The sequence below is a fragment of the Saccharopolyspora shandongensis genome (assembly GCF_900106995.1).
In the GTDB taxonomy this organism is placed as follows: Bacteria; Actinomycetota; Actinomycetes; order Mycobacteriales; family Pseudonocardiaceae; genus Saccharopolyspora; species Saccharopolyspora shandongensis.
Map to the genome: position 1 here is coordinate 1 of NZ_FNOK01000073.1, position 41,844 is coordinate 41,844.

The following is a 41,844-nucleotide window of genomic DNA, read 5'->3' on the forward strand; positions in this document are numbered from 1 at the left end:
GGGTTGAGGGTTGTCGGTGGCGATGGCGGGGAGGGTCCGCCCGGTCCCATTCCGAACCCGGTAGCTAAGCTCCCCAGCGCTGATGGTACTGCACTCGACAGGGTGTGGGAGAGTAAGACACCGCCGACACACTATTTAAAGGGGGCTCCCTTTTCTGGAAACAGAAAAGGGAGCCCCCTTTTTTATTTGCCATCGACGCAGCAGTTATCGGGTGGCGGACGGCCGCGACTGCGGCCGAACCACCACCCGTCCGATGCTCAGGAAGTCAGCTTGCGTCGGAGGAGTTCGAAGCACAGCACCGCCGCAGCGCTGGCGACGTTGAGCGATTCCACGCCGCCGGCCATCGGAATGGACAACGGCTGGGCGACTCGCGCCTGCACGTCGTCCGAAAGCCCGGCGGTTTCGCTGCCCAGCACGAACACCGCACGCGGTCCGAAGTCTGCGTCGAAGATGCTCTCCTCTGCGGAGGCTTCGAGCGCGAAAAGCGGGTAGCCGGCCTCGGTCAGCAGCTCCGCCGCCTCGCCGGCGGTCCGGGTCCGCAGGACCGGGGCGTGGAAAGCCACTCCGGCCGAGGCCTTGATGACCAGCGGGTCGAGGCTGGCGACGCCGCGGTGCGGCACCACGATGCCGTCGATTCCGGCCGCCGTCGCGGTGCGCAGGATCATGCCGACGTTCGCAGGCGTCGTCAGCCCGTCGAGCAGCAGGATGGTTCGCGGTGCGTGCGCGGGGTCGGCGAGCGCGTCCGAGAGCGGCCGCATCTTCCGCGCCACCACGTCGGCCAACACGCCCTGGTCGTGCCGGCCGTTCCCGGCCAGCACCTTCACCCGGTGCGCGCTCGCGCGCTGGACCTGCACCGCGCGGTCGGCGGCGGCCTCCTTGATCTCGTCGATGATCGAGCCGCGCAGCCCCTCGGCGAGGATCACCTTGTCCACGCGCAGGTCGTAGTCCGTCAACGCCTCCAGCACCGGCTTGCGGCCGTAAACGGTGACGAATCGATCTTTAGGGGAAACTTCGCTGGTCACGCTTCCAAGTGTCACATGCTCCGCCGCGCCCTCCTCGACTGGAACCCCTCGGGAACCGGCGCCTCGTATGCCAGGATCGCGGACATGTCCGATCGTCTCTCCGCAGTCGACGCTTCGTTCCTCTACCTGGAGGACTACACGACGCCGATGCACGTCGGCGGCGTCGCGGTGTTCCGGCGCCCGCGCACCGGGTTCGACTACGACAAGGTGCTGGCGCTGATCGACCGCAGGCTGGGCCTGGTGCCGCGCTACCGGCAGCGGGTGATGCAGATCCCGGGCGGGCTGGTGCGCCCGGTGTGGGTGGACGACCAGGACTTCGACATCACCTACCACGTGCGGCGGTCGGCGCTGCCCAAGCCGGGCAACGACGATCAGCTGCACGACCTGGCCGCGCGGCTGATGTCCCGCAAGCTCGACCCCACCCGGCCGCTGTGGGAGATCTACCTGGTGGAGGGTCTGTCCAAGAACCGGGTGGCGGTGATCACCAAGACGCACCAGGCGATGGTCGACGGCATCGGCGCGATCGACATCGGACAGGTGATCCTGGACGTGGAGCGCAACCGGCAGGTTCCGGACGCCGATGAGCTGTGGATGCCGCGCCCGGAACCGAGCCTCGCGGAGCTGGTGGTCGAGGCGATGACCGACGCCGTGCAACGTCCCGGCGAGGTGGTGGAGAACGTGCGGGCGGCGGTCGTCGACGCCACCGCGACGGTCCAGAAGATCACGCGAGCGCTCGGCGGTGTCGCCTCGGCGCTGCGCACTGCGGTGGTTCCTGCGCCGAGTGGGCCGTTGAACGCGCCGACCTCCACCCAGCGCCGGTTCGCCGTCGCGCGGGCCAAGCTCGACGATTTCCGCGCCGTCCGCCAGGCTCACGGCAGCACCGTCAACGATGTGGTGCTGGCGGTGGTGACCGGTGCGCTGCGGAACTGGTTGTTGTCCCGCGGCGAAGTGGTGTCACCGTCGACGACGCTGCGCGCGATGGTGCCGGTGTCGGTGCGCTCCGACGACGTCGAGGCGCGCCCGACGTACCCGGAGACCGGCAGCCTGCCGGTGGGGTCGGTCGGCAGCAAGGTGTCGGCGTACCTGGTGGATCTGCCGGTGGGCGAGGGGAATCCGATCGTCCGGCTGCACCAGGTCAGCCATGCCATGCGTGCGCACGCGGAGTCCGGGCAGTCGGTGGCGGCCGGTGCGCTGGTCAAGGTGTCCGGGTTCGCGCCGCCGACCCTGCACGCGTTGGGGGCGCGGGTCGCGAACCAGTTCTCGGACCGATTGTTCAACGTACTGGTGACCAACGTTCCGGGACCGCAGGTGCCGTTGTACGCGGCGGGGGCGAGGATGATGGAGATGTTCCCGGTGGTGCCGTTGGCCAAGAACCAGTCGCTGTCGGTAGGCGTTACCTCCTACGACGGCGGCGTGTACTTCGGGTTGAACGCGGATCGGGATGCGATGCCCGATGTGGACGTGTTGGCGGCGATGATCGGAGAAGCAGTGGACGAGATGATCGGGACGGTCGACGCATGAGGGTTTACCTGCCCGCCACGGTGCCGATGTTGCGGCGACTGGTGGAGGAGAAGCAGTTGCAGCCGTTGGGTGGGACGGCGTTCGCGTTGACGCCGGCGCTGCGCGAGTCCTACGCCAGCGGCGACACGGAGGAGCTGGAGTACGCGGCGATGCGGGAGGCCTCTCGGGCGTCGCTGCGGTTGATCGGTGGTGACCTGGGCGCGGGCGAGAAGGTCGAGCTCCGCCGGGTGGTGATCTCCGCCGATGTCGACGACGTGACGCTGCGGCCCGATCTGGACCACGCCGTGGTGAAGGTGTCCGGGCCGGTGCAGTGGAAGCAGATCGCGGCCGTGCACGTGGACGCCACGGAGGCGGAGGACGCGGTGCGCGCTGCGGCGGAGGTCATCGACGCCGCCGACCTCGGCGATCCGGACGCGGACTTCACCCTGGGCGAGGCGGAGGACCACGAACTCGCCTGGTACGCCCCGCAAGAGGTGCCGTTCCTGCTGGAGCTGATGTAGCGACCCGGTGGTGCGGCCCGGGCGAGTCGCCTCGGGCCGCACCGCGAGTTCAGCGCTTTTCCTGGACCTGGTCGGCCGGCGGCACGGTGATCTGGACCGGCTTGCCCCAGTCGCTGTAGTGCACCGTCATGGTCGACTCGGGGATCTGCCGGCCGGCCACGGTGAGGGCGGGCGTGGTCGAGTCGGTCTTCAGCGGCAGGCCCTCGGCGTCCACCCACACGGTCTGCTTGAGCTCGGTGACCCCGGCGTCGGCCAGCGCCTGGAACGCCGGCTTCTCCTCGGGCTTGGCGCCGGCGGCGGCCTCCTTGAGGTCGGTCACGATCTCGTAGCGGGTCGCCTCCTGGCCGTCGACCTGCTCCTTGGCGCTGGAGGTGATCTTGGACCCGGGCGGGAGCATGGACTCGAAGTCGTTGATCTTGCCCAGCTGGCCGAGCTGCTGCGCCATCGAGTCGTTGGCGGCCATCTTCAGCCACGGCTTGCTCGGGTCACCGGAGAGCTGAGCCAGCTCCGGGCTCTTGATGTACATCCCGTCCTTGGTGAACACCATCTCGGTCGCCCCGGTGCAGGCCATCTCGGTCTGCGCGATGTCGAGCCGGCACTTCGTGGAGCCGAGGGCCTGGACGGCGCCGGTGCCCTCGAAGGACACCGTCACGGTCTTCTTCGCGTCCATGTTGGACTTCGCCGAGCTGATCAGCGACGAGATGTCCTTGAACGGCGAGCTGGAGCTCTCGGTCTGCTCCTGGCCGGCGTTGCCCGGGGAGGCTGGGGTGCTGCCCTGACTGCAGGCGCCCAGGGTGATCGCCAACGCTGCTGCGGAAAGGGCGACTGTGGTGCGGCGCACGGGATTTCCTCTCTGCATGAAGATTGCAATGCCTGAAAAGTAACAGTTCTTCATGCCTCTTTCGGGAGGTTTGCGGCAAGTGCGGTCAACGCGGCGGCTGCTGCGCCTGCGGCGGGAGGGCGTCGAAGACGCCGATCTGCCCGGCGGGCGGGACCGGGATCTCGGCGGGGACGCCCCAGTCGCGGTAGGTCGAGGTCAGCGACACCTCGCCGGCCTGGGCGACCTCTTGATCGGCCGCGAACCGTGCGGGCAGGCCGGAGTCGTCGAGCCACAGCTGGTAGCCGAGCTCCGGCTCCCCGGCATCGGCGGCCTGCCGGAACCGGTCGCGCTGCTGCGGATCGTCGGCCACGTCGGCGGCCTGCGAGGTGATGATCCGCAGCTCGTAGCGGGTGGTGGGCTTGCCGTCGACCATGTCGGGCGCGCTGGTCTGGATGCGGGTGGCGGGCTCGACGCCGGTGAACGCGGCGCGCGGGTCGACGGCGTCGTGCAGCTGGTCCAGCGCGGGGCCGAGGAGCTTGTCGCCGAAGTCGGCGCCGCCGGGCGTGATCTTCAGCCAGGGCTTGTCCGGCGCGGGTCGCACCAGCGGGGTCCGCAGGTAGCCGACACCATCCATGATGGACAGTGAGAGGTGCTGCGGCGACCGGTTCCCGGGCGTTCGGGTCTGGCCTTCGAAGGCGAGATCGGTTCGCGGTCCCCGGTAGCGGACGGCGCCTTCGGCGGTCAGTTCGCCCACCACGCCGAGGCTTCCGCGCACGCTGCTGTGCACGCTGCCGCGTTCGCTGATCTTGTTCATGACCTGCGACAACATGGCATCCGCTCGCGGGCGGGGGTCGGGGCGGGCGGCCATCAGCGGCCCGGGTCGCGGAGGCGGTTCGGCGCCGCAGGCGCCTAGCGCGGCGATCAGGGCGAGACCGGCGGACAACACCGCGGTCCTGGTGCTGGCTCGTGGCATCGGGCGAGCTCCTCGGGCCGTGTCAGCGTGCGGTGGCCGAATCGTCCGCGCGGTCAAGGAAAAACCCGCATCGGACGCCGAGATCCACGCTAACAACGAAGTCGTCACGCCACAGGCGACGATCGAGCCTCGTTCGGGGGATCAGACCTCGTCGAGCCCGGCCCGGGAGCGCAGCAGGCGGCGCAGCGAGGCGAGTTGCTCGACGCTGCCGCCGTCGGCGGCGTAGGTGTCCAGGTGGCAGTCCGGATCGTCGGAACCACCGAGGTGGCCGCAGTTCGGTGGGCATTCCTCCGCCGCCTCGGCGAAACCTTCGAACGCGGCGATCACGTCGTCCGGGGTGACGTGCGCCAGGCCGAACGAGCGGATGCCCGGGGTGTCCACCACCCAGCCCCGCCCGGGCAGCGGCAGCGCGACCGCCGAGGTCGAGGTGTGCCGGCCCTTGCCGACGCCGCTGACCTCGCCGGTCGCCCGGTCTGCCGCCGGCACCAGCCGGTTGACCAATGTGGACTTGCCGACGCCGGAGTGGCCGACCAGCGCGGACACCCGGTCCGTGAGCATCGCGCGGAGATCCTCGGGTTCGCAGTCCTGGCGGGTGATCGTGATCGGCATGTCCAGGGAGGAGTACGTGTCGATCCACTCGCCCGGATCGGCGAGGTCGGCCTTGGTCAGGCACAGCACCGGCGTCAGCCCGCCGGCGTAGGCGGCGACCAGGCATCGGTCGATGAAGCCGGGCCGCGGCGGCGGATCGGCCAGCGCGGCCACGATGATCAGCTGTTCGGCGTTGGCGACCACGACCCGCTCGTACGGGTCGGTGTCGTCGGCGGTGCGGCGCAACACGCTGGTGCGCTCGTCGACCCGCACGATCCGGGCCAGCGTGTCCGGCTTGCCGGAGATGTCACCGACCAGGCCGACGCGGTCGCCGACCACCACCGGGGTGCGGCCCAGCTCGCGGGCCCGCATGGCGGTGACCAGCCGGTCCGGGTTCCCGTCCAGCGCGCACGTCCACCGGCCGCGGTCGACCGCGACCACCATCGCGGCCGCGGCGTCCTCGTGCTTGGGGCGCTGCTTGCTGCGCGGACGGCTGCCCCGGCGCCCGGGGCGCACCCGCACATCGGACTCGTCCAGATCCCGCCAACCGCGCTTGCGCATCAGACCGCCCCCGCGCTCACGCCGATTCCCCGAGCATCGTCGCCCACATCCCGGGGAAGTCGGGGATCGTCTTGGCGGTCGTCGCGATGTCCTCGACGACCACGCCGGGCACCTTCAGGCCGAGGATCGCGCCGGCCGTGGCCATCCGGTGGTCGGCGTAGGAATGCCAGTTCCCGCCGGTCAGCGGCCGCGGCTCGACCAGCAGCCCGTCCTCGGTCTGCTCGACCGCGCCGCCGAGCTTGGTGAGCTCGTTCTGCAGCGCGGCGAGCCGGTCGGTCTCGTGGCCGCGCAGGTGCGCGATGCCGCGCAGCCGCGAGCGGCCGGTCGCGAACGCGGCCAGCGCCGCGACGGTCGGGGTGAGTTCGCCGACGTCGTGCAGGTCGATGTCGACCGGCGCGAGCTCCGCGGGGCCGGTGACGGTCAGCCCGGCCTCGCTGCGTTCCACCTGCGCGCCCATCAGGCTCAGGATGTCGCGGATGGCGTCGCCGGCCTGCGTGGTCTGCGCCGGCCAGCCGGGCACGGTCACGGTGCCGCCGGTCACCGCCGCGGCGGCGAGGAACGGGGTGGCGTTGGACAGGTCGGGTTCGATCTCGACGTCCAGCGCGCGGATCTCGCCCGGCGCCACCCGCCAGGTGTTCGGCTCCCGGTCGTCGACGTCGATGCCGGCGGCGCGCAGCATCGCCACGGTCATCTCGATGTGCGGCAGCGACGGCACCGGCTTGCCGTCGTGCCGCACCGTGACGCCCTGCTCGAACCGCGGCGCGGAAAGCAGCAGCCCGGAGACGAACTGCGACGACGCGGACGCGTCGATGGTGACCGTGCCGCCGGTCAGCTTCCCCGTGCCGTGCACGTCGAACGGCAGCGCATCGCCGCTGATGTCGGCGCCCAGTTCGCGCAGCGCGTCGAGCACCGTGCCCAGCGGCCGCTGGCGGGCCTGCGGGTCGCCGTCGAAGGTGACCCGGCCGACGGCCAGGGCCGCCACCGGCGGCACGAACCGCATGACCGTGCCGGCCAGGCCGCAGTCGACCTCGGCCGGTCCCCGCAGCTCGCCCGGCGTGACCTGCCACGAGCCGTCCGGCCCGTCCTGGATCTCGACCCCGAGAGAGCGCAGCGCCCCGGCCATGAGCTCGGTGTCCCGGCTGCGCAGCGGGGCGCGTAGCGTCGACGGGCCGTCGGCGAGCGCGGCGAGCACCAGCGCGCGGTTGGTGATGGACTTCGAACCGGGCACCGGGACGGTCGCGTGCACGGCGCCGCGGGCGACCGGAGCAGGCCAGAGCTGGGTCATAGGGCAATGATCCCCCACCCGCCTCCCCGATTTCAGCGGTGGGGGCAATCCGGCCATGCCGCTCGCCTGCGGCGATGCGGCCTGACAGGATGAGGACGACCGTTCGGCCACGAGGCGATGGAGGTCCGACCAGGCATGTGCGGCAGGTACGCCTCCACGAAGGATCCGGGCAAGCTCGCGGCGGAGTTCGCGGCGCTGGACGCCACCGGCGGCGCCGCGCCGGGAGCGGATTTCAACGTCGCGCCGACCAAGAACGTGTTCACCGTGGTGCAGCGGCATCCGCGAGACGATGCCGGTGAACGCGAGCTCGATCGAACCGAGCGCACCATCCGGGTGATGCGGTGGGGCCTGGTGCCGATGTGGGCGAAGGACAAGGCCATCGGCAGCCGGATGATCAACGCGAAGTCGGAGACGGTGACGTCCAAGCCGGCGTTCCGCACGTCGATCAAGCGCTACCGGTGCCTGCTGCCCGCCGACGGCTGGTACGAGTGGAAGCGCGAAGGCGGCCGCAAGCAGCCGTTCTTCATGACCTCCCCGGACGGTTCCAGCCTGGCGATGGCCGGGATCTACGCCACCTGGCGCGATCCGCAGGCCGAGGACGCGCCGCCGCTGGTGACCTGCTCGGTGCTCACCACCAGCGCGCTCGGGCAGCTGGCCGAGGTGCACGACCGGATGCCGTTGCTGCTGCCGGCGACGGCGTGGGGCGAGTGGCTCGACCCGGACCAGCCGGACGTCGCCGACCTGCTCGGCGCGCCGTCGCGGGAGCTCGTCGACGGCCTGGAGATCCGCCCGGTGTCGACCGCGGTCAACAACGTCCGCAACAACGGCGCCGAACTCCTGGAACGCGTGTCGCTCGATGCGCAACCGCAGGCGGTAGGTTTGGACCCGGAAGCGAAATGAGCGGTTCGGGCGCGGGGTGAGTTCTGATGTGTGGTCGGTACGCCGTCCGGCACGACCCGGCGGCGCTGGCCGAGGAATTCGCGGCGACGGATCGCACGGCCGGGGCCGTCGGCGCGGATTTCAACGTGACGCCGACCAAGACGGTGCCGATCGTCGTGCAGCGCGGCGCCGAGCGCAGCGTCCGCCCGGTGCGCTGGGGCCTGGTGCCGACCTGGGCGAAGGAGATCGGCAGCGGCCCGCCCATGATCAACGCGCGGGCCGAGTCCATCACCACCAAGCCGGCCTTCGCGGACTCGGCGCGCCGCCGCCGCTGCCTGATGCCCGCCACCGGCTGGTACGAGTGGCGGCCCGGTGACCAGCGGCGACAGCCCTACCTGTGCACTCGCGGGGACGGCGAGAGCCTGGCGATGGCCGCGGTGTTCTCCGCGTGGTGGGCGCCGAACTCGACCGACCAGCCGCTGGTGACCTGCGCGGTCGTCACCACCGATGCCGTCGGTGAGCTCGCCGACATCCACCACCGCATGCCGCTGGTGCTGCCGAGGCACCGCTGGGCGGACTGGCTCGATCCGCAGCGCACCGAGATCGCGGACCTGCTGGAACCCGAACCGGAGGTGCTCGCCGAACTGGCGATCCACCCCGTCTCCACCGAGGTGAACAGCATGCGCAACAACCATCCTGACCTGCTGGAACAGGTCGAGCCGGCGCCCGCGCCCGCCGAGCAAGCCGCGCTGTTCGAGTCATGACCAGGGTCGAGGTCGAGACGCCGCACGGCCCGGCCAGGGCCGAGCTGCACTGCGCGGAGGAGGGGCGCGCCGCGCTGCTGCTCGGGCACGGCGCGGGCGGTGGGATCGCCGCGCCCGACCTGGTGGCGGTGACGCGGGCCGCGACGGAAGCCGGCGTGCACGTGGCGCTGGTCGAGCAGCCCTACCGGGTGGCCGGCCGCCGGGCGCCCGCCCCGGCGAAGCAGCTGGACGCGGCCTGGCTCGCCGTGGTGGAGGACCTCGGCGAGCGCTGGTTCGCGGATCTCTCGCTGATCTTCGGCGGCCGGTCCTCGGGGGCGCGCGTCGCCTGCCGCACCGCGGAGGCGGGCGCCGCTTCGGCGGTGCTGTGCCTGGCGTTCCCGGTACACCCGCCCGGCAAGCCGGAGAAGTCGCGGCTGGGCGAGCTCGACGGGGTGGAGGCCCCGGTGCTGGTGGTGCAGGGCGAGCGGGACGCGTTCGGCCAGCCGGAACCGTCGCACAACCGCGAGGTGGTGCTGGTGCCCGGCGACCACTCGCTGAAGGCCGACGTGGACGCCGTCTTCCGCGCCGCGCAGGAGTGGCTCGGCCGGATTCTCCGCCTCATCGACTAGCACTCGAAATAGTTGTGACCGGGGGCACGATTCCGGCGGCCGAATCGTCCGCTCGAAAGCGCCGCGTTGCCGGTTCTGCCCGGATGCCGCAACATCGGTGCGGCACTGGGGGGGGAATCGTTTCTTCCGATCGCCCGGAATCGCGGTCGGGGCGTGAATCGGTCTGCAGAAAAGCGAATTCGGCTGCGATCTCGTCGATGCTCCCGGGCAGGAGGAATGCCCCGGCCTGTCCGGGTCCCGGTGCGGCTGTTGCGCGGCAGCCGCACCAACGCCCGGGGGAGCGGCCGTCCGCTCCCCCGGGGCGGTCAACCGGCGATGTCGGCGACGCGGGCGTCGAGCAGCCGGACCAGATCGTCGGCCGCCAGCTCGATCTCCAGGCCGCGCCGCCCGGCGCTGCAGTAGATCGTGTCGAACCCGGTCGCCGACGCGTCGATCACGACGGGGAGCCGTTTCTTCTGGCCGAGCGGGGAAATCCCGCCCGCCACGTAGCCGGTGGCGCGTTCGGCGTCGGCGATCTCGGCCATCTTCGCCTTCTTCCCGCCGACGGCGGCGGCGAGCGCCTTGAGATCGAGTTGGCCGGTGACCGGCACCACGCCCACGGCGAGCTTGCCGTCGACCTCCGCGACCAGCGTCTTGAAGATCCGCTCCGGCGGCTGGCCGAGCGCCTCGGCGGCTTCCAGGCCGAACGACTCGGCGCGCGGGTCGTGTTCGTACGCGTGAACCTGGTGCGAGATGCGCCGCTTGCTCAACAGCGCCGTAGCCGGGGTGCCCTTGCCTGCCATGAGCGTCACTCTAGAAGGCCGGAATATCTCCCGGCACGCATTGCGTTGGACGGGGCGTGACGATGGACTCGACGAACACCTGCGTGCTGGACCGCCCCGAGCGTGCGCCGCTATCACCACCGGGAAATAGCAGGCGGGCACGGGTATCCTCGAATGCGGACCATGCGCAGGATCGCATGGGTTCGTCGCCTGCAGTCACCTCGTCCAGGCGGCGGGAAAGGAGCCCGGTGCCAAGCACCCCAGAGCACCCGGACGCAACCGGGCGGCCCGGCGACGTCGGGCGGCTCAGCACTGCCGACACCGATGCACCCGTCGACTCCGCCGTGGTCGACCGCGGTGAGGAGAACGACGAGCAGCGCGCGGCCCGCTTCGAGCGGGACGCGATGCCGCTGCTGGACCAGCTCTACGGCGCGGCGCTGCGGATGACCCGCAACGCGCAGGACGCCGAGGACCTGGTCCAGGAGACCTACCTCAAGGCCTTCTCCGCGTTCAAGTCGTTCGCGCAGGGCACGAACCTCAAGGCCTGGCTGTACAGGATCCTCACCAACACCTACATCAACGGTTACCGCAAGCGGCAGCGGCAGCCCCAGCAGCAGCCTACCGACGAGATCGCCGACTGGCAGCTCGCGCAGGCGGAGAACCACACCTCCAGCGGCCTGCGCTCGGCCGAGGTCGAGGCGCTCGACCGGCTGCCGGACACCGATGTGAAGGCCGCTCTCCAGCAGCTGGCCGAAGAGTTCCGCATGGTCGTCTACCTCGCGGACGTGGAAGGCTTCGCCTACAAGGAGATCGCCGAGATCATGGGCACCCCGATCGGCACCGTGATGTCGAGGCTGCACCGTGGTCGCCGGCAGCTGCGTGAGATGCTCACCGACGTTGCCCGTGATCGCGGTTTCTTGCGGCAGAACCAGCGGGAGGTGAGCACCAAATGAACTGCGGTGGGCCGGACGAAGCCTCCTGCGAGGACGTGCTCGCTGAAGTGTGGCTTTTCCTGGACAACGAGTGCGACCAGCAGCGGCGCGCCGCCGTGCAGCAGCACCTCGACGGGTGCGGGAGCTGCCTCGAGCACTTCGGCATCGAGGAGCACATCAAGGCGTTGCTGCATCGCAAGTGCAGCGGTGAGCACGCGCCCATGGAGCTGAAGGCCCGGCTCCGGGCCTCGATCCGCGAGGCCGTCCTGGAGAAGGCGGAAGTGACCGTCGAGCGCGGCCCCGAAGGCACCTCGGTGGAAGTGCGGGCGAAGCGAACTTCGGCGGAATGACCCGCAAGACGACGAATGGCCCCGGACCGATTGGTCCGGGGCCATTCGAGCTTTCGACGGCTGGTGCCGTCGCGTTCACGAGCCGTTGGGGCGCTTGCCGTGGTTGGCCTTGTTCTTGCGCCGGTCCTTCTTCTTGCGGCCACGCTTACCCATGGCAACTCCCTAAAGTTCGCTTTCGACCAGTCCGACCGTTCGCAGGTCTGCACGACCACCCGGTCTCCGCTGGGGTTTCGACTATCTAGTTTGACATGTGCGCCACCTGCCGCCGGCGGGTGGTTCCGGTCGTGGTTTCCTAATCAGGGGCCTACCGGGTCCACGACGAGGAGGAGAGCATGGCCGAGGAGATCCGCGCGGAGATGGTCGCCAACGTCATGACGGTGTCGGTGGCCGAAGGCGACTCGGTCGGCGATGGCGACTCGCTGGTGCTGCTGGAGTCCATGAAGATGGAGATCCCGGTGCTCAGCGAGGTGTCGGGGACGGTCAGTACGGTTGCCGTCAAGCCGGGCGACGTGGTCCAGGAAGGCGATCTCATCGCGGTCGTGGAGTGACGCGACCGCGCCGACCCAGGGAGGCGGATCTTGTCCACGCTGAGTGATCTGCTCGCCGAGCACACCGGGTTGTCCGGCACCGCCGCCGACCACCTGCAGCTCGTGGTCGCCGAGTGGCAGCTGCTGTCCGACCTGTCGTTCGCCGATTTCCTGCTCTGGGTTCCGATCGGGCCGCAGGATGCGCCGGAGAGCCGGTTCCTGTGCGTGGCGCAGGCGCGGCCCACCACGGCGCCCACGGCCCATCCGGAAGACGTCGTCGGTACCGAGGTCACCCAGGACGAGCACCCGCAGCTGCGCCGCGCCGCGCTGGAGGGCCGGATCTGCCGCGAGGAGGATCCGCGCTGGCACCTGGGCGTGCCGGTGCGCCGCGAGACCATCCCGGTGAAGCTGGGGAACGAGATCGTCGCGGTGCTCAGCCGGGACACCAACCTGGCCGTGCCGCGGGTGCCGTCGCCGCTGGAGATCTCCTACCTGGGCAGTGCCGCCGACCTGTGCCAGATGGTCGCGGACGGCACCTTCCCGACGCCGGAGCCGGCGCCCGACGTGCACACCAGCCCGCGGGTCGGTGACGGGCTCATCCGCCTGGACAGTTCGGGCACGGTCGTCTTCGCCAGCCCGAACGCTCTGTCGGCCTACCACCGCATGGGCCACGCCGCGGATCTGGTCGGGGCGCAGCTCGCGCCGCTGACCCGGTCGCTGCTCAACGATCCGTTCGACGCCGACGAGGTGGCGCAGCGCGTCCGCCGGGCGATGGGCGGTCAGCCCAGCATGCGCATCGAGGCCGAGGCCCGGGGCGCGACGGTGCTGTTCCGGGCGCTGCCGCTGCGGCCCCGCGGCCAGCAGGCGGGTGCGCTGGTCCTGGTGCGCGACGTGACCGAGGTCAAGCGCCGCGACCGCGCGTTGATGTCGAAGGACGCGACGATCCGCGAGATCCACCACCGCGTCAAGAACAACCTGCAGACGGTCGCCGCGCTGCTGCGGCTGCAGTCGCGCCGCACCGGGAACACCGAGGCGCGGCTCGCGCTGGACGAGTCGGTGCGGCGGGTGACGTCGATCGCGCTGGTGCACGAGACGCTGTCGATGTCGGTGGACGAGCGGGTCGATCTCGACGACGTGGTCGATCGCGTGATCCCGATGATGAGCGACGTCGCTGCGGCCGAGACCGGAGTCAAGGTTCGCCGCGAGGGCCTGTTCGGGGTGGTGTCGGCCGAGTTGGCCACGCCGCTGGTGATGGTGCTGACCGAGTTGGTCCAGAATGCTTTCGAGCACGCCTTCCCGGAGGGGCAGGGCGGCGAAGTCGTTGTGCAGGCGGAGCGTTCGGCGCGTTGGCTGGACGTCGTCATCTCGGATGACGGTCGCGGCCTGCCGAAGGGTTTCTCCCTCGAACGCGCCGAACGTCTCGGCCTGCAGATCGTGCGGACCCTCGTGGAATCAGAGCTCCGAGGATCGTTGAGCTTGCGCGGTCGCGGTCGGCAACGCGGTACCGAGGCGGTGCTGCGGGTGCCTCTGAAGTACCGGCGCTGACGTCGGCCCGTTGGCCGGGCGCCGCGCTGGTGCATCGATATCCGGTGACTCGCCGGTCGGGTGGCGGGTCGTGGCCGATCGGGTCGGTTTCCCGGTGACCGTCAGCTCATCCGGTGGAGAGCTCGGTGGGGGTTTCCGGGACCGACATCGACGCGGATCGGCCGGGTCTCGTCGGGGATGTGCTTCTGTCGGGTGCGATGGCCGTTCGTTCGACCGGGGCGAAAACGTGCGGTCGGCCGCCGGGGGTGCGACCGCACCGGCACGTTTTCAGCGAGTTCGCGACTCAGGCGTTGGTGCGAGCCCGGGTGCGAGTGTTGCGACGCTTGAGCGCGCGACGCTCGTCTTCGCTCATTCCGCCCCATACGCCGGCGTCCTGCCCGCTCTCCAGTGCCCAAGCCAGGCACTCGGAGGCGACCGGACAACGGCGGCAAACGGCCTTCGCCTCGGCGATCTGCAGCACAGCAGGACCGCTGTTCCCAACGGGGAAGAACAGCTCCGGGTCCTCGTCACGGCAAACCGCATCGTGGCGCCAGTCCATCGTTCCTTGCTCCTCGCTAGGCGCGCCTCATGCGCGCCGCTCGTTTCGTTCGGGGTGTTTGTGAATGCTTTCACGGAGTCCGTGTGCTTGTGAATGCTTTCACGAACTGCCGCGATGTCAAGAGTTCGATCTCGCGTGGTGAGGGAACTCACCTGAAAGATCGATAGGGCTTGACCAGGGGTTTCGGTGTGTCGCCGGTCGCAGACGGGGGTCGCGAGTCGACAACTACGTTCATCCGTTACAAGAAGGTTATACAGCGACGCGGAGAGCGTCCGGGACGGAGAAGAACTCGATCACCGAACGCTCGCCCAGGCAATCGCCGTCGACCTGCAGGCGCAACGGCTCCGTACAGGTTACGCGGAGATACCCCGCGTTTGCACGCTGAATTGAGTTTCTCGGGTGTGGTTTCCCTCTACCGCGTAGCATCTGCGCTACATGTTGTAACACTGGGTAAGCGCTCATGTTGTGCAACGCGAAAACGCCGAGACCCGTGTCGAAGGTGGTGTCGGGGCTCATGCGCACCGGACGTGACCCGAGATACGTCCACGGATCGGTGTTCGAGACGAACACGCTGTGCAACTGATCGACCGGATCTTCGTGACCGATTTGCAAGCTGATCCGCGGCGCCTGGCGCGCCATGCGGAAGTAGCAGCTCAACGCGGTGCGCGCATACAGGGCGGGCGTCACGTTCTGACCGCGGGAGCGCAACCGTTCGACCTCGGCGACGACCTCGGCGTCCCAGCCGACGCCGGCGTTGAAGGTGAACCAGCGGTCGTCGGCCTTGCCGAGCCCGACCATCCGGCCGCTGCCCTCGGCCACCGCGCGCAGCAACCGGTGGGTGGCCTCGACCGGGTCCCTGGGCAGGCCGAGCGCGCGGGCGAACACGTTCGCCGAGCCGCCGGGCACCACGCCCAGCGTCGGCATCGCCCGGTCGCCGCGTTCGGCGGCCGAGAACATGCCGTTGACCACCTCGTTCACCGTGCCGTCGCCGCCGAGCGCGATCACCAGGTCGACGCCGTCCTCCACGGCCGCTCGCGCGGTGTCGGAGGCGTGGCCCCAGTACTGCGTTTCGACGACGTCCAGCTTCAGCTCGCTGGCCAGCGCGTGGGCGATCACATCCCGGCCGGCCGCAGTGGTGGACGTCGCCTGCGGGTTGACGACGAGTACGGCGCGCACAACCGCAGCCTAGGCGAGGCCGTTGTGCGCCGACGCACCCTCCGGTGTTCGGCGTCTGCCGCGCGGGTCAGCTCTCCCGGACCGCCCCCTTCCGCAGCGAGTCGGGCAGGGAACGGCCCATGCGCCGGGCTGCGGTGGGTCCGGCGGGCTGAGACACCAGGAGCGGGTGCGCCACGCCATCGACCGCCACCGAGATCCGGGGGAACCCGGATGCGCAACCCCGGAGCGCATCCGATCGTCTTCCGCCGGGACCTGCCGGGCGCACGGCGGAATGCGAGGACACCCCGATATCCCCGACCGCCGCTCGAGCCATGAGTCGATCATTGCGCGTGATGGTGGTCGCAGCCATGCGGCGTTCGGGCGGTATTACCATCGGTGGTGCGTACGCAGAGTCACCGAAGTGGTTTCAGGAAAGGCGAATCGACCGTGCCGACCGAAGTCGTCCCGCGCACCATCCGCATCGCGGGTGTCCTGACCACCCTGCAGGCGGCAGCCGGGTTGAGCTTCGTCGTGGCCCTGCTGATCCGCAGCACCTCGTCCGACGTCGGGGGCGTGGGGCAGTTCGAGCCGACTCAGATGCTCGGCGAGGCCGGGTACTACGCGCTGCTGTCCTCCGGCGTGCTGGCCGCGGGCATCGGTCTGTGGCGGGGCAAGCACTGGGCTCGCACGCCCGCGCTGCTGATGCAGCTGCTGCTGCTGGGCACCGCCTGGTACGCGTTCGGGCCGTCCGGGCAGCCGCTGATCGCGCTGGTGCTCGCGGTGCCGGCGATCGCCGTGCTGTGGTTCCTGTTCAACCGGGAGGGGCGGGCCTGGTCGTTCTACGCAGGCGCCGCCCCCGACGCCGATCGCGACGCGTGAGAGCTCGCGTCAGGCGCTGAACGTGCGCAGCGCGTCGCCGGTGAGCCGGTACACGGTCCACTCGTCCATCGGGATCGCCCCGGCCGCCTTGTAGAAGTTGATCGAGGGCTCGTTCCAGTCCAGCACCGACCACTCCAGGCGCGCGTAGCCGCGGTCGACGCACTCCTTCGCCAGGGTCTGCAGCAGCGCCTTGCCGAGGCCGGAACCGCGCTGCTCGGGGCGGACGTAGAGGTCCTCCAGGTAGATGCCGTGCACGCCTTCCCAGGTGGAGAAGTTCAGGAACCACAACGCAAGTCCGACGACGGCACCGTCCACTTCGGCCACGTGGCCGAACAGCGCGGGGGCCGGTCCGAACAGTGCGTCACGAAGCTGCTGCTCGGTCAGGTGGCACAGCTCCGGCGCCTTCTCGTACAGCGCGAGTTCGTGCACCAGCCCGACCATGGCGGGCACGTCGGCTGGGGTCGCCCGGCGGATCATCGATACCTCCACGTGAGTCACTTGGCCCCAGGATATTCGGGGCCGGTGACCGCCGGTGCGGCGGAATTGCCCGGTCAGCCCTGCTGCCAGGGCGGGATGTTGGACCGCGCCACCTGAGGCACGCCCCGCTCGTCGCCCAGCACCGTGATGCCCGCCGGGTCCAGCGCGAAGTGCACCCCCGACGTGGCGGGCAGGCCCAGCCAGCGGGCGATCAGGCAGCGGCTGAAGTGGCCGTGCCCGACCAAGACCACGTCGGAGCCGGTGTCGGCGATGCGGGCCAGCAGCTTGTCGGCGCGGACCGTGACGTCCGCCGCGCTCTCGCCGCCCGGGCACGGGTGCGTCCACACCGTCCACGCCGGCACGGTCTCGCGGATCTGCGGCGTGGTCAGGCCCTCGTAGTCGCCGTAGTCCCATTCCGCGAGCAGCGGCTCGGTCACCACGTCGGCCAGGCCGGCCAGCGTCGCCGTGCGCTGGGCGCGCTGCCGCGGGCTCGCCAGCACGACGACCGGCCCGGCCGGGCGCAACGCGGAGAGCGTCTGCCCGGCCTGCCGCGCCCGCAGCTCGCCCTCGACCGTGAGCGGGATGTCGGAACGACTGGTGTGCCGGCCGGTCTGCGACCATTCGGTCGTGCCGTGCCGGAGGACGTAAACGCGGTGCTCATCCTGTGCCACGGCGTCGAGCGTAACCGCGTTGCGCTGGGCTTACCCCTTCAGCGCGGCGGCCAGCAGCGCCGGGCCGGCCTTCTCCGGCGAGCCGGTGTCGAACGGCGGCTGCGGGTCGTACTCCAGGATCAGCTGGGTGATCTTCGCGGTGTCCTCGCCCCACAGTTCGGCGGCCAGCCGCAGCCCCATGTCGATGCCCGCGGAGACGCCGGCGCCGGTCACCACCTTCCCGTCGAACACGACCCGGTCGGTGACGACCTCGGCGCCCAGTTCGCCCAGCAACTCGCGCACCGCCCAGTGCGTCGTCGCGCGCTTGCCGGTCAGGATCCCGGCCTTCGCCAGCAGCAGGGATCCGGTGCACACCGACGTCGTCCACGTCGTGTTCGGGTGCACCGCGGCGAGCCAGGAGACCAGCTCTTCGTCGTCCAGCGCCGTGTGCCAGGCGGCGCCGCCGGGGACGACCACGACGTCGGGCCGGTCGAGCTCGGCGAAGGTCGTCGTCGGCTGGACCGGCAGCCCGGAGCCGCAGTGCACGGTGCCGCGGCCCGCCGCCACGAAGTGCGGGGTGACGGCCGGATTGCCCGCCAGGGTCTCGTAGGGCCCGACCAGGTCGAGCGCGGTGAACTTGTCGTAGAGCACGAATGCGATGTCCACGGTGGACTCCTTCAGCCTGCGGTGCGGAAGCGATCTCGGTAGGCGCTCGGCGGCACGCCGAGCTGGCGGAGGAAGGCCCGCCGCATGGTCTCGGCGCTGCCGAAGCCGCAGCGCCGCGCGACACCGCCCCGGCCGGCCTCCAGCAGCGCGCGGGCCGCTTCGACGCGCGCCCGCTCGACGTACCGGCCGGGGCTGGTGCCGACCTCCCTGGTGAACAGGCGGGTGAAGTGGCGCGGGCTCATCGCCAGCCGCGCGGCCATCGCCGGGACGCTGTAGTCGCCGGCCGGGCACGCCGAGATGTCGCCGAGCAGTTCGCGGAGCGCGCGGTCATCCACCGGCGGCGCCGAGTTCCACACGCTGAACTGCGACTGGCCGCCCGGTCGCTGGAGGAACACCACGAGCCATTTGGCCAGCGTGCGGGCCGGTTCGGCGCCGTGGTCGTCCTCGACCAGCGTGAGCGCGAGATCGACTCCCGCGGTCACCCCGGCCGCCGTCACCAGCGGTGCGTCGCGGACGTAGATCGAGTCCGGCTCGACCGTCACGGCCGGGTAGGACGCCGCGAGCTCGTGGCACATCGCCCAGTGCGTGGTCGCCCGGCGCCCGTCGAGCAGGCCTGCCTCGGCCAGCAGGAACGCGCCGGAGCACACCGAAGTGATGCGCTCGGCGAGCCCGGCCAGCCGGCGGATCTGGCGGATCAGCTCCGCGTCGGAGATCGCCTCGCGGATGCCCTCGCCGCCCGCGACGACGAGGGTGCCGAGCTCGGTGATCTCTTCGAGCGCGATTTCAACGCCGAGCCGGACCCGCGACGACGTCACCACGTCCCGGCCACCGAGCGACGCCAGGCGCACCCGGTAGCGGCCGGCGAGGAGTCGCGACGCCCCGTCGAAGACCTCCAGCGGCCCGGCGGCGTCCAGCAGCTGGACCCCGTCGTAGACCGCGATGACCACCTCGTGCCTGTCCACGCCTCCGAGCCTGGTCGTTCCGGTGGATGTCCTCAAGGACGAGCACCCCACCGATCAGGACGAGTGCTGCGCCGCTGCCGGGCCCATCGCGCGGCCCGCCGAGAACTCCGCGTCGAACACCGCACGGCCCGCCGCTTCCCGCGCCCGGTCGGCGATCCGGTCGACGTCGTGGCGCTCCGCGGGCGGTAGCGGCGCTCCGACCGACTCCCGCGCGGCCGCTGCCCGGCCGAGCAGCCGCGCACCCGGCGGGGAGCACCTGGAGGCCGCCATCGACGCGATGCGCGTCGGCGGCCGGATCGCCCTGGTGGGCGCCATCAGCGGCTACCACGCCGGGGCGCCGGCCGCGGGCCCGCGCAACTACTTCCAGTTGGCGGGCAAGGAGATCACGATGCGCGGCCTGCTCAGCGGCCGCTACTTCGACCGGTTCGGCGAGTACATCGGCAAGGCCGCCGGCCGGCTCGCCGACGGATGCCTGCACGCCGAGTCCACAGTGGAGCGAGGAATCGAGCGGGCTCCCGAGGCGTTGATCGGCGTCTTGAACGGCGCCAACACCGGAAAGATGCTCGTCCGCCTGGGCGACTGACGAACCGCACTGATCGGAGGATCGCTGAAATGACGTCCCACCGGGGAGAACGGGCGCTCGTCGTCGTCGCGCACGTCGATGCGCACCATGTGCGCCCGGAAGCGGATGCTGTGGCTGGGGCTGGCCGGCGGATCGAGCGGCGGATACGCGGCGAGCGGCTTGGCCGCGGCGATGGACACCCAGCTCCGCATGGGCATCTCGGACTTCTGCGGCATCGAGGACGCGGAGCTCCGGCTACGACACCGAGACCGTGCCGGAGGAGCAGGTGCTCGCCGACGCGGAGACCGCGGCGGCGGACTTCCTGTTCGGCGAGGCCGCCGAGGGGTGATCGACCGGCGCCGGCCGGTCAGTCGCCGGTCGGCGCCGGATCCAGCAGGCTGCGGAGGATCTGCTCGGCGTGGGTCCAGAGCAGGGCGCCGCCGGCGTCCGGGACGAGGTGGTGCCGGGCGCCGGGGATGCGCCGGGACAGCGTGGCGCCGAAGTCGGGCGAGTGGCTCGGGCTGGTGTCCAGCCGGCCGTACCAGAGGTCGACGGGGACGCGGATGTCCTCCGCCGCGAACGGCCAGCGGCTCATCGCCAGCGCGGTGTCGCGGGCGTACCCCGCCGTGCCCTGCGCGAAACCGTCGGCCATGGCACGGCGGAAAGCCCGTTCGAACCGCGGATTCCGGTAGACGGCGAGGTCGGTTTCCGGGCTGAAGGCGACGATCAGCTTCCACAGCGCGTCCGGGCTGCCGAACTCGGCGAACGACTCCTCGGCCGCCGCCGGATCGGCGGCGACCGCGTCGACCATGTCCCGCAGGTCGCTGGGGAGCGCGTCGCCGAGCACCGCGAACTCGTCGGCACCGGCGACGACGGCGGCCCGGCTCGCGACGCCCGCCGCAGCACAGGCCAGGGCGTACGGTCCACCGGCCGAGTAGCCGACGGCCGCGAGGTCGTCGATGCCGCGCCCGGCGGCGAACTCGGCGATGTCGTCGGCCCAGTCGCGGAGCGTGCGCCCGGGTGCGGGATCGGAGGCGCCCAGGCCGGGCCGGTCCACCGAGATCAGCCGGATGCCCAGCGCGTCGACGACATCGGCGCCGAACCCGAGCCGCCGGCTCGTCGCGGCGCCGGGGCACAGCAGGACGGCGACGCCGTCCGCCGCGCCCCACTCGCTCCAAGCGAGGCGGCGCCCGTCGGCGAGTTCGTGCAGCCCGAGCCGCGTCGGTTCCGGAACGTCCATGGTCGTCAATTGTGGACACGCCCGCACGCGGGCGCATTCGAATTTTCGGTCGCCGGATCAGGCGAGGTGCTCCGCGATGGACGGCCAGCCGCCGTCGGCGGAGAACCGGGTTCCCCAGTAGAACGGGTTCAGCTCGCGCAGCGTCCGCGCCGACCAGCCCGAAGGGCTGTCCGCGTCGGCAACCGCCACCTCGACGTCCGGGCCCCACAACGCGAGCCGTTCCTGGCAGACGCCGCACGGCGCGAGGACAGGATGGCCTTCGGCACCAGGCCATTTGCTGACGCAGACGGAGGCGGTGACGCGCTTGTCGAGCGTGTACGCCTGGCAGAGCGCGCCGGTCTCGGCGCACAGGGTGGCGGCAGCGTTGAGGTTGTCGAGGCTGGTGCTGGTCAGGACATGGCCGTCGTCGAGCCGCACGGCGGCCGCCACGGCCTGCTCGGCGTGCCCCCAACGCCGTTCCAGCAGCTCGACGGCCGCGTCCACCAGTCGTTGATCGAGTCCCATCCGGCCAGTCTGCCGGGCCGGAATGCGAAAGGACGCCGGCCGGCGGAAGTTCCCGCCGCCCGGCGTCCTTCCCACCTGACGGGGCTGACTACCGCGAGGTCTATGCCCTGCTCAGGGAGGCGGAGGCCGGCACCGAGTTCTCGTTGTGGGTCGCGGATCTCGTCGGCTCAGTGGAGTACTTGCACGGTGACCAAGGTGGCGATGCCAGCTCGGTTGGTGGTCTTCCCCGACAGCCGTGAACATGTGTCCAGAATGGACTTCCTCGGGCCGTGCGCAGGCCGTCGAAGGGCGCCGGACAGCAAAGGAAGACGCCGACCAGCGAAGGGGTGTTTTCGCTGGTCGGCGTCTTGGTTGAGCTCGTGACCTCAGCCCTGCTTGGTCTCCCAGAAGATCTTGTCGATCTCGGCGATGTAGTCCAGCAGCTGCTGACCGGACTTGGCCTCCATGGAACCCTTGGTCCCGGCCGCGCCCGCGGCCTTGGTGGCCTTGTTGATCAGCTCGTGCAGCTGCGGGTACTTCTCGAAGTGCGGCGGCTTGAAGTAGTCGGTCCACAGCACCCACAGGTGGTGCTTGACCAACTCGGAGCGCTGCTCGGCGATCAGAATCGCGCGAGTGCGGAACTCCGGGTCCTCATTGGCCTGGTACTTCTCCTGGATCGCCTTGATGGACTCAGCCTCGATCCGCGCCTGCGCCGGGTCGTACACGCCGCACGGCAGGTCGCAGTGCGCGGTCGCCTCGAGGCGGGGGCTGAGGATTCGCGACAGGAGTCGCATGATTCCTCCCTGACAAGTGAGTGCTCCGACAGGGGCGACCCTACTCTTGAAGATCCTCGAAGTCCCAGTGGAGGTGCCTGTGAAATCCCTCGGGCGGTGGCCTTGGCGGCGGTTGCTGGTGCGCGGGCCGTCGATGGTTCCCACCCTGCGGGATCGCGACGTGGTGTTGTTGCGGCTGCGGGGTTCCGTCCGGCAGGGAGACGTCGCGCTGGTGCGCTGGGCGCAGCGTCCGGGGCAGCTTTCGGTGAAGCGCGCGCTGCGGCGGGACGGCGACGGCTGGCACGTCGAGGGCGACAACGCCTTCGGTTCGACGGATTCGCGGGAGCTCGGCCCGGCCGAGGTGCTCGGCGTCATCCGGTGGCGCCTGTGGCCGAAGCCCGGCCGCCTGCGGTGACGCGTCAGCCGCGCAGGCTTTCGTAATGGGCCAGGCAGTTTTCGTAATCCGGAAGCAGGCCTTGCTCGGCGGCCTGCGCGAGGCCGGGGGCCGCCCGGTCCTTTTCGGACAGGATCGGCTCGCCGTCGAGGTCGGACCACGGCAGCGCCAGGTCCGGGTCGAGCGGGTCGATGCCGTGCTCGGCCGCCGGGTTGTACGGCGTGGAGCAGAGGTAGGTCATCACGGTGTCGTCGGTGAGCGCGGCGAAGGCGTGCCCGAGCCCCTCGGCGAGGTAGACGGCGCGGTATTCGGTGGCGTCCAGCTGGATCGCCTCCCAGCGCCCGAAGGTCGGGGAGCCGACGCGGATGTCGACCACCACGTCTAACAGCGCGCCGCGCGGGCAGTACACGTACTTCGCCTGGCCCGGCGGCACGTCGGCGAAGTGCAGGCCGCGGATGACGTTGCGCGCCGAGACGCTGTGGTTGGTCTGCGCGACCCGCAGCGGGTGCCCGGTGGCGTCGACGAACGCCGCTTCCTGGAACGGGGCGACGAAGAGCCCGCGGTGGTCGGGGAAGGCCTTCGGGGTGAACTCGTAGGCGCCCGTGATCTCAAGTCGACGTACCTGCACGTCCGAAAGCCTATGGGTCGGGTTGGAATGCGGATCGGTGGGGCGGAGTTGATATCGGCCGTGCGAGCTATTCCACCCATTATTCAAACCGGACGTACGTACTGCGAAATGCGGCGCTGAAACCGGACGAGCGTACTGCCGAAAGAAGATCCAAATAGGACGCGCGTACTGCCAACAAGCCTTGACAAAATGTTGAACTTGCTGGTGAGGTTATGTGATCCCGGTCGCTGACACTGATCTCGCGGCCTGGCACACTGTTCGAACCGCAGCGTCCGCCGAGGGCCGCTGTCCGACCAGGGCGGCAGGTCTCGGTTATTTCGAAACACTCGCCTGTCCCGCACGCCAGGGCAGGCGAGCGTTGCACGGGCGGCATAGTGCCGCCCGGTCCGCCCGGCCTGGAATGTGTCCGGGCCGCAGGCATGGCTACTTGGAGGGACGCCGTGACCACCGTCAACGACAGCACCGCAAGCGGAGTCGGTGCGGATTTGACCAACGAGGAGATCTTCGCGGCGCACGAGGGCGGCAAGCTCTCCGTCGACGTGACGACGCCGCTGGATTCCGCGCGGGATCTGTCGATCGCATACACCCCCGGCGTGGCGCAGGTCAGCCGGGCGATCGCCAGCGACCCGGCGCTGGCCGACCGCTACACCTGGACCCAACGGCTCGTCGCCGTGGTCAGCGACGGCACCGCCGTGCTCGGCCTGGGCGACATCGGGCCGCGGGCCTCGCTGCCGGTGATGGAGGGCAAGTCCGCGCTGTTCAAGACCTTCGCCGGGCTCGACTCGATCCCGCTGGTGCTGGACACCACCGACGTCGACGAGATCGTGGAGACCCTGGTCCGGCTGCGCCCGTCGTTCGGTGCGGTCAACCTGGAGGACATCTCCGCGCCGCGCTGCTTCGAGCTGGAGCGCCGGGTTTCCGAGGCGCTGGACTGCCCGGTCATGCACGACGACCAGCACGGCACCGCCGTGGTCGTGCTCGCCGCGCTGCGCAACGCCGCCAAGGTCGTCGGCCGTGAGCTGGGATCGCTGCGCGTGGTGATCTCCGGCGCCGGCGCAGCCGGTGTGGCCTGCGCGAAGATCCTGCACACCGCCGGCGTCGGCGAGATCACCATGCTCGACTCGCGCGGCGTGATCCACTCGAGCCGGCAGGACCTGACGCCGATCAAGCAGGAGCTCGCCGAGTTCACCAACTCCAGCGGGATCACCGGCGGGCCCGCCGAGGCGCTGCGCGGCGCCGACGTGGTGGTCGGTGTTTCGGTCGGGCAGCTCCCGGAGGAGCTGGTGGCGACGATGGCCGACGGCGCCATCGTGTTCGCGCTGTCCAACCCCGACCCGGAGATCCACCCGGACGTCGCCAAGCGGCACGCCGCCGTGGTCGCCACCGGGCGCAGCGACTTCCCGAACCAGATCAACAACGTGCTGGCGTTCCCGGGCATCTTCAAGGGAGCGCTGGACGTCGGGGCGCGCAAGATCACCGACAACATGAAGGTCGCCGCGGCCGAGGCGATCGCGGCCGTCGCCGCCGACGACCTCAGCGCCGACTACATCGTGCCCAGCCCGCTCGACCCGCGGGTGGCGCCCGAGGTCAGCGCGGCGGTCGCGAAGGCGGCGCGGGCCGACGGAGTCGCGAAGGCATGAGCCGTCGAGGCTGTTGCCGGCTGACCGGACGGCGGTAGGTTCGGTTGGCGGCGCGGGGCCGGGGGAGCCAGCAGTCGGCTCCCCCGGCCCCGTCGCATCGGCGGCGGCCAACGGATTTCGGCAGTCGGCGTCATCGAGGCGGGCGACGGCTGTCACCTCTCCAGGGAACCGGTCTGATGACCCGGCACCATGGCGTTACCGCCGGTGCGTCGACCGGTAAGGTCGGCCGCACGGATCGCTGTGTCTCAAGTCACTCATCAGTGGCGGATCCGGCGTCCGGAATCGGCGGCCGCGCGGCCGCCACGCAGGAGGGGTGCAGTTGACCGAGCGGAGCGAGCGGAACCGGACGGCCTCCGGTGGTCTCGGCCTGGCCGGCGCCTGCGCCGAAACGTTCGAACTCGTCCCGCTGCCGGCCGCGCCGGCCCTGCTGAGCACCGCGGACGGCATCGTGGTGCGGGCGACGGAACAGGCCGCGACGCTCGCCGGCGAGACCGGCCCCGACGCGCTGATCGGCTGCCGCCTCGCGGAGCTCGTGTCCCGCGACGGCGCGGTGTCGATGCTGCGGACGCGCACCGGCCGGATTCCGGTCCGCCCGCTGAGCTGGCCGCACGCCGACGACGAGCAGCTGCGCGTCACGGTGCTGACGGACGTCTCCGACCTGACCGAGGCGGCCCCGGCGGCGGCCGACGCCGCCCACTCCAACGAGCGGCGCTGGCTGATCGAGGCGCAGCGCATCGCCAAGGTCGGCAGCTGGGTGTTCTACCCGGAGACCGGTGAGCTCTACCGCAGCCCGGTGCTCGCCGAGTTCCTCGGCGGCTCGGGCGCCGAGAACGCCACCGACGCGGGCTCGATGATCGCGGCTTCGCATCCCGAGGACGAGGCCCGTGCCGCCCAGTTCTACGCCGACGTGCTCTCCGCGCCCGAGGGCGAACTGCTGGAGGTCGAGCTCCGCGACCTGCCCGGCAAGCGGATCTACCTGTGCACCGGCCGCGCCGAGTACAACCGCTCCGGCCGGGTCGAACGGGTGCAGGGCACCGTCCAGGACGTCACCGAACACCGGGCGCTGGAACGCCAGCTCCGCGACGAGCGGCGCAAGCTGCAGGACGCGCAGCGGATCGCCCGGCTCGGCACCTGGGAGTGGGATCCGCGGTCCGACGCCATACGGCTGTCGCGGATGCTGCACGAGATCATCGGCAAGCCGACCACCGCGCACCTCACCTTCGACACCTACCTGGAGCGGGTGCACCCGGACGACGCGGACTGGGTCCGGCAGGCGTGGGAACCGCTGATCGACCGGCACGAACCGATCGAGGTCGAGCACCGCTACGTGCGGCTCGACGGCACGATGCGGATCCTCCGGCTGCACGGCACCGCGATCAAGGACGCCGACGGCGAAGTCGTCATGGTCGGCACCGTGCAGGACGTCACCGAGCAGCGCGCGGTGGTGACCCGCATGGAGCGGTCCAGCCAGCGCTTCAGCGACCTGGTCAACATCACGCCGGTCGGGATCGGGCTGTTCGACCGGGCCGAGCGGCTGGTCGACGCCAACGACGCGCTGTGCGACCTCCTCGGCTACCGGCTGGAGCAGCTGCGCGGCATGACCGTGCCCCAGATCACCCACCCCGACGAGCGGCAGACCGGCCTGCCCACGCCGCGCGAGCGGCCGGGCCTCCGGCGCCGGGTGCCGCAGCGGGTGCTGGTGCGCTCTGACGGCGAGCCGGTGTACTGCGAGCTGCACACGTCCTCGTCGGTGCAGGACGACGGCACGCAGTTCTGGCTCGTGGTCTTCCAGGACATCACCGAGCGGCGGCGCGCGGCCGAGGCCCTGCGCTACCAGGCCACCCACGACGACCTGACCGGGCTGCCGAACCGCGCGGCCGTGAAGGACCTGCTCCTCGGGTTGCTCGGGCGCGCCGACTCGCACCGCGTCGCGGTGCTGTTCTGCGACATCGACAACTTCAAGCGGGTAAACGATTCACTGGGCCACGACGCCGGGGACGAACTACTGGTCGCGCTGGCCCGGCGGCTCGAAGGCGGGCTGCCGGACGGCTGCACGGCGGCCCGGTTGTCCGGCGACGAGTTCGTGATCATCTGCCAGGACATCGAGGCCGTCGGCGGCGTCGACTCGCTGGCGACCCGGGTGTCCGGGCTGCTGCGCACCGCGGTGCCGGTGCACGGCCAGCTGATCCGGGTGTCGTCGTCGATCGGCGCCGCGGTGCCCAACGGATCCGGCGCCGGCGGCGAGGACCTGCTGCGGTTCGCCGACGCGGCGATGTTCGAGGCGAAGCGCCGCGGCACCGGCAAGGTCTCGCTGGCCAGCCCCGCGCTGATGGCCTCGGCGGACCGGCAGCTGCAGCTGGAGGGCCAGCTGCGGGAGGCGCTGAACAACGACGGGCTCGTCCTGCACTACCAGCCGGTGGTGAACTCCGACGGCGTGGTGGTGACCGCCGAGGCGCTGGTGCGCTGGCCACACCCGGATCGCGGGATGCTCGCGCCGGACGCGTTCCTGCCGGTCGCGGAGCAGGGCGACCTGCTGCGCGAGCTGGACCGCTGGGTGCTGCGGACCGCGCTCCGGGAGGCGGCGACGTGGCCGGCCCGCAACGGCCGCCCGGTCGGCGTCGCGGTGAACCTGGCGGGCCTGGTGCCGGGCGGCCCGGAGTTCGTCGACGGGGTCGCCGACATCGTCGCCGACACCGGCATCGCCTGGAACCGGGTGATCCTGGAGCTGGTGGAGACGGCGCTGGTGGACCTGCCGTCGCGGACCCGGCACGAGATGGGCGAACTGGTGGCGCGCGGCGTGCGGTTCGCCGTCGACGACTTCGGCACCGGCTACTCGTCGCTGGCCCGGCTGAAGGACCTGCCGGCGCAGATCATCAAGGTGGACCGCCGGTTCGTCGCCGGCGTCGGCGGCGACGCCTCGGACTTCGCGGTGGCGCGGGCGGTCGTGGACATGGCGCGCGCGATGGGCCGCCAATGCGTCGCCGAGGGCGTGGAGACGGCGACGCAGTTCCACGTGCTCTGCGGCGTCGGCGTGGACGCCTACCAGGGCTGGCTGTTCTCGAAGGCGCTCCCGGCCCGCGAGTTCCGCGACCTCCTCGATCGCGGCCCCATGCCGATCCCGGGAGCCTGACGAGGCGGCGGTTTCGCGCGAAACCGCCGCCCGCAGGCGTGCCGAACGCCGTTTTCGCGCGAAACCGCCACGCAGAACGAGATCCCGAACAGCCCCGGCGACGAGGCGAAGCCCGGACCTCCAGAGAGGTCGCGGCCGCTACGGTGTCGCGGCGCGGAGCAGGTCGGCGATCCGGTGGCGAGGCAGGTCGATCAGGCGCAGTTCGAGGTCGGCCGCGATCGGGGCGAGCGCCGCGACCCGTTCCCGGGCTTCGCGCTTGGTCAGGTCCGCCTCGGAGTGCGCGATCAGCGCCTCCCGCCAGACGTTGCCGACCTTGCCGTGCGCCCGGGTCAGCAGGTGGTGCGCCACCGTCGGGGTGTCGACCAGGTCAGCCACCAGGATCGCGTGCTTCGAGTCCGGGCTGCTGCGGTGGAACCGCAGCCGGTACTTCGCCGCGACCAGCTCGGAAAGGGCGTGCTGGGCGCGCTCGCTGGTGATGTCCGGGTGGTTGTTCGGCACCACGAAGCCGGCGCGTTCGGCGTTGCAGGCCAACAACATCCGCAGCAGCCACGGCCCCGGGTCGGCCCGCAGGTCGAACACCGGCGCGCCCTGCTGCTGCCGGATCGGCCGGGGCCAGCCGGGATCCCGCAGCGACGTGACCGGGCCGCCGACCCGCTCGCCGATCGCGTTCAGGAACTCCGCGGGCGCGGAGGCCTCCAGCGCCTCCACCGACTGCGGGCCGTGCGTGTAGATCCCCGGCGCTTGGCGCAGCGCGAGCTTGCGGGTGTGCGCGGTCGGCTGGCACACGTACAGGTCGCTGGCGCTGCCGATGGCCTGCGCGCCGAAGTACCGGTGGAACCGGGGCAGGATCGCCTCGAACACCATGCCCAGCCGCAGCAGCTCCTGCTGCACCTTGTGCCCCAGCGCCGGCGTCCGCGGGCTGTAGCCGTAGGCGATCAGCAGCCGGCTGTTCGGGCCGGCCAGGCACTCGGCGGCCCGGGTGGCGAACAACCCGATGCCCTCCGGGGTGTAGGGCGGGTCGGTGAACACCAGGTCCGCGGAGTTCTCCAGCACGGGCGGCACCCCGAACCGCAGGTCGGCGTGCAGCGTGCGGACGGCGAAGCCGTGCTCGGCCGCGACCGAGTCGATGTGCGCCAGGATGCGCTCGTCGACGTCCACCACGGTCACCGACGCCGACGGCACGACGAGGCTCAACGCCAGCGAAGTCAGGTCGTGGTCGCCCAGGCAGAGCACCTGCGCGCCGCGCAGGTCGTAGGTGTCGCGCAGCCATTCGGCGCGGCGCAGCGCCGTTTCCGGCGTAGCCGTCACGTGGTCGAGCGCCGTTGTAGGCGCCGGCCCGCTCTCGACGAACTCCCGCATCCGTTCCAGCTGCTCGGCACCGGTGGACGCGGCGGGGCGCAGCTCGTCCAGCGCGAAGCGCTGCCGGTAGCGGTCGCGGGCTTCCGGCGTCAGCCGGTACGTCCCGCCGACGGCTTCGACGTCCGGGCCGGCGGTGGCGATCAGGTCCTCGACCGTGCGCCGCGTGACGGCCGTCCGGCGGATCAGCTCGTCGAGCGGCAGCGCTCCTTCGGCTAGCTGGGCGAGGACTTCGCGCAGCCGTCGGGCGAGGACTCCGGCTTCGGCGAGCACCGCGTGCACGGCGTCGACGGGCTCGGAAGTTGCGGGGTGCTGAGCAGTGTTCATCGGGTTCTCAACCTTACGGCGTGCCCCGCGCCGCCGCTGCCGCGCCGGTTCCCAGAGCGTGGGAGCGCGCTGTTGAGAAGATCACGCGATGGTCTCGGTCGATCGCACGATTCGGCCGATCGAGCTAGGGTCGGCCAGGTTTGGGGGACCGGGACGATCTACGAGGGGGCTCGGTTGATCGAGTTCCAGGCCGTGCGCAAGCAGTACGACAACGGCACTGTCGCCGTCCAAGAGCTGAGCCTGTCGGTGGAGGCTGGCACGATCACCGTCCTGGTGGGGCCGTCCGGGTGCGGCAAGACCACCCTGATGCGGATGGTGAACCGGATGATCGAGCCGTCGTCGGGAACGGTGCTGGTGGGCGGCGAGGACGTCCGCCGGCGCGATCCCGCGCAGCTGCGCCGCGGCATCGGCTACGTGATCCAGCAGGCCGGGCTGTTCCCGCACCGCAACGTCCTCGACAACGTGGCGACGGTGCCCGTGCTGGATGGGCGCAGCAAGCAGGAGGCGCGGCGGCGCGCGAGCGAGCTGCTGGAGCTGGTGGGGCTGCCGCAGGAGCTGGGCAACCGCTACCCGGCGCAGCTCTCCGGCGGTCAGCAGCAGCGCGTCGGAGTGGCCAGGGCGCTGGCCGCCGATCCGCCGGTGCTGCTGATGGACGAGCCGTTCAGCGCCGTGGACCCGGTCGTGCGCGAGGGCCTGCAGGACGAGCTGCTGCGGTTGCAGGACGAGCTGGACAAGACGGTCCTGTTCGTCACGCACGACATCGACGAGGCCGTGAAGCTGGGCGAGAAGGTCGCGGTGCTGCGCCAGGGCGGGTACCTCGTCCAGTACGCCGCGCCCGACGACCTGCTAGCCGAGCCGGCCGACGACTTCGTGACCACCTTCGTCGGCAAGGACCGCGGCTACCGCCGACTGTCCTTCGTGGACTCCCACGGGCTGGACCCGAAGCCGGTGGCCACGGTCGAGGTGGGGGCGCGGGTGGCGCCGGAGCAGCGCTGGCGGCTCGCGCTGGACGGCGACGGCCGGCCCCGCGGCTGGCTCCCGCCGGGCTCCACTGTGGACGGTGAACTGACCGAGGCGCAGCTGGTTGCCGGCGGCTCGCTGCACACCCGGCACACGCCGCTGCGCGGAGCGCTGGACGCGGCGCTGTCCGCGCCGTCGGGTCTCGGTGTCGTCGTCGACGGCGACGGCCAGTACGTCGGCGTGATCACCGCCGACCACGTGCTCGGCCTGATCGAGCAGCACCGCCGCGCGGACGGCGAAGGGCTGACATGATCGACTTCTTCAGCAGCCCCAGCAACCGGGAGATGGTGCTCGAACAACTCGGCCAGCACATCTACCTATCGCTGCTGCCGCTGCTGCTCGGCGTCCTGGCGGCGCTGCCGCTGGGCCGCCTCGCGCAGCAGGTGCGCTGGCTGCGCGGCCTGCTGCAGGGCGGCGCCAACATCTTCTACACGATCCCGTCGCTGGCCCTGTTCGTGATCATCCCCGGGCTGCTGGGCACGCCGCTGCTGTCCTCGATCAACGTGATCATCGCCCTCACGCTCTACACCGCGGCGCTGCTGGTGCGGCCGGTCCGGGACGCCCTGGACGCGGTGCCCGCGCACATCGTCACCGCCGCGACCGCGATGGGCTACCGCTCCGGCCGGCGGTTCCTGGCCGTGGAGCTGCCGCTGGCGGTGCCGGTGCTGGCGGCCGCCGTCCGGGTCGCCTCGGTCAGCAACATCAGCCTGGTCAGCGTGGGCGCGCTGGTCGGTATCGGCGGCCTGGGCCGGCTGTTCACCGCCGGGTTCCAGCTGGACTACCCGGAGCAGATCATCGTGGGCATCGTGCTGACCGTACTGCTGGCGCTGGTGGTCGACCTGCTGCTGGTGGCGTTGTGGCGGCTGCTGACGCCGTGGGCGCGGGCGGGGGTGAGCGGCGCATGATCGGCGCGCTGATCGACTGGCTTACCGACCCGGCGCACTGGACGGGCCCGGGCGGGATCGCGGCGCAAACCCTGCTGCACCTGTACTACTGCGTGCTCTCGGTCGCCGTCGCGTCCGTGGTGGCCGTCCCGCTGGGTGTCTACATCGGACACACCGGGCGCGGCGCGGTGTTCGTGGTGGGGATCAGCAACGCGATGCGGGCGCTGCCGACGCTGGGCGTGGTGACGCTGCTGGTGCTGGGGTTCGGGCTGGGGGAAGGCCCGGCGCTGGCCGGGCTGGTCATCCTCGCCATCCCGGCGATCCTCTCCGGCGCCTACGCCGGGGTCCGCAACGCGCCCGCCGACGCGGTCGACGCGGCCAAGGGCATGGGCATGACGCCGATGCAGCGGCTGTGGCAGGTGGAGCTGCCGACCGCGCTGCCGCTGCTGCTCGGCGGGGTGCGCAGCGCGATGCTGCAGGTGGTCGCCACCGCGGCCGTCGCCGCCTACGTCGGGCTCGGCGGGCTGGGGCGGATCCTGCTGGACGGGCTGAAGATCAGCAACTACGCGCAGATGGCCTCGGCCGCGATCGTCATCGCGGTGCTCGCGGTCCTGCTCGACCTGGTGTTGGCCGGCGCGACCCGGCTGTTGGTGCCGCGCGGTCTGGTGCTGGCCGCCCGACGAGGAGGTAAGGATTGATGAAGCGGTTGCTGGTGTGCGCCGCCGCGGCGGCGCTGCTGCTGACCGGCTGCGGTTCGCAGGACCCGTTGCAGGCCAACCGGGACGCCGGTGGCGCGTTGGTGGTCGGCTCGGCGGACTTCGCCGAGAGCGAGCTGCTGATGCACATCTACGCCGAGGCGCTGAAGACCACCGGTGCCGAGGTGGAGACCCGGCCGCGCATCGGCGCCCGGGAGTTCTACGTGAACGCGGTGCGCAACGGTGAGCTGGCGGTGGTTCCCGACTACACCGGGAACCTGCTGCAGTACCTGGACCCGCAGTCGCCGGCGACCGAGACCCAGCAGGTCTACGACCAGCTGAAGAAGGCCGTGCCGGGCGAGATGGAGCTGCTGGAGCAGTCCCCGGCGGAGGACTCCGACGTGCTGACCGTCACCGCGGCCACCGCGGGCACCGGGGTGCGCTCGATGGCCGACCTCGGGCCGCGCTGCGGCGAGTTCGTGCTCGGCGCGCCCGCGGAGTGGAAGTCCCGCTGGGAGACCAAGATCGCGGAGGACTACGGCTGCCGGTTCAAGGAGATCCGCCCCGTGGAGGCGGGCACCATCACGGTGAACGCGTTGACCGCCGGGCAGATCCAGGTGGCGAACCTGTTCACCACGTCGTCGCAGATCTCGGCGAACAACCTGGTGAAGCTGGACGATCCGAAGAACATGTTCCCGGCGCAGAACGTGGTTCCGCTGGCGCACAAGGGGAAGCTGACCCCGCAGCAGGCGGAGGCGCTGAACAAGGTGTCCCGGGCCCTCGACACGGACAAGCTCACGGAGCTCAACCGCAAGCTCGAGGTCGAGAAGGCCAACCCGGCGGACGTGGCCAAGGAATTCGTCGCCTCGGCAGGCCTCTGATCTCGTGAGTGTTCGTTCCGGTAAGAACCGGGACGAACACTCACGACCGGTCAGGCGGTGCGGCCGCTGATCCTGGTGGTCAGCTCCGTTGCCGCGTGGTGGACCTGGGCGGCCAGGTCCGGCCAGGTCTCGCCGCAGGGCTCGCCGCCCGGGGTGTCGCAGAAGTGGCGGAACGTCACGCTGATCGCCGCGATGGCGCGGGCGCCGTGGTCGAACACCGCGCACGCCACCGAGGCGAAGCCCGCCGTCACGAAGCCGTCCTCGACCGCCCAGCCGCGGCGGCGCTCCGCCGCGAGCAGCCGGCGCAGTTCGGGCAGGTTCCGCGGGCCCCGGTCGGTGCGCAGCACGAACCGCTCGCTGGACGGCAGGAGCGCGCGCACGTGCGCGGCGGGCAGATACGCGAGCATCGCGCGCCCGGACGCCGTCAGCTGCGCGGGCAGCCGGACGCCCACCTCGGTGACCAGCGTCTGCGGCTGGGACGGCCGCTCCTTGATCAGGTACAGCGACTCGCCGCCGTGCAGGACGCCCAGGTGCGCGGTGCGGCCGACCTGGTCCACCAGTCGCCGCAGCAGCGGCCCGGCGAGGCGTTCCAGCGGGTCGTGGCGCAGGTAGGCGGAGCCGAGCTCGAAGGCCGCCATGCCCAGCCCGTAGCGCCGCTCCTCCGGCAGGTGGGTCACGAAGCCGGCGGCGACCAGCTCGGCCAGCAGGTGGTAGGTCGTCGACCTGGGCAGGTCCAGGTCACGGGCGATGACCCCGGCCGACACCGGCCCGGCGCGGCCCGCGAGGACCCGCAGGATGGCCAGCCCGCGCCGCAGCGCCGGCACGTCGCTGCTACCGCCCACGGCAGCCTCCATTCGGGTTCAGGTCTCGTATCCCAGACATTCTCACCCCATCCGGGCTTCTGCCGGTAGCGCCGTCGCGCTGGTATGGAGATATGCAGGACGACATGCTGAATGTTGGTCCGGAGCCGTTGCACCGCGAGCAGGTCGTGGCCGTCGCGCGGGCCGCGACGCGGGTGGAACTGACCCGGCTCGCCGAACAGGGCATCGTCGCGACGCGCAAGCACATCGAGGCGCTCGCCGCCGAGAAGAGCCCCACCTACGGGGTCTCGACCGGTTTCGGGGCGCTGGCCGTGCGGCACATCCCGGCCGACCGGCGCGCGGCCCTGCAGCAGTCCTTCGTCCGGTCGCACGCGGCCGGTGCCGGCCCGCCGGTAGAGCCGGAGGTGGTGCGGGCGCAGATGCTGCTGCGGCTGCACACGATCGCCACCGGGCGCACCGGCGTCCGCCTGGAAACCGCGCACGCGCTGGCGGCGCTGCTCAACGCGGGCATCGTGCCGGTGGTGCACGAGTACGGCTCCCTCGGCTGCTCCGGCGACCTCGCGCCACTGGCGTCCGTCGCGCTCGCGCTGACCGGCGAAGGCGACGTCTTCGACGCCGCGGGGCGGCTCCGCCCGGCCGCCGAAGCGCTGGCCGACGCCGGGATCGAGCCGGTAGTGCTGGTGGAGAAGGAAGGCCTGGCTCTGACCAACGGCACCGACGGCATGCTCGGCATGCTGGTGCTCGCGCTGCACGACCTTTCCGCGCTGCTGGACGTGGCCGATGTGACCGCCGCGATGAGCGTGGAGGCGCTGCTGGGCACCGACCGGGTGTTCGCCGCCGACCTCCAGCGCCTGCGCCCGCACCCGGGGCAGGCGGTGTCCGCGGCGCGGCTGTCGGCGCTGCTGGCGGACTCGCCGATCATGGCGAGCCACCGGGGCGACGACTGCACGCGCGTGCAGGACGCGTACTCGCTGCGGTGCGCGCCGCAGGTGCACGGCGGGGCGCGGGACACCGTCGCCCACGCCGAGGCCGTGGCCGACCGGGAGCTCGCGGCCGCCATCGACAACCCGGTGGTCCTCGACGACGGCCGGGTCGAGTCCAACGGCAACTTCCACGGCGCGCCGCTGGCCTATGCGCTGGACTTCCTGGCCATTCCGCTGGCCGACGTCGCCGGCATGTCCGAGCGCCGCACCGACCGGATGCTCGACGTCGCGCGCTCGCACGGGCTGCCCGCGTTCCTCGCCGACGACCCGGGCGTGGACTCCGGGCACATGATCGCGCACTACACGCAGGCGGGCGTGGTCACCGAGCTGAAGCGGCTCGCCGCGCCCGCGTCGGTCGACTCCATCCCGACCAGCGCGATGCAGGAGGACCACGTGTCGATGGGCTGGTCGGCGGCCCGCAAGCTCCGCCGCGCCATCGACGGCCTGACGACCGTGCTCGCCGTCGAGCTGCTCACCGCCGCGCGCGCCCTCGACCTGCGCGCGCCGCTGCAGCCGGGACCGGCCACCGGCGCCGTGCGGGACCTGCTGCGCACCCGCGTCCCGGGCCCCGGCGCCGATCGCCACACCGCCCCGGAGATCGCGGCGGCCGAAGAGCTGATCCGTTCCGGCGCGGTGCGCGACACCGCCGCCGGCTTCACGAACTCCACAGTGGACCGGAGGTTGCCATGAGCGAAGCCCGACCCGTGCGAGCCCCGCGAGGAACCACGCTGACCGCGCGGAGCTGGAGCACCGAAGCGCCCTTGCGGATGCTCCAGAACAACCTCGACCCGGAGGTCGCCGAGCGGCCCGACGACCTCGTCGTCTACGGCGGCACCGGCAAGGCGGCGCGGAACTGGGCGTCGTTCGACGCGATCGTCCGCGAACTGACGACGCTGCGCGAGGACGAGACGCTGCTCGTGCAGTCCGGCAAGCCGGTCGGCGTGCTGCAGACCCACGAGTGGGCGCCGCGGGTGCTGATCGCCAACTCCAACCTCGTCGGCGACTGGGCGAACTGGCCGGAGTTCCGGCGCCTCGACGCGCTCGGCCTGATGATGTACGGCCAGATGACCGCCGGTTCGTGGATCTACATCGGCACGCAGGGCATCCTGCAGGGCACCTACGAGACGTTCGGCGCGATCGCGGCCCGCCGCTTCGGTGGCAGCCTCGCGGGCACGCTGACCATCACCGCCGGGCTCGGCGGCATGGGCGGCGCGCAGCCGCTGGCGGTGACGATGAACGAGGGCGTCGCGCTCGTCGTCGAATGCGACGCCGAACGCGCGCATCGCCGCGTCCGGCACGGCTACCTCGACGAGGTGGCCGACAGCCTCGACGACGCGATCGAGAAGGCCGTGGCGGCCAAGGAAGCGCGGCGCGCGTACTCGGTCGCGGTGATCGGCAACGCTGCCGAGCTGCTGCCCGAGATGCTGCGGCGCGGCGTGCCCGCCGACATCGTGACCGACCAGACCTCCGCCCACGATCCGCTGTCCTACCTGCCGCTGGGCGTCGATGTGGACGACTGGGCCGACTACGCGGCGAAGAAGCCCGACGAGTTCACCGAGCGGGCGCGCGACTCGATGGCCAAGCACGTGGAAGCGATGGTCGGGTTCCTCGACGGCGGCGCGGAGGTCTTCGACTACGGCAACTCGCTGCGCGGCGAGGCCCAGCTCGGCGGCTACGAGCGGGCGTTCGCCTACCCGGGTTTCGTGCCCGCCTACATCCGGCCGCTGTTCTGCGAGGGCAAAGGCCCGTTCCGGTGGGCGGCGCTGTCCGGCGACCCGGCCGACATCGCCAAGACCGACCAGGCGATCCTCGACCTCTTCGGCGAGGACGAGCACCTGGCGCGGTGGATCCGGCTGGCCGGCGAGCGGGTGTCCTTCCAGGGGCTGCCCGCGCGGATCTGCTGGCTCGGCTACGGCGAGCGCGCCGAGGCGGGCCTGCGGTTCAACGAGATGGTGGCCTCCGGCGAGCTCGCGGCGCCGGTGGTGCTCGGCCGCGACCACCTGGACTGCGGATCGGTGGCCTCGCCGTACCGGGAGACCGAGGCGATGGCCGACACCTCGGACGCGGTCGCGGACTGGCCGCTGCTGAACGCGCTGGTCAACACGGCCTCCGGCGCGACGTGGGTGTCGCTGCACCACGGCGGCGGCGTCGGCATGGGGCGGTCGCTGCACGCGGGCCAGGTGACGGTCGCCGACGGCACCGAACTCGCGGCGCAGAAGCTGGCGCGGGTGCTGACCAACGACCCGGCCATGGGCGTGATCCGGCACGTCGACGCGGGCTACGACCGGGCGGAGCAGGTCGCCGCCGAGCGCGGCGTCCGCACGCCCCTGGTCGGCTGAGCGTTCGTGAGCGTTTTGGCCGCTATGGCGACCGAAAACGGTCACGAGCTCTGGAACTGACGGGTTGCTGCCCGGGACGCGGGTGTTCGGGAAGGAGCGGGTGTGGCGGGACCGAACGAGTTGATGGCGGCCATCGCCGATGTCGGCGCGGACCGGCGGCGGGGCGGGTACTCCCGGCACGTCTTCGACGACGCCGAGCGGGAGCTGCGCGAGTGGTTCGTCGAGCAGGCCGAGGCGCGCGGCCTGCGCGTCACCACCGACCAGAACGCGAACATCTGGGCGTGGTGGGGCGAGCCGGGCGATGACGCGGTGGTGACCGGCAGCCACCTCGACTCGGTGCCCGGCGGCGGCGCGTTCGACGGCCCGCTCGGCGTGGTCAGCGCGCTGAGCGCGGTGGATCTGTTGCGGGCCAAGGGCTTCACGCCGCGGAAGCCGCTCGCGGTGGTCGTCTTCGCCGAGGAGGAGGGCGGCCGGTTCGGCGTGCCGTGCCTGGGATCCAGGCTGCTGGCCGGGACCATCGACGCGGACCGGGCCCGCGCGCTCCGCGACCCGAACGGCGTGACGTTCGCCGAGGCCATGCGGTCCTTCGGCGCGGACCCGGCCAGGCTGGGGCGCGACGACGCGGCGCTGCGGAGCATCGGGCAGTTCGTGGAGCTGCACGTGGAGCAGGGCCGGGGGCTGATCGACCTGGACCGCCCGGTGGCGGTCGCGTCGTCGATCCTGGCGCACGGCAGGTGGCGGTTCCGGTTCAGCGGCCAGGGGAACCACGCCGGCGCGACGCTGATCGCCGACCGCCACGACCCGATGCTGCCCGCGTCGCGGCTGGTCCTCGAAGCCCGGCGGACCGCGGCGGGCGTCGACGGCGGCCGGGCGACGGTGGGCAGGCTGGTCCCGAACCCCGGTGGCACCAACGTCATCGCGTCCACTGTGGACATCTGGCTGGACGCGCGGTCGCCGGACGACCGGTCGACGCGGTCCATGGTCGAGGACCTGTCCAGTGCGGCCGCGGAATTCGCCGCATCCGAGGGCTGCCAGGTCGAGGTCACCGAGGAGTCCTACGGCGACACCGTGCACTTCGACGCCGCGTTCCGCGACCGGCTCGCAGGCCTGCTCGGCGACGCCCCGGCGCTGCCGACCGGAGCCGGGCACGACGCGGGAATCCTCGCCGCCGAGGTGCCGACGGCGATGCTCTTCGTGCGCAACCCGACCGGCATCAGCCACGCCCCGGAGGAACACGCCGAGCCCGGCGACTGCGATTCCGGCGCGCACGCGCTCGCGCAGGTCCTGGAAGACCTGGCCGGGTGACGCGGTTGACCACCTACTGGTGCGACTGGGCCTGGCTGCCGAGCGGCCCGGAGCGAGGCGTGCTCTTCGAAGTCGACGACGGCCGCATCACTGCCGTCGGCTCCGCGCAGAACCCGCCGGAACAAGCCGAACGGCTCCCAGGCATGACGCTGCCCGGCATCGCCAACGCGCACTCCCACGCGTTCCACCGCGCGCTCCGCGGCGGGGACGACGGCGCGCGCGGCACCTTCTGGACCTGGCGCGAACAGATGTACCGGGTGGCGGCGGTGCTGGACCCGGACAGCTACTACCGGCTCGCCCGCGGCGTCTACGCCGAGATGGCGCTGGCCGGGATCACCTGCGTCGGCGAATTCCACTACCTGCACCACGCCGCGAACGGCGCCCGGTACGACGACCCGAACGCGATGGGCCAGGCCCTCGCGCAGGCCGCGCGGGACGCGGGAATCCGGCTCACCCTGCTGGACACCTGCTACCTGGCGGGCGGTTTCGGGCGGCCGCTGGACGGCGTGCAGCTGCGCTTCTCGGACGGTTCGGCGTCGAAGTGGATCGACCGGATCGATCTGTGCACTGTGGACGATGACCGGGTTCGCCTTGGTGCGGCACTGCATTCGGTTCGCGCGGTGCCCGCTGAGGAGATCCCGGAAGTGGCCGGCTGGGCGCGCGAGAGCGGGGCACCGCTGCACGTGCACCTGTCCGAACAGCGCGCCGAGAACGAAGCGTGCCTGGCGGCGCACGGCTGCACGCCGACCCAGCTGCTGGACTCGCGCGGCGCGCTGGGGCCCGGCGTGACTGCGGTGCACGCCACGCACCTGGCCGCGTCCGACGTGGCGCTGCTGGGCGGCAGCGGGACCGGGGTGTGCCTGTGCCCGACGACCGAAGCCGACCTGGCCGACGGGATCGGCCCGGCGGCGGCGCTGGCGGTCGCCGGGAGCCCGCTTTCCGTCGGCAGCGACGGGCACTCCGTGATCGACCCGTTCGCGGAGGTGCAGGCCGTCGAGTCCTACCTGCGGCTGAACACCGAGACCCGCGGGCACTTCGCGGCCGGCGAGCTGCTGGCGATGGCCACCGAAACCGCGCACCTGTCCCTGGGCTGGGCCGACGCGGGCCGGCTCGAAGTGGGCGCCCGCGCCGACTTCGTGGCGGTGGATCTCGGCTCGACCCGGCTGGCCGGAGTCGCGCCCGAGGCCGCCCCGGCGGTCGCGCGGGCCGACGACGTCCGGGTGGTGATCGCCGACGGGCGCAGGATCGTGCAGGACGGCAAGCACGAAGTGATCGACGCGGCGGGCGAGCTCGGCGAAGCGATCGCCGCGCTGCGTGCATGAGTACTACGAACGAGGATCAGGAAGCGATGACAAGCACTGTTATTACTGGAATCGGCGAGCTGACGACGAACGACGACGAGCTCGGCACGCTCACCGATGCCGCGCTGGTCATCGACGGCGACCGGGTCGTCTGGGCCGGTCCCGCGGCCAGCGCGCCGGAAGCCGACGAGCGGTTCGACGCGGCCGGGCGAGCGGTCCTGCCCGGCTGGGTCGACAGCCACACGCACCTGGTGTTCGCCGGGGACCGCACCGCGGAGTTCGCCGCCCGGATGGCCGGGCAGTCCTACCAAGCGGGCGGGATCGCCGTCACGGTGGAAGCGACGCGGGCCGCCACCGACGAGGAGCTGGCCGCCAACCTGCGCAAGCACATCGCCGAAGCCGCCGCGCAGGGCACGACGTGCATGGAGACCAAGACCGGCTACGGGCTGACGGTCGCCGAGGAACTGCGGGCCGCGAAGATCGCCGCCGAAGCCGACGAGGTGACGTTCCTCGGCGCGCACCTGGTGCCGCCGGGCGAGGACGCGGACACCTACGCGGACCTGGTGCGCGGGGAGATGCTCGATGCCGTGGCCCCGTACGTGGGCTGGTGCGACGTGTTCTGCGAGCAGGGCGCGTTCAATGCCGACCAGTCCAGGCGAATCCTGGTGGCGGCGAAGGAACGCGGACTGGGGCTGCGCGTGCACGGCAACCAGCTCGGCACCGGGCCCGGTGTTCAGCTGGCCGTCGAACTCGGCGCCGCGAGCGTGGACCACTGCACCTACCTCACGGAGTCCGATGTGGACGCGTTGGCGGGTTCGGACACCGTGGCGACGCTGCTGCCCGCCTGCGACCTGTCCACGCGGCAGCCGCTGCCGGATGCCCGGGCGCTCCTCGAGGCCGGTGCCACGGTCGCCTTGGCATCCAACTGCAATCCCGGTTCCTCCTACACGTCGTCGATGGCGTTCTGCGTGGCGACGGCGGTGCTGCAGATGCGGATGACCATCGAAGAGGCGGTGCGGGCGGCGACCTGGGGCGGCGCGCGGGCGCTGCGTCGGGAGTCCGGCGACGGCGCGGTCGGCGTGCTCCGGCCCGGCGCACGAGCGGACGTCCACGTCCTCGACGCCCCGAGCACGACGTGGCTCGCCTACCGGCCGGGCGTGCCCCTCACCCACGCCGTCTGGCGCAAGGGCACGCGCGTCGGCTGACGCGCGCGAGCATGGGAACTTTCCTGTCACCGGCCAGCACCGAACGCCTCCCGGAGGTGTGAGCAAGGGCACCTTCCGGTCGTCGGCATGTTGACCTCCAGTCGAGTCGAACTCGGAGGCTGTCGGCAGTCAACGGAGGAGGCTGAGCGATATGCGCGTGGTGCAGGTGACCGAATTCGGTGGGCCGGAAGTGCTGGCCGTGGCGGACATCGCCGATCCCCGACCCGGCGCGGGACAGGTGCTCGTGCGAGCGTCCGCAGTGGACGTCCTGTTCCTGGACACCCAGCTGCGCGAGGGTTGGGGCAAGGAGTTCTTCGGGCAAGCGCCGCCGTACGTGCCCGGTGACGGCGTGGCCGGAGAAGTGGTGTCGGTCGGCGAAGCCGTCGACCCGGGCTGGATCGGGCGGCCGGTGGTCGCCAGCACGAGCAACGGCGGTACCTACGCGGAGCTGGTCGTCGTCGTGAGCATGGGAACTTTCCTGTCATCCCGGGCGCGGATCGCAGCATGGGAACTTTCCTGTCACTCCAGGCGCAGGTGCGCGAGCATGGGAACTTTCGTGTCAATCCGGCGCGATGCGGGATTGGGAAGGCGGGCCTAGCCGCAATGCCGGTCGTTTAAGTGATCTTGGCTGGTCGAGGTCGGTGCCCGGTCTTGCTGGGTGCGGTGATGACGACCGCTGAGCGGGATGGCCTGCTGTCCTGGCGCTGCTGGCGATGGCGTGCCCGTTTGACCGGGAAGTTGCTCATCTTCCTCTTGATCACGCGCGGATAGCTCCGGTTCCGGCGCTTCGGATTGATCTCATCGCAGACCTCGGCCAGCAGTAGACGATAGTGATCATCACTTGCTGTGAGGGGGAAAAGACTCCGGTTTCCACACGCGGGACCGGATGACACGCACCGTGTTCTTATGCGAAA

Annotated in this window: 43 protein-coding genes and 1 rRNA gene; 25 read left to right on the forward strand and 19 right to left on the reverse strand. The window is 71.4% G+C overall.

Annotated features, from left to right (window positions below; translation table 11 throughout):
- Positions 1-12 precede the first annotated feature (12 nt).
- Positions 13-129, forward strand: a 5S ribosomal RNA gene (gene rrf / locus BLW84_RS41190).
- Positions 130-257: 128 nt separating this feature from the next.
- On the opposite strand, the gene BLW84_RS41195 is transcribed toward rrf, so the two are convergent.
- On the reverse strand, positions 258-1,022 hold the full coding sequence (locus BLW84_RS41195; RefSeq protein WP_093277367.1) for a TrmH family RNA methyltransferase: 765 nt from the start codon (positions 1,020-1,022) through the stop codon (positions 258-260).
- Between the two features lie 84 nt (positions 1,023-1,106).
- On the opposite strand from BLW84_RS41195, the gene BLW84_RS41200 reads away from it, so the two are divergent.
- Both BLW84_RS41200 and BLW84_RS41205 read left to right on the forward strand, forming a co-directional pair.
- Positions 1,107-2,543, forward strand: coding sequence for a WS/DGAT/MGAT family O-acyltransferase (locus tag BLW84_RS41200; protein ID WP_093277436.1), 1,437 nt, complete (start codon positions 1,107-1,109; stop codon positions 2,541-2,543).
- Positions 2,540-3,043, forward strand: a complete 504-nt coding sequence (locus BLW84_RS41205) for a DUF6912 family protein (protein ID WP_093277369.1) — start codon at positions 2,540-2,542, stop codon at positions 3,041-3,043. Before BLW84_RS41200 ends, BLW84_RS41205 begins: the two co-directional genes overlap by 4 nt.
- A 49-nt stretch (positions 3,044-3,092) precedes the next feature.
- On the opposite strand, the gene BLW84_RS41210 is transcribed toward BLW84_RS41205, so the two are convergent.
- From BLW84_RS41210 to aroA, 4 genes are all read right to left on the reverse strand, one after another.
- Positions 3,093-3,884 (reverse strand): SCO4651 family lipoprotein, encoded by a 792-nt coding sequence (locus tag BLW84_RS41210; protein WP_093277371.1) that lies wholly within the window; start codon positions 3,882-3,884, stop codon positions 3,093-3,095.
- Between the two features lie 85 nt (positions 3,885-3,969).
- Positions 3,970-4,836 carry an SCO4651 family lipoprotein gene (locus tag BLW84_RS41215; protein ID WP_093277372.1) on the reverse strand — a complete coding sequence of 289 codons (867 nt, stop codon included), beginning with the start codon at positions 4,834-4,836 and terminating at the stop codon, positions 3,970-3,972.
- Positions 4,837-4,977: 141 nt separating this feature from the next.
- A complete protein-coding gene (gene rsgA, locus BLW84_RS41220) occupies positions 4,978-5,985 on the reverse strand; it encodes a ribosome small subunit-dependent GTPase A (protein ID WP_093277375.1) in 1,008 nt (335 codons plus the stop codon).
- 16 nt (positions 5,986-6,001) lie between these two features.
- Complete coding sequence (aroA, locus tag BLW84_RS41225) at positions 6,002-7,270, reverse strand: 3-phosphoshikimate 1-carboxyvinyltransferase (protein WP_093277377.1); 1,269 nt, start codon at positions 7,268-7,270, stop codon at positions 6,002-6,004.
- A gap of 135 nt (positions 7,271-7,405) precedes the next feature.
- On the opposite strand from aroA, the gene BLW84_RS41230 reads away from it, so the two are divergent.
- From BLW84_RS41230 to BLW84_RS41240, 3 genes are read left to right on the forward strand one after another with little or no spacing between them, the layout of a single operon-like run.
- Positions 7,406-8,170: an SOS response-associated peptidase gene (locus BLW84_RS41230; RefSeq protein ID WP_093277380.1), complete on the forward strand. Its 765-nt coding sequence runs from the start codon at positions 7,406-7,408 to the stop codon at positions 8,168-8,170.
- A gap of 26 nt (positions 8,171-8,196) precedes the next feature.
- Complete coding sequence (locus tag BLW84_RS41235) at positions 8,197-8,913, forward strand: SOS response-associated peptidase (RefSeq protein WP_093277383.1); 717 nt, start codon at positions 8,197-8,199, stop codon at positions 8,911-8,913.
- On the forward strand, positions 8,910-9,521 hold the full coding sequence (locus BLW84_RS41240; protein ID WP_093277386.1) for an alpha/beta hydrolase family protein: 612 nt from the start codon (positions 8,910-8,912) through the stop codon (positions 9,519-9,521). The genes BLW84_RS41235 and BLW84_RS41240 overlap by 4 nt, the downstream gene beginning before the upstream one ends.
- Before the next feature lie 305 nt (positions 9,522-9,826).
- Here BLW84_RS41240 and ybaK read toward each other — a convergent pair whose 3' ends face one another.
- A complete protein-coding gene (gene ybaK, locus BLW84_RS41245) occupies positions 9,827-10,303 on the reverse strand; it encodes a Cys-tRNA(Pro) deacylase (protein WP_093277388.1) in 477 nt (158 codons plus the stop codon).
- 227 nt (positions 10,304-10,530) lie between these two features.
- Between ybaK and BLW84_RS41250 the strand changes: the two genes are divergently transcribed.
- On the forward strand, positions 10,531-11,235 hold the full coding sequence (locus BLW84_RS41250; protein WP_093277390.1) for a sigma-70 family RNA polymerase sigma factor: 705 nt from the start codon (positions 10,531-10,533) through the stop codon (positions 11,233-11,235).
- Positions 11,232-11,564 (forward strand): mycothiol system anti-sigma-R factor, encoded by a 333-nt coding sequence (gene rsrA, locus BLW84_RS41255; protein WP_093277392.1) that lies wholly within the window; start codon positions 11,232-11,234, stop codon positions 11,562-11,564. Before BLW84_RS41250 ends, rsrA begins: the two co-directional genes overlap by 4 nt.
- 75 nt (positions 11,565-11,639) lie before the next feature.
- Here rsrA and BLW84_RS50585 read toward each other — a convergent pair whose 3' ends face one another.
- Positions 11,640-11,717 carry a 50S ribosomal protein bL37 gene (locus BLW84_RS50585; protein ID WP_143061296.1) on the reverse strand — a complete coding sequence of 26 codons (78 nt, stop codon included), beginning with the start codon at positions 11,715-11,717 and terminating at the stop codon, positions 11,640-11,642.
- 179 nt (positions 11,718-11,896) lie between these two features.
- Here BLW84_RS50585 and BLW84_RS41260 point away from each other — a divergent pair, with 179 nt between their 5' ends.
- The gene (locus tag BLW84_RS41260) at positions 11,897-12,112 is read left to right on the forward strand and encodes a biotin/lipoyl-binding carrier protein (RefSeq protein ID WP_093277394.1); all 216 of its coding nucleotides are present in this window, start codon (positions 11,897-11,899) and stop codon (positions 12,110-12,112) included.
- Positions 12,113-12,142: 30 nt separating this feature from the next.
- On the forward strand, positions 12,143-13,636 hold the full coding sequence (locus BLW84_RS41265) for a PAS domain-containing sensor histidine kinase (RefSeq protein ID WP_093277397.1): 1,494 nt from the start codon (positions 12,143-12,145) through the stop codon (positions 13,634-13,636).
- 283 nt (positions 13,637-13,919) lie between these two features.
- On the opposite strand, the gene BLW84_RS41270 is transcribed toward BLW84_RS41265, so the two are convergent.
- Both BLW84_RS41270 and BLW84_RS41275 read right to left on the reverse strand, forming a co-directional pair.
- Positions 13,920-14,174: a WhiB family transcriptional regulator gene (locus BLW84_RS41270; protein ID WP_093277399.1), complete on the reverse strand. Its 255-nt coding sequence runs from the start codon at positions 14,172-14,174 to the stop codon at positions 13,920-13,922.
- A gap of 249 nt (positions 14,175-14,423) precedes the next feature.
- A complete protein-coding gene (locus BLW84_RS41275) occupies positions 14,424-15,350 on the reverse strand; it encodes a diacylglycerol/lipid kinase family protein (RefSeq protein WP_093277400.1) in 927 nt (308 codons plus the stop codon).
- A gap of 426 nt (positions 15,351-15,776) precedes the next feature.
- On the opposite strand from BLW84_RS41275, the gene BLW84_RS41280 reads away from it, so the two are divergent.
- Complete coding sequence (locus tag BLW84_RS41280; protein ID WP_093277402.1) at positions 15,777-16,208, forward strand: hypothetical protein; 432 nt, start codon at positions 15,777-15,779, stop codon at positions 16,206-16,208.
- A 9-nt stretch (positions 16,209-16,217) separates the two neighbouring features.
- On the opposite strand, the gene BLW84_RS41285 is transcribed toward BLW84_RS41280, so the two are convergent.
- From BLW84_RS41285 to BLW84_RS41300, 4 genes are all read right to left on the reverse strand, one after another.
- The gene (locus BLW84_RS41285; protein WP_093277403.1) at positions 16,218-16,685 is read right to left on the reverse strand and encodes a GNAT family N-acetyltransferase; all 468 of its coding nucleotides are present in this window, start codon (positions 16,683-16,685) and stop codon (positions 16,218-16,220) included.
- A 74-nt stretch (positions 16,686-16,759) separates the two neighbouring features.
- Positions 16,760-17,356, reverse strand: coding sequence for an acid phosphatase (locus tag BLW84_RS41290; protein ID WP_093277405.1), 597 nt, complete (start codon positions 17,354-17,356; stop codon positions 16,760-16,762).
- A 30-nt stretch (positions 17,357-17,386) separates the two neighbouring features.
- Positions 17,387-18,001 (reverse strand): DJ-1/PfpI family protein, encoded by a 615-nt coding sequence (locus tag BLW84_RS41295; RefSeq protein ID WP_093277406.1) that lies wholly within the window; start codon positions 17,999-18,001, stop codon positions 17,387-17,389.
- An 11-nt stretch (positions 18,002-18,012) separates the two neighbouring features.
- Positions 18,013-18,963 carry a GlxA family transcriptional regulator gene (locus BLW84_RS41300; protein ID WP_093277407.1) on the reverse strand — a complete coding sequence of 317 codons (951 nt, stop codon included), beginning with the start codon at positions 18,961-18,963 and terminating at the stop codon, positions 18,013-18,015.
- Here BLW84_RS41300 and BLW84_RS48090 point away from each other — a divergent pair.
- The gene (locus BLW84_RS48090) at positions 18,941-19,546 is read left to right on the forward strand and encodes an MDR/zinc-dependent alcohol dehydrogenase-like family protein (protein ID WP_093277408.1); all 606 of its coding nucleotides are present in this window, start codon (positions 18,941-18,943) and stop codon (positions 19,544-19,546) included. The genes BLW84_RS41300 and BLW84_RS48090 overlap by 23 nt on opposite strands.
- Positions 19,547-19,892: 346 nt before the next feature.
- On the opposite strand, the gene BLW84_RS41315 is transcribed toward BLW84_RS48090, so the two are convergent.
- The 3 genes from BLW84_RS41315 to sodN all read right to left on the reverse strand — a co-directional run bounded on the left by BLW84_RS41315 (position 19,893) and on the right by sodN (position 22,042).
- Complete coding sequence (locus BLW84_RS41315; protein WP_093277410.1) at positions 19,893-20,765, reverse strand: alpha/beta fold hydrolase; 873 nt, start codon at positions 20,763-20,765, stop codon at positions 19,893-19,895.
- A gap of 57 nt (positions 20,766-20,822) precedes the next feature.
- Positions 20,823-21,269 carry a cytidine deaminase gene (locus BLW84_RS41320; RefSeq protein ID WP_093277411.1) on the reverse strand — a complete coding sequence of 149 codons (447 nt, stop codon included), beginning with the start codon at positions 21,267-21,269 and terminating at the stop codon, positions 20,823-20,825.
- 365 nt (positions 21,270-21,634) lie between these two features.
- Positions 21,635-22,042, reverse strand: coding sequence for a superoxide dismutase, Ni (sodN, locus tag BLW84_RS41325; protein WP_093277413.1), 408 nt, complete (start codon positions 22,040-22,042; stop codon positions 21,635-21,637).
- A 79-nt stretch (positions 22,043-22,121) separates the two neighbouring features.
- On the opposite strand from sodN, the gene BLW84_RS41330 reads away from it, so the two are divergent.
- Positions 22,122-22,436: a S26 family signal peptidase gene (locus BLW84_RS41330; protein ID WP_093277414.1), complete on the forward strand. Its 315-nt coding sequence runs from the start codon at positions 22,122-22,124 to the stop codon at positions 22,434-22,436.
- A gap of 4 nt (positions 22,437-22,440) precedes the next feature.
- Here the strand turns inward: BLW84_RS41330 and BLW84_RS41335 are convergent, their stop codons facing one another.
- Positions 22,441-23,043, reverse strand: a complete 603-nt coding sequence (locus BLW84_RS41335; protein WP_093277416.1) for a dTDP-4-dehydrorhamnose 3,5-epimerase family protein — start codon at positions 23,041-23,043, stop codon at positions 22,441-22,443.
- Between the two features lie 440 nt (positions 23,044-23,483).
- Here BLW84_RS41335 and BLW84_RS41340 point away from each other — a divergent pair, with 440 nt between their 5' ends.
- Together BLW84_RS41340 and BLW84_RS41345 are read left to right on the forward strand one after the other, a co-directional pair.
- A complete protein-coding gene (locus tag BLW84_RS41340) occupies positions 23,484-24,683 on the forward strand; it encodes an NAD(P)-dependent malic enzyme (protein ID WP_093277417.1) in 1,200 nt (399 codons plus the stop codon).
- Positions 24,684-24,996: 313 nt separating this feature from the next.
- Positions 24,997-27,813 (forward strand): sensor domain-containing protein, encoded by a 2,817-nt coding sequence (locus BLW84_RS41345; RefSeq protein WP_245761750.1) that lies wholly within the window; start codon positions 24,997-24,999, stop codon positions 27,811-27,813.
- Between the two features lie 138 nt (positions 27,814-27,951).
- Here the strand turns inward: BLW84_RS41345 and BLW84_RS41350 are convergent, their stop codons facing one another.
- Positions 27,952-29,496, reverse strand: a complete 1,545-nt coding sequence (locus tag BLW84_RS41350; RefSeq protein WP_093277419.1) for a bis-aminopropyl spermidine synthase family protein — start codon at positions 29,494-29,496, stop codon at positions 27,952-27,954.
- A gap of 174 nt (positions 29,497-29,670) precedes the next feature.
- Here BLW84_RS41350 and BLW84_RS41355 point away from each other — a divergent pair, with 174 nt between their 5' ends.
- From BLW84_RS41355 to BLW84_RS41370, 4 genes are read left to right on the forward strand one after another with little or no spacing between them, the layout of a single operon-like run.
- A complete protein-coding gene (locus tag BLW84_RS41355; RefSeq protein ID WP_093277421.1) occupies positions 29,671-30,768 on the forward strand; it encodes an ABC transporter ATP-binding protein in 1,098 nt (365 codons plus the stop codon).
- Complete coding sequence (locus tag BLW84_RS41360) at positions 30,765-31,421, forward strand: ABC transporter permease (RefSeq protein ID WP_093277422.1); 657 nt, start codon at positions 30,765-30,767, stop codon at positions 31,419-31,421. Before BLW84_RS41355 ends, BLW84_RS41360 begins: the two co-directional genes overlap by 4 nt.
- Positions 31,418-32,098, forward strand: a complete 681-nt coding sequence (locus BLW84_RS41365; RefSeq protein WP_093277440.1) for an ABC transporter permease — start codon at positions 31,418-31,420, stop codon at positions 32,096-32,098. Before BLW84_RS41360 ends, BLW84_RS41365 begins: the two co-directional genes overlap by 4 nt.
- Entirely contained in the window at positions 32,098-32,976 is an 879-nt protein-coding gene (locus BLW84_RS41370) for an ABC transporter substrate-binding protein (protein ID WP_093277423.1), read from the forward strand. The genes BLW84_RS41365 and BLW84_RS41370 overlap by 1 nt, the downstream gene beginning before the upstream one ends.
- Positions 32,977-33,026: 50 nt before the next feature.
- Here the strand turns inward: BLW84_RS41370 and BLW84_RS41375 are convergent, their stop codons facing one another.
- Positions 33,027-33,818, reverse strand: coding sequence for an IclR family transcriptional regulator (locus BLW84_RS41375; RefSeq protein ID WP_093277441.1), 792 nt, complete (start codon positions 33,816-33,818; stop codon positions 33,027-33,029).
- Between the two features lie 104 nt (positions 33,819-33,922).
- Between BLW84_RS41375 and hutH the strand changes: the two genes are divergently transcribed.
- From hutH to BLW84_RS41405, 6 genes are all read left to right on the forward strand, one after another.
- Complete coding sequence (hutH, locus tag BLW84_RS41380) at positions 33,923-35,470, forward strand: histidine ammonia-lyase (RefSeq protein WP_425441826.1); 1,548 nt, start codon at positions 33,923-33,925, stop codon at positions 35,468-35,470.
- A complete protein-coding gene (gene hutU / locus BLW84_RS41385) occupies positions 35,467-37,119 on the forward strand; it encodes a urocanate hydratase (protein ID WP_093277428.1) in 1,653 nt (550 codons plus the stop codon). The genes hutH and hutU overlap by 4 nt, the downstream gene beginning before the upstream one ends.
- Before the next feature lie 123 nt (positions 37,120-37,242).
- Positions 37,243-38,424, forward strand: a complete 1,182-nt coding sequence (locus BLW84_RS41390) for an allantoate amidohydrolase (protein ID WP_093277443.1) — start codon at positions 37,243-37,245, stop codon at positions 38,422-38,424.
- A 5-nt stretch (positions 38,425-38,429) separates the two neighbouring features.
- Entirely contained in the window at positions 38,430-39,746 is a 1,317-nt protein-coding gene (locus BLW84_RS41395) for a formimidoylglutamate deiminase (RefSeq protein WP_218157687.1), read from the forward strand.
- 26 nt (positions 39,747-39,772) lie between these two features.
- A complete protein-coding gene (hutI, locus tag BLW84_RS41400) occupies positions 39,773-40,930 on the forward strand; it encodes an imidazolonepropionase (protein WP_093277432.1) in 1,158 nt (385 codons plus the stop codon).
- Positions 40,931-41,081: 151 nt separating this feature from the next.
- Entirely contained in the window at positions 41,082-41,528 is a 447-nt protein-coding gene (locus BLW84_RS41405; protein ID WP_093277434.1) for an alcohol dehydrogenase catalytic domain-containing protein, read from the forward strand.
- Positions 41,529-41,844: the final 316 nt, after the last annotated feature.

Coding starts and splice junctions, on each gene's coding strand:
- BLW84_RS41315 (WP_093277410.1), bottom strand. CDS start 20,765: ATGGACGTTCCGGAACCGACGCGGCTCGGGCTGCACGAACTCGCCGAC.
- BLW84_RS41285 (WP_093277403.1), bottom strand. CDS start 16,685: ATGATCCGCCGGGCGACCCCAGCCGACGTGCCCGCCATGGTCGGGCTG.
- BLW84_RS41390 (WP_093277443.1), top strand. CDS start 37,243: ATGGCGGCCATCGCCGATGTCGGCGCGGACCGGCGGCGGGGCGGGTAC.
- BLW84_RS41350 (WP_093277419.1), bottom strand. CDS start 29,496: ATGAACACTGCTCAGCACCCCGCAACTTCCGAGCCCGTCGACGCCGTG.
- BLW84_RS41200 (WP_093277436.1), top strand. CDS start 1,107: ATGTCCGATCGTCTCTCCGCAGTCGACGCTTCGTTCCTCTACCTGGAG.
- BLW84_RS41235 (WP_093277383.1), top strand. CDS start 8,197: ATGTGTGGTCGGTACGCCGTCCGGCACGACCCGGCGGCGCTGGCCGAG.
- BLW84_RS41205 (WP_093277369.1), top strand. CDS start 2,540: ATGAGGGTTTACCTGCCCGCCACGGTGCCGATGTTGCGGCGACTGGTG.
- hutI (WP_093277432.1), top strand. CDS start 39,773: ATGACAAGCACTGTTATTACTGGAATCGGCGAGCTGACGACGAACGAC.
- aroA (WP_093277377.1), bottom strand. CDS start 7,270: ATGACCCAGCTCTGGCCTGCTCCGGTCGCCCGCGGCGCCGTGCACGCG.
- BLW84_RS41405 (WP_093277434.1), top strand. CDS start 41,082: ATGCGCGTGGTGCAGGTGACCGAATTCGGTGGGCCGGAAGTGCTGGCC.
- sodN (WP_093277413.1), bottom strand. CDS start 22,042: ATGCGACTCCTGTCGCGAATCCTCAGCCCCCGCCTCGAGGCGACCGCG.
- BLW84_RS41260 (WP_093277394.1), top strand. CDS start 11,897: ATGGCCGAGGAGATCCGCGCGGAGATGGTCGCCAACGTCATGACGGTG.
- hutH (WP_425441826.1), top strand. CDS start 33,923: ATGCTGAATGTTGGTCCGGAGCCGTTGCACCGCGAGCAGGTCGTGGCC.
- BLW84_RS41360 (WP_093277422.1), top strand. CDS start 30,765: ATGATCGACTTCTTCAGCAGCCCCAGCAACCGGGAGATGGTGCTCGAA.
- BLW84_RS41365 (WP_093277440.1), top strand. CDS start 31,418: ATGATCGGCGCGCTGATCGACTGGCTTACCGACCCGGCGCACTGGACG.
- ybaK (WP_093277388.1), bottom strand. CDS start 10,303: ATGGCAGGCAAGGGCACCCCGGCTACGGCGCTGTTGAGCAAGCGGCGC.
- BLW84_RS41240 (WP_093277386.1), top strand. CDS start 8,910: ATGACCAGGGTCGAGGTCGAGACGCCGCACGGCCCGGCCAGGGCCGAG.
- BLW84_RS41370 (WP_093277423.1), top strand. CDS start 32,098: ATGAAGCGGTTGCTGGTGTGCGCCGCCGCGGCGGCGCTGCTGCTGACC.
- rsgA (WP_093277375.1), bottom strand. CDS start 5,985: ATGCGCAAGCGCGGTTGGCGGGATCTGGACGAGTCCGATGTGCGGGTG.
- BLW84_RS48090 (WP_093277408.1), top strand. CDS start 18,941: ATGACCACCTCGTGCCTGTCCACGCCTCCGAGCCTGGTCGTTCCGGTG.
- BLW84_RS41230 (WP_093277380.1), top strand. CDS start 7,406: ATGTGCGGCAGGTACGCCTCCACGAAGGATCCGGGCAAGCTCGCGGCG.
- BLW84_RS41320 (WP_093277411.1), bottom strand. CDS start 21,269: ATGGGACTCGATCAACGACTGGTGGACGCGGCCGTCGAGCTGCTGGAA.
- BLW84_RS41215 (WP_093277372.1), bottom strand. CDS start 4,836: ATGCCACGAGCCAGCACCAGGACCGCGGTGTTGTCCGCCGGTCTCGCC.
- BLW84_RS41270 (WP_093277399.1), bottom strand. CDS start 14,174: ATGGACTGGCGCCACGATGCGGTTTGCCGTGACGAGGACCCGGAGCTG.
- BLW84_RS50585 (WP_143061296.1), bottom strand. CDS start 11,717: ATGGGTAAGCGTGGCCGCAAGAAGAAGGACCGGCGCAAGAACAAGGCC.
- hutU (WP_093277428.1), top strand. CDS start 35,467: ATGAGCGAAGCCCGACCCGTGCGAGCCCCGCGAGGAACCACGCTGACC.
- rsrA (WP_093277392.1), top strand. CDS start 11,232: ATGAACTGCGGTGGGCCGGACGAAGCCTCCTGCGAGGACGTGCTCGCT.